The following is a 57,671-nucleotide window of genomic DNA, read 5'->3' on the forward strand; positions in this document are numbered from 1 at the left end:
GAGATATGCTACAGCAAAAGTGGTGGCGAGCGATATGAAAAAGCTGAAGAAAACGAAGTACAATATATTGCAAAATTACTCTATCAGTATGGCTGGGGAATTGATCGTGTGAAAAAGCATCAAGATTGGTCAGGTAAATATTGTCCGCATCGAATCTTGTCTGAAAGTCGTTGGGAATCATTGAAGCAACGTGTACAAGTTGCTTTAGATAATTTGAAAAAACCAGTTAAAAAGCAGGAACCACCAGGGACAAAACCAACTTACGAAAAGGATGCAAAGCCGTCTGAATGGGCAGAAAAAGCGGTAGCATGGGCAAAGGAAAATGGTATATCTGATGGTACGTACCCTAAACGTCCAGCAACTCGTGAAGAAGTAATTACAATGCTATACAATATGCAAATTAAATTAAAATGAGTTGAAGCCTGTTATCGCTATTACAGTGGTAGCGTGCTTTTTTGCATTTTATTGAGGTGGCACCGAAAAAAATAAAAGTAGGCACAGAATGGGAATTTTAGGAAATAAACTTTGAAATTTCGGAATTAATATCAGTATAATAAGGGCAACTCGAGGATAAGTAATTTGTTATAACAAATAAGAAAAACAATTAGAAGGGAGTAAATAATTATGAAGACTATCTTTATTAAAAGTTTTGTACCTATAATTTGTTTTACTTTAGTTTTTAGTTTTATTTCATCGAATCTTGTTAGTGCTAGTGAATCACAAGGTATACATACATATAATTCAACACAAGAAGTATTTGTAAATACTCAATTTGATGAAAATTCTGTCGTCAAAGGAGACGGCATAAGTGAAGGGTTTAGTGTGTCTTTAATTGACTCAAGTATTAATAATGAAGCTGAAATACAACCGTATGCATTACCAATTCTTCCAATTGCTATTGGGACACTTACAAGATTCCTTGTTAAAAATACATTAAAAAAAGCCGGCGAAACTTTTGGCAAGAGAGTAGTAATTTCACTTTTAGGTAACGGAATCAAGAATTACAGTGATGTTTGGAAGAGCTTTAAAGCATATAGAGGTGTAACAAAAACAAATGGTCTTTCAGGAAGTAAAAAGAGATACTATGAATGGGATAATACTCATCACGATATAGAAGTATATGATAAAAATGGTAAGCATTTGGGGAGTATGGATCCATTTGACGGTGAAATGTATAAACCACCTGTTCCAGGTCGGAATATAGATATTTAAAAGTCACTGAAAACAGAGTGAGCGGTTCTCGCAACACTCTGTTTTCTGGTATATAATTACTAAGAGGTGATAGATAATAATGAAGAAACAAAGAGGGCTTAAAAGAAAAATTAAGAGTATAAAGTCTATAATTAAGGAAAATACTAGTGAATTCCCTGCTGATTTTTACCTTGACTCCTATTGGAATTTTCGCATACCAGCATCAAGGGCTCTAATACAATATTCATCTAAAATACAGATTCAATTAGCACATTTTCTTATTAATAGTACAAAAGAATTATTAATAAACAAGCCTCCTAAATTAAAGGATGCCTTAGTAACATTAATGATAAAACCATTTGATTTTTGGGAATCAGAATTAATAATCCATAAAGATATAGATAGCTATAAATCTTTTTACAATAGAAATAATAATTTTCAAAAATGGGTTCCGATTGAAAATAGTAAAGAATTAAGGGATTATATTAAAGTAATTAGAGAAAATAATTTACAAGTTATTACTTTAGAAGAGACAAACTTAGGAGAAGAACAAAAAAATATCTTTTTTGTTGTTGGAGAAGTAAAAATGATACTTGAATAATAGTATTTCTTCTTAGCCCAGACAAAGATATACCTTGCTGTTATTGACAAACGTATTCTGAACCTCAAGTTACATCTTTCTTGAAATTTATTGGCCATCCTTATTCTTCACCAAAGTCAAGCACACTGAAAGCCAAAACAATTACGCTAAATGCAACAGCAAAGAAAGAGTTTGAAGCTGGTCGCGTAGTTTTACAAAAGGTGATTGCTGGTGCATACAAGGAAGGTATATTCCACTCTGATCATTCGACTAAAGTAAAAAGTTATTCTGATGATGAGCTCGCAAGTAATGCGCTTATTTATCTACTACGTAAATCAAAATAAACATGTAAAGCCCGTTATCACTATTAAATGTAGTGGTAGCAGGCTTTTTTGCGTTTATAAACAATCCCATGCCAAACTCAAAAAGCTCCAAATTTTGAACTTGGACATTCGAAAACGTATTTAATATTCTTTTGCAAGCTTTTCGTTTAGATATGGAGGGCTTGTTTATTGTCAAAAAACAAAAGCCACTCAAGAGAGCGGCTTAAGAAAATTATTTTAAATTGATTACTCCAGTTTCAGTACCCCAAAAGTACCCCAATTTAATATCCTTAGATATACAAAATTACAAATGCTAAAAATCTAATACACCTTAAAGTGTTGATATAATAGGGGATACAAAATTTAAAAATAACCATTACGAATTAAATAGAACTCTGGAGCAAAAACACTCCGCCGAAGTGGTTGTCCTAAAATAACACCTTTATTTTAAACTACCACCAATTGTTAGTCACAATTCAACAATTGGATGTGTAGTTTTTTTGTTTAAAATCAGCGAATAAATTAGTGTACCGAATTAGTAGTTTAAATCGGCATTAATAATATAAATAATGCCCTCTTATATAGAGGGCAAAAATAGTCATTTTAAGCCATGCTTCTGCAAGTATTTGCACATTCACGACAAATTTTCGCACACTCTTGGCAATGTGGATCCTGAAATTTCTCGCATTCAGTGGCACATGCTTCACAAATTTCTGCACATAGTTTGCAAAATTGCTTAGCCATTGAACTATTACGAGACATTAACGCTACTGCTTGTAAACAAATTTCTGCACAATCATTTAATATCTGAAGGCAGTGGATTCTTGCTTGTATATCCGGCTCTTGTAAGCAAGCTGAAGCACACTCTTCACAAGCTCTCGCACAACGAATACAAAGCTCAATACAGTTATCCATATGTGTTGGTGATGATGATAAGACTCCCATAATTAATCCTCCTTAAATTGTAGTACAAATGTATTCTTAACATCGTTTATTTTTTTATTCCTTAACATCTATAGTAAAATTAGAAATTTTAATGGGTGTAAACATCGATGCGCCGTATTCATTATTACTTGTAATATCCGTCGTAATAAAAAGTATTGGCGAGCTTTCAAGCGAAGGATTAGCTGTATTAACTAAAAAAAACCGGCAAAATAAATTGCCGGTTAGGAAAGATAAATAAAGTTATTTTGTCCCGTTTTGGTTACTATTATTTGCATATGAACCTGAAGCTTGTTGTTTTTTAGCTTCTGCTTGCTGGATTTGTTGTTTCACCTGGTTAACATCCGTTTCATAGCCGAATTCTGCATTCATTGAACTAGGCATTTTTTGCTTACCATTTTTATTGAATGATCCTGAGGCTTGTTGTTTTTTAGCTTCTGCCTGTTGAATTTGTTGTTTCACCTGGTTAACATCTGTTTCATAGCCGAATTCTGCATTAGTATTTTGATTATTTTGGTTATTTTTTTTCATGTTTTTCACCTCCCGAATTTAGTTTGTACAAGAGGGATAATATTATCCTTACTGTTTTTTTTCATTTGAAAAATTGTTGGATTCCCCATAATTTTTTCGCCATTGAGGAAGTCAGAAAAAGTATAGGTAGTTGCCAAGAGATTTTTCAAAAAGGTTTTAAAAAAGTATGTAATTTGAGCAAGATACGGTAATCGGGCACTTTCACTTTAGTTTTATGTAATAAATTTGGTTTATACATATGATTGGTGTAATACATTCCACGTAAGTGTTTTTAAATTAAGAAAGGCAGGCTTTTTTTTGTTTCATTTAAAGGTATAATAGAAAAGAGTAATTTTTGAAGGGAAGTCAATTATGGAGCAGTATTTACAACTTTGTCAGCATATTTTAGAGCATGGCTTTGAAAAGGGAGATCGAACAGGAACAGGGACAAAAAGTGTATTTGGCTATCAAATGCGCTTTGATTTAGAAAAAGGATTTCCACTTCTAACGACTAAACGAACATACTTTAAGCTAATTAAGACAGAATTGCTTTGGTTTTTAAAGGGCGATACAAATGTCCGTACTCTAATAAAGGATAAAAATTATATATGGAATGAATGGGCTTTTGAAAAATGGGTAAAATCCACGGAATATCAAGGTCCGGATATGACTGATTTTGGTCTACGAGCTGCAAAAGATCCAGAATTCGCAAAAATAGTAGACGAGCAAATGGAGATTTTTAACGAGAACATTTTAAATGATGATGCATTTGCAGAAACGTACGGAGATTTGGGACCTGTTTATGGGAAGCAGTGGCGCTCTTGGCCAGCAGCGAACGGCGAAACGATTGATCAAATTGCTAATGTAATAGAAGGAATTAAAAATAATCCAGATTCTCGTCGCCTAATTGTTACAGCGTGGAACCCGGCTGAAGTAGATATGATGGCTTTACCTCCTTGTCATTCATTTTTCCAGTTTTATGTAGCAGGTGGAAAGCTATCTTGTCAGCTTTATCAACGTAGCGCGGATGTGTTCTTAGGTGTACCATTTAATATCGCATCGTATGCTCTATTAACGCATTTAATCGCGAAAGAATGTGGACTCCAAGTAGGGGAGTTTGTGCATACGTTAGGGGATGCGCATATTTACAGCAACCACTTTGATCAAGTGATGGAGCAGCTAAGTAGAGATACACGTGAGTTACCGAAATTGCTTTTAGCAGATAAGTCTATTTTCGAGATGAATTCAGACGATATTACGCTTGAGGGATATAATCCACATCCACCAATAAAAGCACCGATTGCCGTATAAAAGGAAGCGATGTCTGAAAAGGTATTTTGAGACGAAAGCTCGCGGACTGAGGCACAGTGCTCCAAATTTCAATGTAGAAAATCGTTCTTTTTTTATTTTTATTGAGAAATACAACATCGACTCTAATAATTTTTATTAAAAATAAAATACGTGTTTATACGATTTGTCAGAATCGATATACAACTTATTTTAAAATATGTGCCAAAAAGGACTTTTTTCCTCTTTGACACATATTTATTTTTAAGTTGTATATGAATCCTGTCGAATAGCGTTTTTTACGATTGAAAATCGAAGAAGAAAAAATAATATGATAAAAAATCTATGCGTATTGAAAATTTTGTGAGAAAAAAATAAGAATGTAATAATTTATAGAGCCAGCCGGAAAAGAGAGCGAGCTGAGTTCTACATTATTCTTATAGAAATTGATGGAAAATGACCTGGTTTTCTACCGGAATAGCCTCTTTCTTGAATAAAATCTCAAAGGAGTCGATGAGGTTTGGTAGTAAGAATATATGATTTTTGATAACGTAACTCGTGATAAGGGCTGATTTTTCACCAAAAATGAGTGCTTTTTCATCAAAATCAAGGCTTTTTTGCACTATAAATGGTGACTTCCCTTATATAGAAAAAGCCATCTACCCCTAGATTCGGGAGATGGCCTGATAAGAGCAAATATTTGAAAGGATTCTTTAAATCGAATATTTCTATTATTGGGTTATCAATTCTGTTCAAGATAGAGACTATGTACTCAGAATAGGAACATTTCTCTTTCAAGGTTTTCGCTATGCATTTCTTTTTGATCTTTTTGCTACCGCAGCTGACCTGATGCAATTGTAGTCTGAACAGATACTTGAGCGGTTTGATATTGTGGCGGCGTTTTTGGTTCAACAAATAAGGTTGAGTAATAAGCATCCGCAATCGTAATAGCGTAAATAACAAAAAGTAGTTTTTTCATTCAATGATCCAAAATTTCATTTCTCCCTCTATGTTCTATCCTGTAGAACTATATAATATTATACGAATAGACTGGAGATAAGTTTCAATTTTTATCATCTTTTTATGAAAAATAATTAACTCGTTTTACAAAAAAGGAAAATCACTTACACATCTCAATAAAATAGCTCATTAACGAATAGTCCTTTGTGAGCTCTGGGTGGAACGAGCAAGCGAGGAGATGACGGTCACGAGCGCAGACGATATCTCCGTCTAATGTCGCAAGGATTTCTACTCCTTCACCGACACTGGCAATTTTCGGTGCCCGAATAAAAACAGCAGGGAAATTGTCGCTTACCCCTTTAATCACAAGTGGTGTCTCAAAGCTATGGATTTGACGGCCAAATGCATTACGACGAGCTGTGATGTTCATCTGTCCAATATGCGCTTCTTCACCTTCGACAGAAGAGGCAAGCAGGATAAGTCCTGCACATGTGCCAAATACTGGCTTGGATTCTGCAAAGGCTTGAAGGGCAGGGAGCATGTTCCCATAATAGATTAAACGGCGCATGGCTGTACTTTCGCCACCCGGTAATAATAGTCCGTCAATACTTTGTAATTGAGTCGCCGTTTTAATGGGAATAGCTTCACTACCACAAGCTTCAATTGCTTTTATATGCTCTGTCACGGCTCCTTGTAAAGCAAGTACGCCAATTTTCATTACCAGCCACGCTCCTGCATCCGCTCCCCCTGTGCTAACCGACCGATTTCAATCCCTTTCATAGGCACGCCAATTTCCTTTGAAACTTCCGCAATTAGTTGGTAATCCTGGTAATGTGTTGTTGCTTGGACAATGGCACGCGCGAATTTTTCAGGATTTTCTGCTTTAAAAATACCTGAACCGACAAACACACCATCCGCTCCTAATTCCATCATTAGCGCGGCATCGGCAGGCGTCGCAACCCCACCCGCTGCAAAGTTTACAACAGGTAAGCGCCCCTCTTGTTTAATAGAGAGTAGTACTTCAAATGGAGCACCTAGATTTTTCGCCTCTGTCATTAATTCGTCCTCATTCATCGCAACGACAGCACGTAATTGTGCATTTACTTTACGTAAATGTCTGACAGCCTCCACAATATTACCTGTGCCTGGTTCTCCTTTAGTTCGTAGCATAGCCACGCCTTCCCCGATGCGTCGTGCTGCTTCGCCTAAATCACGGCAACCACATACAAATGGGACTATGTATTGACTTTTAAGCAGATGGAATTCCTCGTCGGCTGGTGTCAATACTTCACTTTCATCGATATAATCCACACCCATTGCCTCTAATACACGTGCCTCTACAATATGGCCGATACGGGCTTTTGCCATTACCGGAATGGACACAGCACCCATAACTTCTTCTACAATACGTGGATCTGCCATACGAGCAACTCCACCAGCTGCTCGAATATCTGAAGGAACACGCTCCAATGCCATGACAGCTACAGCACCAGCAGCCTCTGCTATTTTAGCTTGCTCTGCATTCACAACATCCATAATGACACCGCCTTTTTGCATTAATGCCATCCCACGTTTTACAACCTCTGACCCTGTTAAAATAGACATTTTCCAAACACTCCTTCATGTTAGTATGACTCTATTATAAAATCGTCTGAACTTTTTAGAATAGTCAGTTTTATTGTATTTGTAGTGGTCAGTTTTCGACATTCTTATTTTCAGCTAAATATACTGTATTGAGCTTATTAATAGTTTAGAGTTAACAAAACATCAAAAACATGAAATAATAAACGGGGAAAGCAAATGAGCAAATAAAGAATAAACCAACGAAATAAAAGATGTTGATGTTTTGCTTTATGGAGGAGACTAGTATGATTTCATTAATTGTGGCATTCGATAAAAATCGTGTGATGGGATATGAAAATGCGATGCCTTGGCATTTACCGGGCGACTTAAAATATTTTAAAGAGCAAACAATGGGAAAACCGATGATTATGGGACGTAAAACCTTCGAATCAATTGGACGCCCACTGCCAGGACGACGCAATATAGTGATAACAAGAAACCCTGACTATTATGCTGAAGGAATTGAGACGGTTTCTAGTTTAGAGGAAGCAATAGCCTTAGCAGGAAATATACCTGAGATTATGATCATCGGTGGCGAACAAATTTTTAAACTTAGCTTACCGATTGCTGATAAATTATATATTACACATATTGATCATGAATTTGAGGGAGACACTTTTTTCCCTGCCTTTGAGGGCTGGACTGTTTCATCTTGTGGAGATCCAATTCCTTCAGGAGATGGATTTACATTTCAATATTGCATATACGAAAAAGCTGACAGAATGTAGTGGTCAGCTTTTTCATATTATGAAGATTCGTTTTAGAACTAAGCATTGTGTATAAGAGGCATCTGCACAGAGAGGATTAAGTTTCAACGTTTTCTGACATATTATTGACGTAAAGGCGTGATATACTATTTTAAATTATAGACCTAAAAGGTGTGACAAAACATGCAATCAATATTAATTATTGAAGATGAATATGCAATAAGCCAAGTTTTGAAAGCATATTTAACCAAAGCACAGTATAGTGTTATCCAATGTTTTACTGGACATGAGGCGATTGCCCAATTTCAGCAGCATCAGCCTGATTTAGTGCTATTAGATGTCATGCTACCAGGTAAAAACGGCTGGGCGATACTAAAGGAAATAAGAGAACAAAGTCAATGCCCTGTTATTATGTTAACTGCCCTAGGAGAAATCCAGTATCGTTTAGAAGGCTTCCAAGAAGGTGCAGATGATTATATAGCGAAACCGTTTATAGGTGAGGAAGTTGTGGCAAGGGTGAAAGCGGTATTACGAAGAAGCGAGTCACAACATCAAAAACGAAAGAGGTTTGGTGCGCTTGAAATTGATTTTAAAGGTCATTCCGTTTTTCTATTAGGAAAAGAAATTGATTTAACTCCACGTGATTTGTCCGTTTTGATGTTTTTAGCGAGTCATCCGAATCAAACATTTACAAGAGAGCAATTACTTGAGCAAGTGTGGGGCTGGGAGTATGTTGGAAGTGAACGTGCGGTGGATTTGGCGATTAAACGACTTCGTAAAGCGCTAATAGAGTGGCCAGTCGAAGAAGGAGAAATTCGCACACTTAGAGGATTGGGGTATCAATTCCATGTTTATAAAAAATAAACGTGTTTCCTTATTATCCTATTGGACAAGTCGATATGTTCTTACCTTGTTAGTGGGATTGGGCATTTTATTTGTCATTTCTGCCGTCTGGATTCGACATACTACTTTTGAGCATCGAATTGAGATGATGGAAGTCATTGTTGATGAAACAGTATACCGACTTACAAATTCAGAGCAAAATAATGGCCCGAGTAAAATAGAAGGGTATTTAGAAGAAAGGGACAAAAACCCTGAATTATTTCGACAAATGAATCCTGTTATTTATGTGACGAATGCTGATGGAGGAATATTAACAAAAAATAGACCATTTACTTCAATGGTAGATATAGATTTTTCTAAAATTATAACGAATGATAGCTTAGTACAACGAGTACACTTAGATGGTGAGCCTTTTTTTGTCATTAAACGTGCTATCGAACTTAACGATGGCATTGTAGGTTATGTATTTGCTGTAGAATCAAAAAGAGTTTTGACAGAAGTGAATCAGGAGTTTGGCCTATTAGCGGTAGTGATTTTTATTATTGGCCTGCTAGGATGGGGCGCTATTTATTTTTTATCCAAACGCCTTACAAAGCCAATAATGGATGTAGCAAAGGCTGCTATGCAGGTGAAGGAGGGGCATTATAATATTATATTACCAGACAATTTAAAGGAAAGGGAAATGTACGAGCTTGTCACATCATTTAAAGAAATGACGGCAAAACTAGAACAGCTAGAAAAAACAAGAACCGAATTATTAGCAGGTGTCACACATGAATTAAAAACACCGGTTACATCGATTAGTGGATTGCTGCAAGCTGTGCAGGATGGTGTTGTTACGGGAGAAGATGCGCATGAATTTATTGCCATGGCTGTTGCAGAAACAACGAAAATGAAAAAGATGGTCGGTGATTTGTTAGCATTTAACTCTTTTGCTGTTAGTGCAGTGCCCGTAAATATTGAAACGTACGGAGTTAATGATATAATAAATGATGTTGCCATACGTTGGAAAGCCACCCATACTCAAGTCGAGGTAACTGTTAACCCCTTAGCTATAGATTGTTGTGTACACGTTGATCTAGTACGTGTTCAGCAAATTATCACGAATTTATTAACCAATGCCGAACAAGCAATGGCAAATGATGGGCAAATTTATCTTTCCATTTCAGAGCACGATGATTTTGTTAGCGTAGCAATTCAAGATAATGGTTGTGGAATCACGATCGAAGAACAACCATTTATTTTTGAGCGATTTTACCGAGGCGATAATAAAAAATATAAGGTACGTGGTTTAGGTTTAGGCTTAGCCTTGAGTAAAATGATGGCAAAATCAATTTGTGGAGAATTATCTTTAGAATGGAGTAATGAAAACGGGACATGCTTTAAATTATTACTTGAAAAGTCAAACTGAATGAGTGTTTGACATTTAGCTGACACATTCGAACGTTATAATAAAGCGTAATTTTAAAATTGGAGGAACAAAGAATGAATACTTCTACGTATAAAAAAATATTAAAGGCTGTAGCAGTGCCAGTAGCTCTGTCAGCGATATTAGTAGGCTGCTCGGGTGAAGACGAATCTCGAACAGTAGCAACGGTTGATGGTGAAGTAATTACAGAGGCCGAGTTAAACGAGCTAATGACGAGTCAACACGGTCCAACTGTTTTAGATTCCCTCATTACAAATAAAATTGTAGAGCTTGAAGCAAAAAAGTTAGATGTTAAAGTGTCTAAAGATGAAATCGAAAAAGAATACAAAGTATATGCAGAAGAATTCGGTGGCGAAGAGGCATTACTAGAAAGCTTAAAAGCATATAATGTCGGTGTTGAAGAAATTAAAAAGGATATAGAAACGTATTTAACAACGCTAAAAGTAATGGAAGAATATGTTGAGATTAAAGACGAGGATGTAAAAACATACTTTGAGGAAAACAAAAATATGTTCGGCACTCCTGAGGAAGTAGAAGCAAGCCATATTTTACTTGAAGATGAAGCAACTGCAAAAGAAGTGCTAGCAAAAGTAAAAGCTGGTGAGGACTTTGCGAAACTTGCAAAGGAATATTCTAAAGATCCAGGTAGTGCAGAAAATGGTGGTGCACTTGGATTCTTCGGAACTGGAAAAATGGTTCCTGAATTTGAAGAGGCTGCTTTTGCTATGAAAAAGGGCGAAGTGAGTGCTGAACCAGTAAAAACAGTGAACGGGTACCATATTATTAAAGTGACGGATAAAAAAGAAGCCGTTGAAGCTACGTTTGAGGATTCAAAAGAAGAAGCGCGTAAATTGCTACTTGAGGAGCGTATTAATCAGGAATACCAAACATGGATAAATGAGAAAAAATCCGAATACAAAATCGAAAACAAATTATTCGAAAAATAATTTATTTCAAAGTATGTAACTCTTTAAGCATGAAGGGGTGTCAGAAAGTTTTACTTTCGTGGCACTCCCTTTTATTTTTCGGGAAATATTTAAATATTCTGTCATTTGAAGTGGGTATAGAATTCATCTTATAAGCTATTTTAAAGTTGCACGGCTGTAACAAATATGCTTAAATTAACATGAATGATAATAGTTCTCAATAATTATGTGGGGAGAAATGCTAAATGATTACAGTGACTAACCGTATCCAATTGAAAAAAGGCATGGGTGAGAAGATGGCACCGATGTTTGCGAAGCCAGGTCCATTACAAAACTACGAGGGATTCCAAAAGGTGGAGGTTCTCGTTTCTACTCAATTTGAGGATTATGACGAATTGAGTGTTATGATGTATTGGGATAACGAAGACGCTTTTGAGGTTTGGCGTTCTAGTGATGACTTCAAAAACTCTCATAAGCGCTCATCAGGTGGGGAACCCGATCCAAACTCTCCAGTAATAACAAGTCAAATTGTCATTGCTAAAGTAGCAGCATCTATTGCGAGGTCTAAATAAATAACAGCAAAGATTAATAAATAAAGGTGACCGAATAAGTCCGTTATAACGGGTTTATTCGGTCACCTTTTTGAAAGTATGAATTTTGGGGATTTGAGCATTGTCTAGCTCCAGCGCCCAGCCCCTCGAGGTCGCCCCATCCCCTCGGTCGAAAGCGGAAAAGCTGCTTTCGATTCGGGAATTCTAGCGCTTGTCGGGGCTAAACGGGGCGCTTCCGCTTTTCTTATGTGTCTAGCTCCAGCGCCCAGCCCCTCGAGGTCGCCCCATCCCCTCGGTCGAAAGCGGAAAAGCTGCTTTCGATTCGGGAATTCTAGCGCTTGTCGGGGCTAAACGGGGCGCTTCCGCTTTTCTAACTATGATATGTTAGTTTTCCGCTGGTGGAGTAAATGTGCGTTGAGCTAGCTCTGCATCTAGCATAAATATTGCATTAGAATCATTTTCGATCCGTTTAATTTTTGCAATTAACGTATCGAATGTCGATTCTTCCTCCACTTGCTCATCAATAAACCACTTTAAAAATGCCATTGTTGCATGTTCACGCTCATCTAATGCAATGTCAGCTAGATTATAGATGCGTCGTGTCACTTCTTTCTCATGCTGTAGAGCCTTCTCAAATGCATCTAATAACGATGAGAAGTCGTTTTCTGGACTGTGGAATCCGTCAATCGTTGTACGGTAGCCTAAATCACTTAAGAAGTTATAAAATTTCATTGCGTGGAAACGCTCTTCCTCTGCTTGAACTAAAAAGAAGTTTGCAAAGCCGTCATAGGACTCATCAGTGCAATATGCAGCCATTGCTAAATAGGCATGAGCTGAATAAAATTCATAGTTCATTTGTTCATTTAATGCTTTGTGTAATTTTTCTGATAACATGTATTTTCCTCCTTTAGATATGTACTAGAGCATATTCATTATAGTATAAAACATTAGGATAAGAGAGAGACTAAATGAAAATCATGTACATAATGTTATAAAAAGGTTGGAGATTTGTTGAAAACTATTTTTTTAAAAGCCATTTCTAATACTTTTACGTTGGCAAACGATGGTATACATGCTACTATTGCAAACGCAACTGTAAATTAAGGAGGCTACATATGTTAGATGCCATCGGTTGGCTCCTACCTTCTATTAAGGAACCAACATGGACAGATATACTGATTGCTATTAGTATCATCTTTTTGGGTTTTATCATTCAGCGTTTTATATTAAAGCCAAGTATAAAAAAGTTTGCTCACTTTTTTAAAGGTAGTGGACGAATTATTACTGGAGATATAATAGGGGAGTTTAGCCCGGCGATTCGTTATGCTTTTTTGACGATTGTAATTTTCCTTAGCTTTTCGATTCTGTTAGAAGAAAACTTATATGTTCATAAATCAACGGGAAATCTCTTTGTTTCATTTATGTTTTTCTTTGCCTTTAAAGGGGTATACGATGTTTTAACGTTCTATTTAAAAAATCCTGAGCATTTTGAGACAGGGAAGGATCAAGACTTATTAAAGCCTTTTTTTTTAAGAATAAGTAAAGTATTTGTGATGGTTATCGCTTTATTTTCGATTGCGTCGCTTTGGAACTTCAATTTAAATGGGTTTTTAACAGGGATTGGGTTAACAGGGGTGGCTATCGCATTTGGTATCCGAGATACATTGGGGCACCTGTTTAGTGGGATGTCAGTTGCGTTAGATAAGCCATTTCAAATTGGCGATTGGATAGCAACAGAGGACCAAAAAATTGATGGTGTTGTTGAAGATATTAATTTACGAAGCACGCTCATACAGACGGGGGAGAAGGGTTTAGTGTATGTACCGAACTCGTACTTAGTAAACCGGCCAATTTATAATCTAAGTAAGCGAACGAAACGTAAGGTAGAACAATATTTTTATGTATCTACTGGTAATAGTGAGGAAATATTACGCGCTGCCTGTGAAAAAATTCGAGAGCAAATTGCGCTTCATCCCGATACAGAGAAGGATATTATTCACGTTAATATAGATGATTATCGCTCAGGCTCTTTCCGATTAATTGTTCGCTTTTTTGTCCTTACGAATGATTCTGGCATTATGTTAAATGTAAAGCAGGATATATTATTTGTAATAAAACAAATTTTCGATGAATTATCAGTAGAAATCATCGAATCACAGCCAGACCTATGGGTACATCAAATAGAAGAAAAAATGTAGCGAAGCAAAATGCTAAGCTACATTTTTTATAAATATATCGCAACACAGCCCACCATACAAGCACAGCCAGCAATTACAAAAAGATGCCATATTGCATGATTATATGGTAGCTTTGTCCAAGCGTAAAAAATAGCGCCGAAAGTAAATAGCAAACCGCCAATTAGTAAAAAAGTGAATCCATCGAATTGTAAACTATGATAAACAGGCTTAATAACAAAAACAATCATCCAGCCCATTACGATGTAAAGAGCTAAAGAAAAGGCCTCAAAACGATGTATAAACAAGCATTTAAATAGGACACCTAATAACGCAATACTCCACATAATACATAGCAACACGATACCTAACGTTCCACCGATAGCAATCAATAGAAAGGGTGTGTAAGTGCCAGCGATTAAAATATAAATAGAAGAGTGATCTAATATAGCGAAAAAACGTTTATATTTTACTGGCATACTATGGAGGAGGGTGGACATTAAAAATAATAAAATAAGTGAGGCACCAAATATTGAGTTTGCAACAATTTGAACTGCACTCTCTTTTTCAATAGCAACTAAAATTAAATATAGGCAAGCAGGTATACTTATTAGTAAACCGATGCCATGTGTAATAGCGTTCCAAAATTCTTCTTTTGTATTTTTATAGTCGAAAGCTTCATTCATTGTTATCACGTTCCTCTCATACTATAAACTTATCTAGAATAATGAAAATATAATAGTAGCATGTGTCATTTATACAAAAGGTTAAATGTAAATAGTAAATAGGTGACAACTGTCATGTTGTCATGCCATACTTTAGTTCATATAATTAAGTGAAGATAAAAAAGGATGTGTCAGCTATGGGGCGAATTCATATTGTAACGGATTCAACATGTGATTTAACAAAAGAGGAAATAGGCAAGCACGAAATTCATGTCGTACCTCTTACAATTCAAATTGATGGAAATACATATATCGACGGGGTAGACATTGAGCCAGCATCGTTTATTGAAAAGATGAAAACGGCATCCCAATTACCTAAAAGCTCGCAGCCTGCACCGGGTGTCTTTAAAGAGCTTTATGATGAACTTGGAAAGAATGGCGATCGGATAATCTCTATCCATATGACTGGTGGAATGAGTGGAACAGTTCAATCGGCTAGACAAGCTGCTGATATGACAGATTCCCATGTTACGGTAGTAGATTCTCGTTATATTGCATGGGCATTAGCATTCCAGCTACGCGAGGCAGTTCGATTGCGAGATGAAGGTGCTACTGTAGAAGAAATAGTCGCACGTCTTGATGAAGTACGAAAAAATACACGTTTATTTGTTGTATTAGATACACTTGAAAATATGGTGAAGGGTGGTCGTATTGGCAAAGGAAAAGCGGTCGTTAGCTCGCTGTTAAACATTAAGCCAATCGGACATCTTGATATCGGTGAAGTAACAATTGCAGCAAAACCTCGTAGTTACAAGCAAGTAGTGAAGTTCTTAATGAACGAATTCCAGGAGGATACAGCTGGTAAAACGATTAAAGCAGTTGGTATTTCACATGCTAATAGTATGGATACGATGGGAAATTCGATGATCCAATTAGTTAAAGAAGCAGGCTTTAATTCTATAGAAATTGCCTATACATCACCGGTCATTTGTACACATACGGGTGAAGGTGCACTAGGATTTATGTATTTTGCTGAATAATATCGGAACCATCTATTCATTGTGTCGAATAGATGGTTTTTTTTTATTATTTGGGACCATGTAATTTCCATTATGAACCCATTGAAACTATAATAGTAATAATAAAGTAATTGTATAAGGGAGTAATTCATATGAGGCTATTTTTTACTTTAAGTTTGCTCGTAACGATTCTTTGTGGTTGTTCAGTAACAATCGACAAGCCTCAATCTGAAGAAGAAAAGGAGCAGCAATCAGAGGAAGAATTGGCACCAACTACACGTTCAGAATTGAATGTTGAAGGGGAGCTCGTAGTGGAAGAACAAAAGTCCCTCTCTGAGCTGCTAGATAGTATGCTTTATATAGATGTTAGGTCGACAAAGCGTTGGGATGCACAACCGCTTCAGTATTTAGCACTTGGTGATTCATTAACACGTGGAGTTGGTGATGAGTTAGGGCGTTTCGGTTATACAAAGCGACTTGCCACGACGCTTGAAAAATGGCCAACTATTTCAGAAGTAGAGCTCGATAATCGAGGGAAAAACGGTCGTCGTAGTGACCAATTATTAGCCTTACTAGAGAAGGGGCATTATGACAATGAATTGCCGGGAGCCGATTTGATTACGATTACGTTAGGTGGCAACGATGTTATGAAAGTAGTGAAAGCCGATATATTTTCTTTAAAAAAGGAAATGTTTGAAAAGGAGCTTGAACCATTTAAAAAACGGTATCAAGAAATCATTCAATATATACGTCAACATAATAAAACTGCACCAATAATTTTGATTGGATTTTATAATCCGTTCTCTATTGTGACCGATGAGTATACGCCATTTGCTACAATAATAAATGAATGGAATAGTAGTATTTTGGAAATTGCTAGGGAAGATAGAAATGCGTGTTATGTGCCCATTGCCGATTTATTCACATCGAATGATGAGATGGTATATCATACGGATTTCTTTCATCCAAATGCAAGTGGATATGAGAAAATGACAGCAAGAGTTATCTCATCCATGAAAGCTTGTGATATTGAAAAGATGTCAGGCGGTCGTATTGGTTTTGAGGAGTGAAGAGAATGAATAAATGGAAGGTCGCCTTTTTTATACTTGCAGGGTCGATCGTTTTAGTAATCGTATACTTATTTTATATGGCGACTGCACCTACTGACGAAGTGCCAAGACCAGTAGCAGTAAAAGCAAAGGGGAATGTTCTAGTTGTACAAACAACAGCAAATGAATTTGAATCTATTGCCAAGCAGTATTTGGAGGATGAGATTGATAAAACTCCGTTACCGGTTGCAATTGAGATTAATGAAAAAATCCAATTGTTTAGCACATTAACTGTTTTTGGGGTTGATGTGCCCATTTCAATGGATTTTGATCCGATTGTAGAGGAAGGAAATATTGTATTAAAGCAAACTGAAGTAAATGTAGGGAAGCTAAATATACCGCCGAAAACGGTTTTAAAGCTTATGCAGGATTCTATTAAATTTCCATCCTGGATAACAGTTTTGCCGAATGATGAGGAAATTTATGTTGATGTATCTCGTATAAAAATTGCTTCTGGCTCACGAGTACGAGCAAAGGAAATTGATTTAGCAAATGATAAAATATTATTAGAAGTAATTTTAACGATTGATTAGGAGGAAGTACAATGAGCGTAGCAACATTTGCTGGCGGCTGCTTCTGGTGTATGGTTAAGCCATTTGATGAACAGCCTGGAATCGACCGTGTTGTTTCTGGCTATACTGGAGGGCATGTTGAAAACCCAACTTATGCACAGGTTTGCTCTGAAACAACAGGTCACTTAGAAGCAGTCCAAATATATTTTGATGGGGAAGTTTATCCTTATGAAAAATTAGTGCGGCTTTACTTTACATTAATTGATCCAACTGATGCTGGTGGACAATTTTATGATAGAGGTGAATCTTACACGACTGCGATTTTTTATCACGATGAAGAACAAAAAGATATCGCAGAACAGGTGCTACAGGAGATCGAGCAGTCCGGAAAATTTAAGCAACCGATCGCGGTAAAAATCCTACCTGCCAAGCCTTTTTACGAGGCAGAGGATTATCATCAATATTATTATAAGAAAAATCCAACACATTATAATCGCTATGCTGTAGGATCCGGTCGTGTCGCTTTTATTGAAAAGTATTGGGGGAAAAGAGATGAATAAGGAAGAGCGCTTAAAGCAATTAACGGAAATGCAATATTATGTGACACAACAAAATGGGACTGAACCCCCTTTTCAAAATGAGTTTGATAAGCATTTTGAGCAAGGGATTTATGTAGATATCGTTTCAGGTAAGCCACTCTTTAGCTCAAAGGATAAATTTGATGCAGGCTGTGGATGGCCAGCATTTTCTAAGCCGATTGATGCACCAGAAGTTACTGAGCATTTTGACACTTCACACGGAATGAGACGTGTAGAAGTAAGAAGTACAACTGCCGACTCTCATTTAGGTCATGTTTTTCCAGACGGCCCTAAGGAGTTAGGTGGGCTGCGATATTGTATTAACTCTGCCGCACTTCGATTTATACCTGTGCAACAATTAGAAGAGCAGGGGTATGGTGAATATAAAGCATTATTTCCAAAAGAGTAGGGGATGTCTTTGAAAAAATCATTTTATCAATATGTATTAGCCTTTCGTGGAGGCGATTGGAGTGATCCCAAAGCTCGCTTTGCGGAGGCAATGTTTGAGGATGTTGCATTTCCTAAAAACGCAACAAGCTTTGAAGAATTATCTATCTATATTGAAATGGGTGCGGATCCTTATATCACGACTTCAGCATTTGATGAATTGTGGGAAATGTATAGTGCCAAATTCAATATTTATTCATGAATTATCAAACTATATAAATAATTTAACGCAAGACGTCTAACCATTGCATATTGATTCTAAACAAAGTATGATTACTATGAAAATAATTGAAATGAGGGACTTAATGATGAGTATCCATATTGGAGCAAAACAAGGCGAAATCGCGGATATCGTATTACTACCAGGAGATCCACTACGTGCGAAATTTATCGCAGAAACATTCCTAGAAGATGTTGTTCAGTATAACGAAGTACGTAACATGTTTGGTTACACTGGTACATATAAAGGTAAGCGCGTATCAGTGCAAGGTACGGGTATGGGTGTACCTTCTATTTCAATTTATGTAACAGAGCTTATGCAAGAATACGGCGTTCAAAAGTTAATTCGTGTGGGTACTTGTGGTGCTATCCAAAAGGACGTAAAAGTACGCGACGTTATTTTAGCACAAACAGCAACTACTGATTCTCGTATGAATCAAGTTATTTGGGGTGGTGGAATTGATTTCGCACCAACAGCCGATTTTGATTTACTATACAAAGCTTACAACATTGGGAACGAAGCTGGTCTAAATCTAAAGGCTGGTAACGTTTATACAGCGGACATGTTCTACTCAGATGAACAACAGTACGAAAAGCTAGCAAAATACGGTGTACTAGCTGTAGAAATGGAAACAGCTGCACTATACACATTAGCTGCAAAGTTTGGCCGTCAAGCGCTTGCTGTATTAACAGTCTCTGACCATATCCTAACAGGTGAAGCAACTACATCTGAAGAGCGTCAAACTACCTTCAAAGATATGATTGTTGTAGCATTAGAAGCAGCGATTCAAGAGTAATTAAGGTAAGGATTCTTAGATAGTGATCCTAGTCTAGCAATTAAGCAAGTGACCGCAAGTGACCAAGTTCATATTATTGGTCATTAGAAGGGTTGCTTGCTTTTTCTTTTGCTCTTTTCGGATGCTACAATGAGAGAAGGCTATTTCGCTTAGTAAGAAGTTGTATAGCATTTTCTGGTAAAGTTGAAGGAAGAATTTATGGAGGAGTTAAAAATGAGCATTTATCAACAAATATTTGATTCAGATAGAGTAAAGCTTTACAAGAAAGAAAACGTAAATAAGGGAGAGAACTGCTATGACTGCATTAAGCTGCAAGTAGGTTCGGACGAGATAGTGCATGTAAGTTATTTTTATGTAGATATGAATGAATTCTTACAATCTACGCTGTTAGAAGTATTGAAAAGTTATCATGTGACTAGATTTTACGATATAAGCATCGAGGAGTATGCAGACTTAGAATCTGCATTGAGTAGTTTATGTAATATGAGCTAGTTTTTTACAAAAATATCCTGGATGGCATATCACTTATTATGTATTCACTTACAAATAACCTAGTATTTATTATCGTGATTTATTGATGCCATCCCAGAATACTAATTTTCTTTTTATCTACATTAGAAATAGCTGTATGTGTGTCAGCTTTTGTCCCTCCAAAAGTAATTAAATCATTGAAAATAGCAAAAGCACGATCATCCAGCAGAATATGGTAATACGTAAAAGGGAGCTTTTTAATTTACGCGCGGCACCTTTACTTAGAGTAGTTAAATAGCGCCGAGTTCCTAACCCAATGGACAGAGCTACAAGTATCATTACTCCAAAAATTATTAGAAAGCTTCTATTAGGAAAAGAGGTACTTAGTGTAGAGGATACTAGTCCATTTATTCCGAAGTATAAAAGCGTAATTAGAGCAAAAGAGTATCCACATAAAAACCATATATTTCTATTAAACATGATTTTATCTCCTTAGTAGATGTCTTGAAATCGTTTATTGATAAAGCTGAAACTGATATTTGAACCTTCTTCTGATCCAATTCGGGATGTTTAAAAACCGATCCTTTAAAAAAATCGTGTGCCTTCACAATATCCTTTGTGCCTAGTGTAATCAGATTTAGACGAATCACATGCCCCTCCTCTAATCGAAAATCCTGACTCCAATTAGTATAACATTATTTTACAAATGTTAGTGATGCATCGAAGGAGAAGTTGATAAACTATGATAATAATGTATAATTATTTCAAACGGAGAATTATTATACAATCTTTTATTGAAGGTAGTTTAGTGCGTTGGAATTGTATCTAAAATTTCTTTTAGTAGGTTTATCAATTGCTTTACCTGTTGGTGTAATTACTGTTGAGATGACAAAACAAGGTTTGAAAAATGGCTTTTTTCATGGGTGGGCAGTCGGAATTGGTGGTATGACAATTGATGTGTTGTTAATTGTTGCTCTGTATTTTGGTTTAGCGAAGGTGCTTTCCCTACCATATGTACAAATTCCATTATGGATAATTGGAGCAGTCTTTTTATTCATGCTTGCCTATGATTCAATTAAAAATGCGGATCAAGACATTACGTTAGCTGGCCAAAAGGTGAACAAGTCACTTTTTAAAACGTATCGTAATGGCTTAATTGTTGCTGTATCACCAGGGAATTTAGTGTTTTGGATATCTGTATTCGGTGCAGTGTTAGCAGATTCGTATTCTACAAGTGAATCGGGTAGCTTTATAATAGCAGGTATCGGTATTTTAACTGGAATTTTATTGCATGATATTAGTTTACTAGCTATTGTATCTATCACTAGAAAAGCAATGAATCGAAGGATGATTAAATGGACTTCGATAATTGCAGGATTTTTACTATTTGGTTTTGGCTGTTACTTCCTTTATGAATTTTATGCTAGTATACAATTGTATATTTAATAGAATCAAAAGTTTCTAAACGTTTATCTCTTTTCGCTGTGGGTATACTACAAAAAAACTCCAGCTGTACTGGGTGGATAATGCTCAACAGTCTTTTTTTGATAAAATATCATCTTTTTCTTCAAAAAGTGAGTGTCTTTTCCCTTTTCGAAGTGAGAGCAAACTGTTAATATGTTAATAGCATGTAAAGTGCAAGATGAGAGTGGTGAATAATCAGATGGATGAACAAAAAAATGAAGAGGAACAATTAAAAGAGCAACCGGTTAAGCCAGCAGGTAAATTTATTCGCATTAAGCCGTTTGCATTTATTATGCTTATGTTCCTGACAATCCTGTTAACAGCAGGTTTTACAATTTTTGCTTTAACATTCGGTGAGAAAAAGGTTGTTGAAGTAAAGGTACCTGTTGAACGGGAAGAATTTACAAAATTATATGATGCTTATGATGAATTAAAAGAAAAATACTATGTAGAAATTGATAATGAAGCCGTATTAACAGGCGCTATTAATGGTATGTTTGAGGCTTTAGGTGATCCATATACCGATTTTATGAATAAAGAAGAAGCTAGTCATTTTAATGAAAATCTATCTTCAAGCTTCCAAGGAATCGGGGCTGAAATTCAAGAGCGTAATGGCAATATTATGGTCGTATCACCGATAAAAAATAGTCCTGCAGAAAAGGCTGGGCTACTACCTCAAGATATTATTTTAACGGTTGATGGTGAAAGTCTTCAAGGATTGAGCGCCTCAGAGGCAGTTCTGAAAATTCGTGGTGAAAAAGGTACGCCAGTTAAGTTATCCATTCAGCGTGGAGATACGGCACAGCCAATCGACATGACCATTATTCGGGACGATATTCCGATTGAAACAGTGTATGGTGAAATGGGCGATGATAAAATTGCACATATTCAAATCACATCCTTTAGTGAGCAGACTTACGAGGAATTAGTGAAATTATTAGAAGGCTTTGATGCACAAGGAATGAAAGGTATTGTGTTAGATGTTCGCCAAAATCCAGGTGGTTATTTAGAGGCAGCTATTCATATTTCAAATTTATTCCTTGAAGAAGGAAAGCCAATTTTGCAAGTGAAATCACGCACAGGTGAGCCTGAAATTTTCTATGCTGAAGGTGGTAAAAGATACGACCAACCTGTTACAGTGTTAATTGATGAAGGAAGTGCATCGGCTTCTGAAATATTGGCAGCTGCATTGGGTGAATCTGGAGAAGTACCGATTGTTGGATTAACTTCTTTCGGTAAAGGTACAGTTCAGACGGTAAGCTACTTAAATGATGGCTCTAATTTAAAATTCACGACTGGAAAGTGGTTAACACCAAAAGGAAATTGGATTAATGAAAAGGGTGTAAAACCAAACTTTGAAGTGAAGTACCCAGCCTATGCAGAGCTTTCATATGTGGATCCGAATACAGAGCTAAAAGTTGGAATGAATACACCAGCGATTCAATCTGCAGAAGGTATGTTAGAGGCACTAGGTTATAATCCTGGTGAGGTTGATGGAGTATTTGATGAAAAGACAGTAGTTGCAGTTAAAGAGTTCCAATCCAAACAAGAACTGGAGCAAACAGGAGTATTAGTAAGTGATACAACGTATGCTCTGATGGATGCATTAAAACAAAAGATCGAGAAAGAAGATCCACAATTGCTAAAAGCAAAGGAAATACTTCTCGAAACTACAACTAAAAAAGAATAAATGATAAGGGCTGGCTAATGCCAGCTCTTTTCTATAGTTAGGAAGATGATAAATGAAGGATGTATACCTATTTAGTGGATTTTTAGGTAGTGGTAAAACATCGATGCTTAAGGATGTAATTCGCCAGCTGAAAGAGGCAAAGTTGAAGCCAGCAGTTATTATGAATGAATTGGGCAAGCTACCGTTTGACTCTCAAGCTGTAGAAGGAGATGTACCATTAAAAGAAATGCTAGAGGGCTGCATTTGCTGTACGGGCTCAGAAAAGACTGAGGCACAAATTCAGTCTCTTTTACATGATAGTGATTTTGATGTATTAATCATTGAAACAACAGGTGCTGCTCATCCAGTGGAGGCACTCGATGCTGTCTATTCTCCGTTATTTGCGGATCGGCTAAATATTAGAGGAATTGTAACAGTTGCAGATAGCCGTCTTTGGATTGACCGAAGCACGTTATCTCCACAAGCCCGCTCGTTATTTATGGAGCAAATACGACATGCTCACCTTCTATTAGCGAATAAAACGGATTTATTATCAGAAGAGGAACAGGCAACAGTGGCAATTGAGCTGCAGGGCTTTAATCCAAAAGCGTTTATTCTGCAAACGACAAATGGAAAAGTCCCGTTAAAATTACTTATGAATATGCAATCAACAGCACGGATTTCAAATGATCAAGTTGTTTCTGCGAAAATTGGGGATAGCTTTAATTTAGGTTCGCGATTAGTCGAATTTACAACTAGTTTTACACAGGAGGCCTTTGAGGATTGGGTTCGTTCTTTACCTGAATCAGTGTATCGCATGAAGGGGTATGTACCGATAGAGGGGATTAAAAATCCAATGTTGTTCCAATATGCATACGGTATGGTGCAGTGGTTACCAGAGTATATTAAAATGCCTGCGAAACTCGTAATGATTGGCGAAAATATCGGGAATGTTCCGATAATTGGCGAGCGCAAATAATCTGTCAACCCACTTTTCTATGTAAATTGTGCTAATGGTGCTAAATGTTCCTTTTAAAATCAGACTAGAATGCGATAATAACGGCTTATAAATGGTCCAATGGTTTTGGTACCAATTTATAGGTCATTTTTTTTGTTAGTTTCTCATGTATGCTAGTTTCCGAAAGGAGGCGTACAAAATGAAAAAAGGTTTTGTTACATTTTGTGCATTTGTACTTTTAGCAACTCAAGCACCTGAGGCAGGAGCTACAACGATAGATAAAGAGGAGAAACGAGTTCGAATCGAGCAATCTTTAAATCTCTACAAGGGTTATTGGCAAGGTACATTCTCTATTAATATTGGAAACTTAGATTTTATTAAACATAATATAGATGAATTAAAGTTAGAATCGTTCATTAAGCATGATGGCAAAGTAGAAGTAGAAAATCAAGAGCAAGTGAAGGCAAAGGCAGAGGCAGAAGCGAAGGCAAAGGCAGAGGCAGAAGCGAAGGCTAAAGCAGAGGCAGAAGCGAAGGCTAAAGCAGAGGCAGAAGCGAAGGCAAAGGCAGAGGCAGAAGAGAAGGCAAAGGCAGAGGCAGAAGCGAAGGCAAAAGCCGAAGCTAATTCAAATTCTTCAAATACTGGGAACAACGCTACAAATTCAAAGCCGACAAATAGTACTACAGTGACACAAGCGTCAACTGTCTCAGCCTTTGAATTGAAAGTAGTAGAATTAACAAATCAAGAACGCCAAAAAGCTGGATTAGCTCCACTAAGTGCTGATACACCATTAATGAATGCAGCTCGAGAAAAATCACAAAACATGAAGGATTATAATTACTTTTCTCATACTAGTCCAAATTTAGGTTCTCCATTTGATCGTTTAAACGCATTAGGGATTTCCTATCGTAGTGCTGGTGAAAATATTGCTAAAGGGCAATCTACACCTGAGGAAGTCGTGAAAGCTTGGATGAACTCACAGGGTCACCGTGCTAACATATTAAATGATCAGTATACACATATCGGTGTTGGATATGTAAAAGATGGTCATATTTGGACACAGCAATTTATACAAAAGTAATTAGATATGTAACGAGGACAATATTTTCTTGTTCTCGTTTTTTTGTTTTTGTGATCTTTCTATGAATTCTGTTAGTTTAAAGGGAAAGTAGAAATAAAGTAGATTTTTATTAAAAATTCAACAAAAATCAGCGGAAATATTTCATTTTTGTGTATAAGCATTTTTTACAAGAAGATATTGTGCTACAATTGGCATTATTGATATTAAATCATGTTATGTCGAATGAGCTATCAGACAAAGGTAACAGTCCTTTTACTAGAATGTAGATAATACTTGCTTTTTAAACAATTTACTCTCCTAAAATATGGTGAAATTGCATTGTTTGAAAGTTTCCGCATAAATATATAGATAAGATTCTAAACGGATAAAGATAGGAGAATATTTGTGAAACAAAAATCAATTATATTAACGGGTGGGGGTACAGCAGGTCATGTTTCGTTGAACGAAGCCATAATTCCTTCATTAATCGAACAGGGATATGAAGTTCATTATATTGGTTCTCATGAAGGGATCGAAAAAGAACTAATTGGAAATGCCTTTCCGAATGTACCATACTATGCGATATCAAGCGGAAAATTACGACGTTATTTTTCAATGAAGAATTTTACGGATCCTTTTCGAGTACTTGCCGGAATTGCTCAAGCCGTGTCGGTTATTCGTCGAGTTAAACCAAAAATTATTTTTTCAAAGGGAGGTTTTGTCTCAGTTCCTGTTGTTATTGCAGCGAAGCTTACAAATACGCCTGTAGTTATACATGAGTCAGACGTAACACCGGGTCTTGCAAACAAACTAGCACTCCCATTTGCATCACATATTTTTACAGTGTTTAAAGAGACGATGCAGCATTTGTCGAGTGATAAGGCAACATGCACAGGCTCTATTATTCGTCAGCAATTGTTTGAAGGCTCCAAGGAACGTGGCTTAGCGTTATGTGATTTCCATCCTGATAAAAAGGTCCTGTTAGTAATGGGGGGTAGCTTAGGGTCGGTCGTGTTAAATGATGCTCTACGTGAAAATCTTCCAGTGCTATTAAAGGAGTATAATATTATTCATTTATGTGGTAAAGGGAATGTTGATAGTAGCTTGGATTCCCTAAAAGGCTACAAACAATTTGACTATGTGACAGATGAGCTCCCTGATCTGTTACATGCAGCAAACTATGTTGTATCTCGTGCAGGCTCCAATTCTATATTTGAATTTTTAGCCTTGCATAAACCGATGCTACTAATTCCTCTATCGGCTGCTAAAAGTCGAGGGGATCAAATATTAAATGCGAACTTATTCAAAAAACAAGGATTCGCCCATGTTATTCAAGAGGAGAAGTTATCAAAATCCTCCTTTATGGAAGGAATTCAAGCACTTATTCGTGATGAAGACCGTATGATCGATAAAATGCTTGATGCTGAAAGTCCAAAAACACCAAAAGAAATGGTCACATTAATTACACAATATGAGCATTAAAGATATGAAATCTCTTACAAGGTCTTTTACGTATCAGACTGTAGACAAACTTCGAATAAATTCGAGCTTGTCTACAGTCTTTTTCTTTGAGTTATTTTTGAAAATTTTTACAATTTGAGTCGTGAATAGAATTAAAGGGGGAATATAAATGAGAAAAGTGATGCTAATTATCTTCTCCGTATTTCTTTTAACTGCTTGTACGGATACTGAGGATTCAAAAGGTGGAAATGTAAAAGGCGAAGATACTAATACTTCCTTAGGTGAATTAAAAGCTGATGAGTCAGACTTTAAAGGCTCAGGGTTTAGAAATAAAAATGGCCAACTTATTGCTTGGGTGGATAAAGGGCTATATGTTACAGGAACGTTGAGCCCAGAGTCTGCAGGGTACAGAACGGATATCGATACGGTTTTAGAGAAAGAATCAGTAGAACTCGGAGCTAGTTTTTCGAAAATATATGAAGATGCTGAAATAAAAACGGACGGGTTAAAATATTATATAGAGCTCGATCGTAATATCTCATTAGAATTTGAAAAAGTAGGAGATCGAATGATCAAGGATAGCCAGGGGATTGAGTATTATACGCAGGAATATCCAGAGTAAAATGAATTTTATCAGTTTCATTCATAAAAAAAGACAAGAGGAATCAAGAATGTAAACACTTGATTCCTTTTGTCTTTTTACTCTTACACCATAGTAAAGAGGGGGTAAAACTGCTACTACATCGCTTGTTCTTCTTCCTCAGTGCGCTCATTAGCGGTTGTTAAGTAGAACAAGTCTTTAGGAATTTTAAATAAATCAAATATATTTTTACCAGCATTGATTTCTTCAAACAATCCTGGGTGTGTATCATAGGCAGGGACAACATAAGGTAATTTTAATGCAGCGGATTTAGAACGTTCATTTTCTTTACGAATTCGAAGGAAGACAGTATGGAAGTTATAGTCGAAAAATAATTCGGAGAGGAATTGATACTTTGCTTTTTGATTATAGCCTTTTCCTTGAAATGGCTTGCCAATCCAAGTGCCGAGGAATCCCGCACCGTCTTGAACATCAAAAATGCTAATGGTACCAATTGGCTGACCCCAATCGTCCGTAATCGTTCTAGAAATAGTTTTACCAAGTTGTTCTTCTTCGATTAATTGCTTCGTCATAAACAAATATTCCTCAGCAGAGGTTGCCTTTTGACGAACATAAGGAAAAACGGATGGATGAGAAAGTAAATTGTATAGCTCTGATGTTTCATGAAGATCTCGATGTTTTAACATGCGAAACGCCTCCTTTTTAGGAAAGTATGTGGCCTTAGACTAGGCAATCATTTCGAACTTGACTACAACCTAAAAGAAATAGACGTCGAACTATCGTATAAAAGCGTTAGTTTCCCTTCTATCTTGCTTATGAAATAACAATATCGAAATAGTATTAATGTAATTATCATACTATAAAATTACTACTTAACGCAATATTTCCGCTCGAATTTTACGAAATAAACTCGTAAAAGCAATATAATTCTGAATAATAAGAAAATATATTTAATTTCACTTATTGATGAGAAAAGGAATACAAGATAATATAAATATATATTAGGTTGGAGGCGGTTATGATGGAGAGAACGTTGTTAAAGGTTCATGGATCAGGCAATACATTTTATTTATTAGAGACAAAAGATGAAAATGAATTCGATTGGGTAGCTTTGACAAAATGGCTCTGTCATCCTCAAAATGAGGGTGGTGCAGATGGTTTACTGCTCGTTTGTCCTTCTAAGTTTGCCCATGCAAAAATGCGCGTTATTAATGCAGATGGCTCTGAGGCGTCTATGTGCGGAAACGGTTTAAGATGTGTTGCTCGATATGTTTGTGAAAAAATGAATAGAACTGAAGCAATAATAGAAACGATGAAGGCTAATTTAAAAGTAAAGAAAGAGTCAGCCTTATTTGAAACTATACCTACTTATTCTGTTGCTATTTCTCCAGTATCGTTTCAACTAGCTTCACTGCCGATGCACTATAAAAATAAACCACAAATACAACATGAAGTGATTGAAGAGTTTTCACCAACGATTAGATTTACAGCCGTATCAGTACCAAACCCACATTTAATTGGCATTGTTTCAGACTATTATATTAAGCACAGATCACATCAGTTCCTGTTAGCTCAATTTTTAAATAATGAAAATGAATATTGTCCAGATGGCGTCAATGTTAGCTATGTGTTTCCGATGACTGATGATAGTATATATGTTCGTACGTATGAACGAGGAGTAGGCTTTACAAACGCATGTGGCACTGCCATGACTGCTTCCGCCTTAGTGGCAAAGCTAAATGGAGTTGTACAAAAGGATGTGGTTACTGTATATAATCCAGGTGGTTTTGTTCGATGTGAAGTGAAGGATGAACAAGATTTACTACTAATAGGCAATGCAACTGTTACGGTTATTTGTCAGCTTACAATATCCGAGAATAATTTCTCTTGGATACATTGCGAACCTACTGAAGAAACAGTACAATATGATAAATGTATGCAATATGTAAATAATAGAACGAAACCATATTTACAATAAAACATTTTAGGTAGGTGTTGAAATGACACATTTATTACTTTCTGAAGCTCAATTAAATCTATTATTTAATAGTAGTAAAGACTATGTGTATTTATTGAAAAGGGTTAAGGAAGATTACATTTATATTTATACGAATCCTTCAGCGATGAATAAACTAGAGGGAAATGTAATTGGGAAAAAAATTCGGGAAGTTTTGCAATTTCAACATGCTAAAATGATCATTAAATATTATGATTTAGCTTTAGAATCGATGGAACAACAAGAATTTCAAGATTATTGGGAAGTTGAATCCCATATTCGTAAATGTGAAACAACTGTTATTCCGATTATCGAAAAAAATGAACAATATATTTTAGCCTTTACAAAAGAAATAGCTGTCGACCGAGATGTGGAAGATGGCTATTTATTTATGCGTTCTGCCTTTTTTAATTCTTATTTATCCACCTTGCTTCTTTCGAAGAACTTAGAATTAATTGAGGCTAACCCTTCTTTTTTAAAAGACATTATGGATGCCTCTAATATTAAGGGTGAGCCGTTTTTATCACTGCCCTTTATCGAACAAGAGACGAAAGACGAGCTACGAGGATATTTAGAAGAAGCGAAAAAAGGCATTCATTTATCAACTAAGCTCATAACATTTGTTGATCGAGAGAATAAAACTCGAAGCTTTACAGCAACGTTTACCCCCTTAACCGAGAACAATGAAGTGAATGCCATTTTTATAATTTTACAGGATGTAACGAAATATATTGAACATGAGCAGGCGTTACGAACAACCTCTCATGGATTAGATGTATTTAAACGTGCAATGGACATTGCTGCTGATCTATCTATAACGGACATAAGTGGGAAAATTATTAGTGTCAATGAACGGTTTATTCAACGAACTGGCTTTTCACGAACGGAATTAGTAGGACACACACATAATATCGTCAACTCAAGTTATCATCCAAAGGAATTTTTTGAGGATATGTGGCAAACGATTCAGCGTGGTGAAGTGTGGCGTGGTGAGATTTGCAATCGAACAAAATATGGGGATACGTATTGGAATGATACGACAATTATCCCTTTAAGAGATGTTGACGGGAAGTTGCATCAATTTATAGGGGTTCATTTTAATGTTTCTGATAAAAAGCATATTATGACTGAGCTTCGAAATATTGAGCGAACATTTCGTGTTATTACTGAAAATACGAACGATTTAATTGTCATTACAGATGAAGCTGGTATTATTAGCTACGCCTCACCTTCTTACGTTCGTATTTTAGGCTATACTGAAGAGGAGTTAATAGGGAATTTTTATTCACAATTGTTAGCAGAAGAATGTGCGGTAACATGGAATCGGATTTTCCGAGAGGGCAATAAAAAAGAAAATGATTGTACAATTGAGCTTATGTTAAAAACGAAAAGTGGTGAAATACTATGGACAGAGGGAAACTATAGTATTGTTCGTGATTTAAAACATAAGCAGCTCATCATGGTTTCAAGAGAAATTTCCGAGCGTAAAGAGCTTGAAAATAAATTGATGTTTATGGCTTACCATGACAGCCTGACGAATTTACCAAACCGTCGTTATATGCAGAAGGAATTTCCACATTTACTAGAAAAAGCGAATGCAAACTTTGAATCTATTGCTATTATTTATATAGATGGTGATAATTTTAAAGAGGTTAATGATATGTATGGGCATGATGTCGGAGATGAGTTTATCCGACAGTTTAGTATTGCTCTTTCCAAAAGTATTGGAATCGATGATCTTGTTGTTCGGATTGGTGGAGATGAATTTGTTATGATCATTACCGGACTCCCGAGAGGACAGGCTAGTAAAGTTCATCAAATTTCTAGGTTTATTCAAACTGTGCAGCGAAATTTGAAGGTTGGCTGGGAAATTAACGGACATTATTTTTCACCGACATCGACCATGGGTATCGCTTTTTACCCAGAGCATGCGGATAGCTTAGAAGCCTTATTAGATTTAGCCGATAAATCGTTAACCGAATCAAAGTTGATTGCGAAAAATAGTTATAAAATTTTTAATCCACTGTTGTAAAAAAATTTGAAAAAGCTGTATTTTAAGATAATCTTAAGATACGGCTTTTTATAATGTAAAATAATACTGATTACCAAAGTAGGTGAAGCAATGAAGAGAATTTTAATTGTTGAGGATGAAAAAAATATTGCGCGGTTTTTAGAACTAGAATTAAAGCATGAACAGTTCCTTGTAGATATTTGCTATGACGGACGAAGCGGCTTAGATGCAGCACTAGCTAATACATATGATTGCATTTTATTAGATGTGATGCTACCACAATTAAATGGTATAGAGGTTTGTCGACGCATTCGTAGGCAATCGATGGTGCCAATTATTTTATTAACGGCAAGAGATGCAGTGATGGATCGTGTAGCCGGACTAGATGCAGGGGCAGATGATTATATTGTAAAGCCTTTTGCCATTGAAGAATTACTTGCTCGTATACGAACTATTTTTAGACGAGTGCAGCCTGCTGAAGAACAAAGAAGTCAGCTTGTGTTTCGGGAGCTATGTATTGACCCTATTGCCTATGAGGTGACATACAAAGAATCGAAGCTCGATCTAACAAGAACTGAATTTGATTTATTAAAGCTGTTAGTGGAGCAAAAGAATAAAGTGTGCACACGTGAATTTATTTTAGAAACGGTATGGGGCTATCAAACAGAGGTAGAAACAAACGTAGTAGATGTTTATATCCGACATTTACGAAACAAACTAAAAAATGAAGAGGAGCCATATATAGAAACGGTTCGAGGAGTTGGGTATGTGATGCGTGAATGAAGATAAAAGAAAAATTTGTCAATCAATCGTTAAAAACGAAATGGATGATGACCACAGGGATTACTATATTTATTTCGTATGCAGCGATATGTGTCATTATTTTTTTTGCTCTACAAACATGGCTCTTAAACAACGAAGAAAAAAACGCTTTAAGAACTGTAGATGATGTTACATCTTTTTTAAATTCACAGGGACTTACTGTTACAATACAGGAGCTGCAACAGAATACGGGTCTTATGAAGGCAATCCTAAATCAAGATCAAACTGTTCGGATTTATAGCTTAACCGGCAAGGAACTTTTACAAATTAATGATACTTCTCCAGCCTTTCCGGTAGAAGCTACATTGAGCTCCCTAGATGGAGTATCGATAGATAAAATTAAAGTAGATAAGACAAACGCATTTGTCATTCATAAAATTGTACGGATTGGCCCTATACAAGGTGTTATGCAGCTTATCCATCCTCTAACCACTTACGAATCAATGATGAACTATGTGTTAACGACGATGTTAATTATGGGCATAGGTGCGATCCTATTAGCGGCTTCAATTAGCTATTATGTATCGTCTATTCTCATTCGCCCATTGCAGCAGTTACGTGATTCTATGACCGCTGTAAAGGAAAGAGGCTTTGAGGAGAAAATTGACTTCAACTATTATGAGAACGATGAAATTGGAGACATAATTCGAATTTATGAGGCAATGTTAAATGAGCTCGAAATATCGTTTACTCAGCAGCAGCAATTTGTTTCGGACGCTTCGCATGAATTAAGGACACCTATACAAGCAGTGGAAGGGCATTTATCACTGATTAAAAGATGGGGGAAACATAATCCTGAAGTACTTGAAGAATCGATTGATACGTCCTTAATTGAAATTGCTCGAGTACGTAAAATGATCGAGGAGCTATTAAAATTAGCAAGGCGCGAGTCGATTGACGAAGATGAGACTGCTAATATTGAAGAGATTATAAACATTGTTCAAGAGGAGCTTCAATTTATTTATCCTACTGTTGAAATTGAAAAGAGTGTTGTAGGACAGATTCTACCTTTGTCGATTTCTGAGCAAGCGCTGACGCAAATTATTCGGAATCTATTTGAGAATAGTATTCGATACAATGTAAACAAACCGATAATAAAAGTATCGATTCATTATAGAATTGATAATATTTTTGTTGAAATACAGGATAATGGAATTGGTATAGATGAGGAACACCTACCGTATATTTTTGATCGTTTCTATCGTGTTGATGACGCACGGGTACATGTGAATGGAAGTACGGGGTTAGGACTAAGCATTACTAAAATGTTAATAGACAAATATAATGCAAAAATGGAAGTTCGTAGTGAGCTTGAAAAAGGGACAATATTTTTACTGTGTTTTCCCTCGAAAAAGTAGCAATATACAGATATTTTTTTCAATTTTAATCACTTCGCGAAAAAAATTGCTTTTTTTGATAAAAAGAGTTGTATTTTTTGTGAAGAGTAGTAAGATTGAGATGGAAAAAACGTTCTTCTATGTAAAGCGATTTCAGAAGTATCACTCTACTCAGAAGAATGGTAAAATATTATATAGATTCATTTTTTCAATAAATGGAACTGCCAAAAGGCATAGTGGAGGTTATTTTTCATGTCGAACAATGTATTACCTGCAGGTTCCCCGTGGGCAGCATTTGCTGGTCCTAACTTAGGTTATGTTTTAGAACAATATGACCTATATCTGCAGTCTCCTGAAGAAGTCGAAGCTGAATTAGTTGCTCTATTCCAACAATTCGGTGCACCAGTATTTGATGGTGTTGAAGCAATAACTGCTACTCAAGGTGTTGCTCAGGGTGATTATAAAAAAGTACTTGCAGCAGTTACATTAGCGAATGCTATTCGTCGCTATGGTCACTTAGCTGCAGATTTATATCCATTAAAAGATCGCAAGTTAGATAACTCACGTATCGATGAAAGCGCATACGGTTTGTCTTCTGCAGATTTAGCAGCTATTCCAGCAACAGTTTTCTTTAAAGAAGTACCAGCTGGAGTAAATAATGGTAAAGAAGCTATTGATTACTTAAAATCTGTTTACACTGATAAAATTGCATTAGAATATGAGCAAGTAATGGATGCTGAGGAGCACGCTTGGATTCAAGCGCAAATTGAATCAGGTGCTTTAAAGGCTTCCTTAAATAATGAAGAGAAAAAAGCATTACTAGACCGCCTAACTCATGTAGAGAATTTCGAAAAATTCATTCACAAAACATTTGTTGGTCAAAAGCGTTTCTCTGGAGAAGGCTTAGATACACAAATCGTTTTATTAGATGAAATTATTAAAACTGTAGAGCAAGCTTCGGTTAAAAATGTGCGTATTGGTATGGCACACCGTGGACGTTTAAATGTTTTAACGCATATTTTAAATAAGCCATATGACATGATGTTCTCTGATTTTGCACACGTTTCGAACGAATTATTCTTACCAGAAGACGGTCGCCTAGAAATTACAAAAGGTTGGACTGGTGACGTTAAATATCATATGGGTGCTTCTTATACTCGCGATTCGGGCACAAATGTTAAGTTAGCGTATAATCCTTCTCACCTTGAAGTAGTTGCGCCTGTTGTACTTGGTCAAACTCGTGCAGCACAGGATGAAACAACAAAAGCTGGTGAGGTAGCCCATGATGGAGGAAAAGCGCTAGGTATTATTATCCATGGTGATGCAGCATTCCCAGGTCAAGGGATTGTAACGGAAACATTAAACTTTGCAAAAACAGAAGGGTTCACAACTGGTGGTACAATTCACATTATTGCAAACAATATGATCGGATTTACAACGGAGCATTACGATTCACGTTCATCTGTTTACTCTTCAGACCCTGCGAAAGGCTACGAAGTACCAGTTATTCATGTGAATGCTGATAGCCCAGAGGCAGTTGCACAAGTTGGTCGTTTTGCAGCCGCATACCGTCAAAAATTCGGTAAAGATATTTTAATTGATTTAATCGGTTACCGTCGTTACGGTCATAATGAAACAGATGATCCGACTGTAACAAATCCAGATACGTATAAGTTAGTATCAAAACATGAGACAGTTCGTGTACTTTATGGAACAGAGCTGGCGAATGCAGGTATTCTTTCACAGGAAGAAGTGAAAAGTCTAGATACAAATGCTTATGCTGAAATGCAAGAAGCATACGATCATGTAAAAGCAATGGCGGAAAAAGACGAGCATGCTCATCTTGAAATCCCAGCAGAAGTACAAGTATCATTCCCAGAAATTGATACTGCAGTTGGTTTAGAGCGTTTAGAAAAAATCAATGAAGAGCTTCTAGCATTTGAAGAAGGCTTTGAGCCACAAAATAAACTAGGTAAAATCTTAGAAAAACGTCGTGAAAGCTTTGCAACTGAGAAAATTGATTGGGGTCATGCAGAAACATTAGCATACGCAACAATTATTCAAGATGGCAAGCCAGTACGTTTCACTGGTCAAGATGCTCAGCGTGGTACATTCTCACAGCGTCACTTAGTGTTACATGATAAAAATAATGGTGGTTTATTCACACCACTACACCATATTTCAGGAGCAAACGCATCCTTTACAGTTCACAACTCACCACTGACAGAAGCTGGTGTTGTAGGCTTTGAATATGGGTATAACATTGAGAATCCAAATGTGTTATCAGTTTGGGAAGCACAATTTGGTGACTTTGCGAACATGGCTCAAGTAATGTTTGATAACTTTATTTCTTCCGCACGTTCGAAATGGGGTCAAAAATCTGGATTAGTGATGCTTCTACCACACGGCTATGAAGGTCAAGGTCCAGAGCACTCTTCAAGTCGTATGGAGCGTTTCTTACAGTTATCAGCAGAAAATAACTGGTTTGTAGCGGACTGCTCAAATGCAGCAAACTACTACCACTTATTACGTCGTCAAGCGGCAATGTTAAATACTGAAGGTGTACGTCCGTTAGTTGTTGTTTCACCAAAGAGTTTACTTCGTCATCCATTAGCAGCAGCTTCTGCGGATGAGTTAGCAAACGGTAAATTCCGTGAAGTAATTGAGCAGCCAACTACTGGTAAAAATGCTAAGGCGGTTGAAAAAATCGTACTTGGTACAGGTAAAATTACAATTGATCTTGCAGAGCGTGTGAAGGATGGAGAAGGCTTTGATCACTTACACATTTTACGTGTTGAACAGCTTTACCCATTCCCAGCCCAGCAAGTAAAGGATATTATTGCTCGCTATCCAAAAGTAAAAGAAATCGTATGGGTTCAAGAAGAGCCGAAAAACCAAGGTGCTTGGAATTTTGTGCTTGAACAATTATATGAGCTATCAGAAGGTAAAAAAGTTCGCTATGTAGGTCGTCCTGCAATGAGCTCTACTTCTGAGGGTGACGGTGATTCACATAAAGCTGCACAAGCACAAGTAATTTCTGATGCAGTAGCGAAATAATTTGTTTTTTCTAATGAGAAATTAATGAGATTTGGGCTACTTGTTGTGAGTAGCCCGCCCATTTGCCGTATACTAGTAGTGCAAGTGGTTTAACTAAAGGAGGATATTAACGTGGCTGAAATTAAAGTCCCTGAATTAGCAGAATCGATTACAGAAGGTACGATTGCCCAGTGGGTGAAAAAAGTTGGAGATCGCGTTGAAAAAGGCGAATTTATCGTTGAATTAGAAACTGATAAAGTAAATGCAGAAATCATCTCTGAAGAAGCAGGCGTATTAACACAAATTTTAGCTCAAGAAGGCGATACTGTACTTGTTGGACAAGTAATCGCAGTTGTAGAAGCAGGCGAAGGCGCAGCACCAGCACCGGCAGCACCAGTAGCTGAAGCGGCACCAGCTGTTGAAGCACCAAAAGCAGCAGCACCAACACCAACACCAGTTGTAGAAGAAACTTCAGGAGAGCGTGTAGTAGCTTCTCCAGCAGCTCGTAAATTAGCTCGTGAAAAAGGGATTGACCTAGCTGCAGTTTCACCTGTAGATCCACAAGGTCGTGTTCGTGTACAAGACGTTGCAGCTCACGGAACTGCACCTGCTGCACCACAAGCAGTAGCACCAGTTGCTACTACAGGTCCTGTAATTTTCACACCTGCTGCAGAATCAGACCGCGTAACAATCGAGAAAATGTCTCGTCGTCGTCAAACAATTGCAAAACGTTTATTAGAAGTTAAGCAATCAACAGCAATGCTAACGACTTTCAACGAAATTGACATGACAAATATCATGGCATTACGTAAACGCAAGCAAGATCAATTCGTTAAAGCTAACGACATCAAGCTTGGTTTCATGTCATTCTTTACAAAAGCGGTAGTAGCAGCACTTAAGAAATATCCTTACGTAAACGCTCAAATCGTAGGTGATGAAATTCACTTAAACAACTTCTTCGATATCGGTGTAGCTGTATCAACAGAAGAAGGTTTAGTAGTACCAGTTGTACGTGATGCTAACGGCAAAAACTTCGCGCAAATCGAAAAAGATATCGCAGAGCTAGCAGGAAAAGCACGTGACAAAAAATTAGGCTTAAACGACATGGCTGGTGGTTCATTTACAATCACTAACGGTGGTGTATTCGGTTCATTAATGTCAACACCAATCATGAACGGTACACAAGCTGGTATCCTTGGTATGCACTCAATCGTAAACCGTCCAGTAGCTGTAAACGGCGAAGTTCAAATCCGTCCAATGATGTACGTGGCACTTTCTTATGACCACCGTATCATCGACGGTAAAGATTCTGTAGGCTTCCTAAAAACAGTTAAAGAATTAATCGAAAACCCAGAAGATTTATTATTAAATTCATAATAAACCTAATCCCCCAGAAACGCTGATATACCAGTGTTTCTGGGGGTTTTTTATGTTCGTAAAACTCTAAAAATAACATTTGTTGTTATTTTGTTTTTTCGAGGATGTCATCGAACATGCCTTTAAGTTTTACGGCTGTTTTTTCACGCATTTTATTTGTGATGTGCGTATAGATCTTTAGTGTAGTGTTAACATTATCATGCCCAACACGTTCCATAATAGATTGTAGGTCAATACCAGCTTCAGTCATCATCGAAACATGAGAATGTCGGAAGAAGTGGGGGGGCACGTTCTTCTTGATATTTGTGTAGCTAAGTAAATTTTTCAGGTGATTGCCTACATGAACATTATTGTAAGGATAGCCGTGACGATTGCAAAAGACAAAATTCTTATCATGATAATAGAAGTTTGGATCAATACTTCTTCTCTGCGTTAATTTCTTTAACTGCTTCATTTTTAGTTGTCGGAGTAAATCTGCTAAAAAATCTTCAATTGTAATCGTTCTGATAGATTTTAGTGTTTTTGGGGTAGTCAATTCGTATTCATTTAAACGCTTGCTTTTAGAGTAATGATTTTTAGTAATTTTGATCGTTTTGTTTTTGAAGTCTATATCCGACCATTTTAATGCACACAATTTACTAGAGCGCATCCCAGTGAAAGCAAGTGTATAAAATAATTCAAGGTCATTGTCACGACCTTTTTCTTTTGCAACGTTCAAAATTTCAGTGATTTCATGGCTTCTAAATATTTTTGCTCTATCGATTCATTTTCGATTTCTTCAATAGTTAGACGCTTTTTTGGCAAAACTACACCGTTTTTGGGGTTTTCTTAAATTAATCTATCACGTATAGCATATTTGAATATTTGTCCTGCCGTCACATTAACTGCACTTACTGTGTTACGGGAATATTTATCCGATACCTGATTAATTAGCCTTTGATAGTTAGAATGTGTAATGTTTCCTATTGGCATCTTGGCGTAATATTCTTTTAAAATTCCTATAGTGTATATTTTCATTTGAAGCGTAGATTTTTTGTTACCCTCAATTTTATAGTTAGAAAACCATTCATCGGCTACTTGACCAAATGAAAGTTTTTTCCCATCTCGAATATTAACGTCATCCTCTAAAGCGTTTATTACTTCCTCAACAGCCGCCTTTGCTTCCTTCTTACTTTTTCCACGTCTGGTAATTTGTTGACGCTTACCCGTTGCTGGATCAAATGGGGCATCTGCAACACATACCCATCGTTCTTTTCCACTTGTAAGTTTAATTTTATAACAATGCATTGATATCACTCCGTAGAAAATTTGTTAAGAAAAGTATAAAGGTTAGCTAACAAGTTAACTAACCGGATTATGCATAATTGTTACTTCATATGTATTTGTTGGCTCCATTGAACGTACAAATTATTAAAATATTGATCAAGTCGTTTTAGTGCAAATTCTTCTGTCACATTGAATTTTTGTTGCACAAGCAGCAATGAGTTACGTTTGTGTTTTAAATTCATTTCCTCCAGCATAAACGTTGGAACGGCAGCGTGATACATAAAGTGATTTGCTTTATATTCTTGATACTCAACAAACGATTTAGGCAATCGGCTTTGACTGCCAGTATGTAATAATACATGTCCAAGTTCGTGACAGAAATCTTGCCATTGTTGTTGAGGGGAGAGGGTTTCGTCGAGCATGATATAGCCTCTATCCTTAAAAAATAGTGCCTGGCTAGATTCTTTCCAATAAAATACATTTATACGTAAGCATTGAGCGATTTTTCGGAAATCCAGTTGTTCTGAGTGGAATATACCAACTTTTTTATACATCTCCTTTACATAAGATTCTGTGTAAGTCCAAACTTGTTTCACAAAATCATCTCCATAAGAAAAATAAGAACAAACGTTCTACTGTGGTATATAATAAAACCCCACTATTTGGTAGTAGGGTTATTTTAAGTTTTTCTTAAATAGATAACCGTCATCGCTATCTGAAATCCTATGCTTAATCCATTTTTTATTTTCGATATAATCCCAATCTAAAGTTCGATCGTTTCGAAGAGTTAGAATAAGCTGAAGGTCGTGCTTTTTAAATATACGATCTGTTATCTTTAATAAGTCAAAAAGGTTTTTTGAGTCAATACCATCAGTTATATCAGTGTCTAAAATTAAAAAGTCGATTTTTCTTTCAAAACAGATATTATTTAATAACAATATGAAAATATAGTAAATAATTATTTTCATATTGCCTTTTCCAGTACCTCTATCGTCATCATATTTAAAAGTAATTTTAAGTTTGTCTTTATAATCAATGTTAAATTCTACATTTTTATCTGTTTTATACACCAAGTTCACAAAAGTTGTTAAAAATCTCCTGTAATAATTAATTCTATTAACTTGTTTGGAGATTATTTCAGGTATTTCAATATTTTTAACTTTTGCAATTTCTTTTATATTATCATCTACTATGGATGTAATTACTTTTCCGCCATTTTGAACTAGAGCATTTAGTATAATGTCTTCAAATTTATAATCATCAAATTTGTCATTATTTATATTATGAATATTGAATAATTCATTTAGCTCACGGTATTTTAGTCTTAAATTACTTTGTAATCTATTTAGTTCAGTATTGTTTTTTGAAATTTCATTTTCTATGACCCCTATATTTTCTGAAATTAATGAGTCGTGGAATACTCTAGCTTCCTCAAAAGATTTCTTTATGTAATCACCCAGTTCTATTTCTATTATTCTAAAAAAGGATTTAAAATCTTCGAAGGAATCAATATTTGATTTCGACATCAATTCATTTAATGAGACTGATAATTTTTTATTTTTTAAATTTATTAGATTGATTTTCTTTTCTAAACGGCTAATCTCATTTTTGATAGTGCTTATTTTTTCGATAATACTTTTATTTGACTCAGATATATTTTCAATATTAGGAACTATATCTGGTATAATGTTTAGTGATTTTTTTAGAGTATTTAAATATTTATTAAAGTTTTTTTGCTCACTAGTAATTTGTTTGGTTTGTGAGTGTTCTTCAACTTTATCAGTTGCTAAACTGAGTAAAAATGATTGAAATAATGATGTTTTATATTCGGGTTCTTTTTTAAAACTTTTAAGAGCTTCCTCAAATTTTATTGATGTACTACTTAGATAGAAAAAGTGAAATAGGTTCCGCCATGTTAAAATAGCAGAGTCATTTTTACGATTAAAATAATAATTTAATAATTTCCTTTTCCAATCTTCGATATCCCAAGGGACAGTTGAACTGGAATCTCCAATTAATTTATTATGTTCAGTTGAAATTTTCCTACTATACTCATTTTTTTGGCCGTCAATGTCAATAATAACTTTTATAGAAATATCCTGTAAATCTTTATGTTTTGACAGAATATTTTTACCATAATCGGCACCAAAAATATAATTAATAGTTTCTAAAAATAAACTTTTCCCTAAACTATTTGTTGTATTTAATTTTTTTTCTGCAAGTATAATATTGACTCCGGTCGTTAAGTCAATAGGCTTAAAATTAGGGAAATCACTATTGATTTGATGAATCATAATTATTGTCCTCGCTTTCTTTCAGAATACCTAGCGTATATAAGAGAGTTAGTACCTTAATATACTCATCAATATCTTTAAATATCGAATTATCGTAATCATTGCAATTTTTAGAAATAAAACCATTTGGATTTTCTGAATAAAGTTGCATGCTCTTATATATATAAGATTTTTCGAAGGGAGTAAATTTATCTGGTATTATCATTTTAAAAATACCTCACATATTACAAAATAATAATTTAAAACAATTTCATTACCTAAAACTTGATTACCAGGGTCGTACATATGTTCTAACATTTTATCATATATTTCTTCTTGATTATCAATATTTTCTGATAATCTATTATAAAGTATCTTTATGGCTGCTTGTAATTTTATAGCTATAATTGGGTTATCCTCTAAATTTTCTTTCAAAACAAATAATTCAGCAGCATAGAGAGATTTTATTCTTCTTTTTTGTCGAATATTAAACTTGTTTTTATCCATTTTTTTTACGTACTCGATTTTTTTGAAATCAGGGTGTTTTTCAATAACCATCTGAATTTGTTCGTCTGTTACATCGAGCTTGGAGATAAGGTTTTTATAAAATCCCTCTAATTCTATGAAGTTGTCTTGATTATTTATACCTAATTGCCTTTTATATTCTTCTTCTAATTTAAATTTACTTCGATAAGTATCATTTATATCTAATAACTCTTGAACAGTATAGGTATTCAAATCCTCATCATCAATTAAATCATGACATGAGTTGCATAAGCTTAAACCATTTTGAGGTGAGGCAATAAACTCCTCATTATAATTTGATCTATATTCAGATCTTGGACCATTCATAGCTGCGGGAATAATATGTGCAATCCTAGGTTTGGTTGTTGGAATATGACATATCATACAACGGTGTTTAGAAATTATTTGTAATTCCCTTTTTACAGTGCTAGAAAATTCTATCCTCAAAGTACTTGTCTCCTTTAAATTGGTGTTAAATAAAATTAATGTAATTTACCTCAATTATTATTTCGATACTGAGGAAGGTATCTCAAAAAATATTAAACAAGGTATTGACGATAATGTTTTTTGAAGAGGAATAAAGTTTATTTTAAGAATTGTGTAAAAATAAATTAATATACTACATTTATGTATTATATTTACAAACGTTGAATAAAAAATTGGACATGCTGTTATAGCATGTCCTTATTATTTTCTGCTTTAATCATTTCCCAAATGGTACGTAGTTTTCGAAGCTCTTCTTCATTGGAATTTGGCAATTCTTTATACCAAACGCCTAGTTCAGGATCATTGATAAAAGCTTGGAATTCAGCCTCATCATGTTCTTGTGGTGTAAGTACAGGGGTGTCTGTGCGGCCGAGAAGGTAATCAGTACTGACTCCAAAAAAATCGGCTAATCGTTGTAAAGTATCAGTGTCGGGTGAGCGATTGCCATTTTCATAACCTGATATAGAAACTTTAGTTACATTTATTTTGTCACCAAGTTCAGTTTGAGTTAATTGTCTTTCTTTTCTAAGTTGCTTTAGGCGCTCTCCATTCAATAAAAACACCTCATTTCATTAATTATTATTATACAAGTTAACCGTTAGATAACAAATACAGAACACTATAGTTAACTAAATAGAAACTTTTTTGTTTAAAGTCATTGACAGTTACGTATAAGTTAATTATTATATGGTTAACAAGAGGTTAACCTAAAGCAAGGAGGTAATTTTATGACTCTTGAAAAATTAAAAGAAATCCGAGTTAAACATGAGTTAACTTATCAACAAGTTGCAGATGAAACTGGTATTTCAAAGGAACACTATTGGTTTATAGAAAATGGTAAACGTGGCTTAACTTATGAAATGGCGATACGAATTGCAAAAGTGTTTAATAAAAATCCTGATGATATTTTTTTAAACAGGCAGTTAACTTGTTGTGAACTTTCGTGCGTTATATTGCAAAAGGAGGTGAGAGGGATGAAAAAGAGTGCGTTAAGAATGAAACTTGCAAAAGCAAGAACTCAGCTTTCAATAACAATAGATAGCTTGGTAAAAGCTGTTCTTGAAGATAGTTCTTCATATGCAGATGCAGTAAAAAAAATAAAGAATACTAGATGGGTCTTCAGTGGAGAGTATTCTGAAATAATCATCGAAGATGCTATTAAAAAGGTTGAAAAAATTGCACTGGAACAGCCAATAGAGAAGGACTGCTAGTTCATAACAATCCTTCAAATAACTTTTAGATTGCTTTCATTGAATCTATCTTATCTTTTAGCATTTGATCAATGATTTTAAATTGTTCTTTAACATTTTCGAATTCAGAATCTAGTTCAATAAAGTCGTTTGATTGGGACTCAAGGACTTCCTTAAATTCTAGATACAGAATATCGAAAAAGGAGAAGAATGATGAAAATTCATAGTGATGCAAATCAATGAAGCACGAATAGTAAACTTTTGAACCAGTGCGCAAGCTATAAATCTCAGCTAAATCTAAGTGTAGTAAAGGTACATCATTTAAATTGTTGTGAAGTTTAAGTGTCTGATAAACAGAATTCATTCTATCAAACTGTTGGTTTAAATGTTCACGAAACTCCATGTAGCTTGCAAGTTCTTTTAGTATTAAATCATCCATATGTAATCACCTCACTTTCAAGGTGATTATAGCAAATAACTTGGGAGGAGGTGAGAGGGATGGAGCAGCAACCTTTAAAAAAAGAGGATGCGCTACAGATTGCTTTAAAGGCACTAACTGAGAAATTACATGGGTGTACATTTTTGTAGGGGGAGGGTGCCCTTATTGAAAACATAAAATTAATTTATGAAAGTAAATAGTTTATTTTACCAAAGTGATTACAAATTTTACTACGAATGTTCATGTGAAAAAACGCTCATGTATTCTGCACTATCTTTTATTCTAATATTGAATTATGATAGATTTTATACCATAATTATAATTAATATACAAATATTGGAGGGTGTTTATGAAGAAATTTAAAATACTCCTTGTAGCGATGTTAGTTTCGTTGTCATTCAGTTTCGCGAACGCTGATGAATCGAGTGCTGCATCTGGAATATCAATCTATATTAATGATGTAAAACAGTCCTACAGCGATAAGGCAATTATTAAAAATGGTTCAACTCTAGTTCCGCTTCGAGGAATATTTGAAGCTCTAGGTGCCGGAGTTATTTTTGATTCAGAGGACCGGTCTATTGAAGTATCAAAAACCACGGGCAAGATGTGGCTTAAAACCGCTTCGAAACCTACAGACCCATCCTACTCATTTTCTACAAAGATTTTTCTTAAAATCGGTTCGAAAACAACATACGTGAATGGAAAAAAAGTCACAATTGCGATGCCAGCTCAAATTGTAAAAGGTAGTACATTGGTTCCTTTACGCTTTATTAGTGAAACACTTGGTGCTGAGGTGAGATGGGACGCCAAGAAAAAAACAATCAAAATTATTACTCCAGAAGTATCAAAGCAAATGAAGGCTCATTTCATTGATGTTGGACAAGGCGACTCAACTCTATTACAACTTGCAACTGGAGAAAATGTTTTAGTGGATGCTGGCACTGATGAAGCTGGCGAAAAAGTAGTGGCTTATTTAAAATCGTTAGGAATCAAAAAGTTAGATTATGTAATTGCAACGCATCCAGATGATGAGCATATCGGAGGTATTACACATGTACTAAATGCATTTCCGGTGGGCACTTTCATAGATTCTGGTGTAACACACACATCTCAAACTTATGAGGATATGCTATTTGCAATTAAAAAGAAAAAAGTAAAATATGTTGTACCAAAGCATGAGCAAATATTATTACACAACAATAATGTGAATTCGTATTTACAGATTTTAAATGCAAACCCCGATGCGGATGATATCGATGACGCTAGCTTAGTAGTAGCTGCTGGCTTTGGTAAAAGTGATGTCTTATTGATGGCCGATGCAGATAGCGAGATAGAAAGAAAATTATTATATTTTGCAGATATTCCTGGCACAATTATAAAAGCTGGTAATCATGGATCTGACATAAGCACTTCATTGGATTTCTTAAAATCTACTAGTTATCCTGAATCGGTTATTTTGAGTTACGGTAAAGACAACGCTTACGGTTATCCTCACAAAAGTGTTTTAGGTAACATCAAAGCAGTTGGTGCTAAAGCTTACTCGACGGCTCAAGATGGGACAATCATCGCTACTATAAATAGTGATTCTTATTCAATTGACGCAAAAGAGTTCAAACCAGGTGATGAGGTAGTAGAACCAGAACCACCTACATCTCCTAATAATTCGTACAAGAACTGTACAGAGTTAAGAAAAGATTTCCCAAAAGGTGTTCAAAAGGGACATTGGGCTTACCAACCCAAAATGGACCTTGATGGAGACGGTTGGGCATGTGAATCTTAAATAACACGAAAAAGACTATCTCGGTTGAGGTAGTTTTTTTGATCGATTTTAAGTTGCCAAAAAGTGTTCTACAGGCAAGAGGATAAAAAACATAATGAAAAGGAAAATTTATGAAAAGAATTCAAAGGAGTTACATAGTAAATTTGAGTTTTAACCTATTATACAGCGGGTTGAGAAGTTTCCTGAAGAATAAAAAAGAGTATAGAACTATTAATTTCATAATTAACAGTATCCCCCACAATCGTTGGTATATCAATGATTGTGGGGGACTTTTTTGTTTTAACTTGGTAATTTGAATATGTGGTATTCAGGATAGGCATATAACTCTATAGAGTTCCTTTGTTACCTTGATTATTTATAGTCTATGAGCCACTCCTAAATTGTTTTAGAAAGTCATGTATATTGCCCTCTTGGAACGAAATATATTGAAGTAAAGATCTTTTGAGGGGGGAAAGACATGAAATGGTTAGCCGTTATTAGTTATTTGGCAATGATTAGCATTAATGCTTTAGCCACCACGGTAGGGATAAACGGAAAAACGACAGGTGAAATCTCTAATGAAGTAGATGTATTATTTACTCCTGCCGGGTATGTGTTTGCTATTTGGGGGTTAATTTATATTTTACTAGGAATATGGCTCTTCCAACAGCTCCGTCTTCCAACAGATGAGGTGAGTCGGTATAGAATAGATCTTTTCCTTATTACATGCCTTTACAATATCGCTTGGTTGTTGAGCTGGCATTATAATTACTTCCTTATATCTGTAGTAGTTATGATTTGCCTATTATTAAGTTTGATTATCATTTATAGGAGTTATCCAGCAGGTGATTATCGCTTATCTGATAGACTGCCGTTTTCGGTTTATTTAGGGTGGATTAGTGTAGCGCTAATGGCAAATATCAGCTATGTACTGAAGTATTATGGCTGGAATGGTTGGGGTATTTCAGAACAAACGTGGGCCCAAATATTACTGTTATTAGCAACATTATTAGCCTTTTATATTCGTGTGAAAAACAGAGATATTTTATTTTCATTCGTTGTTATTTGGGCTTTTATTGGTATTGCCGTACAAAATGGAAAAGATGCGGGAGCTTTATTCTATATGCCATTCGTTTACAGTTTATTGCTGTTGTTTTGGATATTTGTTGGGATGAAATGGGACATTCCTAGGAAGATGAAATCTTTAAAGCCTTCATCAAAAAATTAGCTGTGAGTTATCAACATCTAGTTTTTTTTGAAGAGAAAAGAATCATATAATCTATTATAGGATTACTTGTACACCAATAAAGATATAGGAACTGGTATGAAATGAATAATGTTTAGATATTGAACCATCACATAATTTTATATGTCCGTAGAGATTTATGTGACTTTAGTCTTGTTGAAAGTGCGTAGCAAGGTGGGAATCGTATCCTTGAAGTGAATGTAAATGAATGCAAAATGAAGTATATATTAGCATATTGTTTCATATATCAGAAAAATGAATATTGACACATAAATCAGAATGTTGTAATATTCTATTATTAATTAAATATAAACCTCACAGTCTCGTGAGGTAGAGGCGCGGTATTTATTAGTTTTTCATAGAGTTAGAGCAAACGATGAAATGAAAAAGAAGGAAATATCGCCGAAGCGTGTTCGTAGGCTCACTACGTTTCGCTGGGTCTGCAATGAATAATTGCAGGACTGTCTTGTTTGATCCTTCCCGTTCATTACAAGGTGTGCTATCTCAATATGGGAACTAGAGGATATGGGCTAATAATATTCAAGCGACCTTAAGTTCTTCTAAGGTCGCTTTATTTATTGCCTAAACTTTCAGAAAAAGGAGAGAATCGTATGAAAAAGAAGCTTTTAGTATTGATAGCAGGGATGATGACAGTGTTAATTCTTGCTGCATGTGGTTCTGATGATGGTAAAACAGGTTCATCGTCAAATGACAATGACCAAGAAAAAGAAGAAAGCAATGTTTTACGAGTTGGGATGGAAGCAGGTTATCCACCGTTCAACTGGACTCAAATGGATGATGGAAACGGTGCAGTGAAAATCGACGGGGCTGCTGAATATGCAGGTGGCTATGATGTTGAAATCGCCAAAAAGGTTGCTGAAGGTCTTGGCAAAGAGTTAGTTATTGTAAAGATGGAGTGGAACGGATTAGTTCCTGCCGTGCAGTCAGGTGTAGTTGATGCCATTATTGCAGGGATGAGTCCGACTGATGAACGAAAGGAATCAATCGATTTCACAGAAAACTATTATACGTCTGATTTTGTTATCGTTGTGAAAAAAGGTGGTCCATTTGAAAAAGCTAAAACATTAGAGGATTTTGCAAAGGCGAAAATCACATCTCAATTAGGTACGACTAACTATGATGTAATCGATCAAATTCCTAATGTTGATAAACAAACAGCAATGGATGATTTCAATGCAATGCGCGTTGCATTAAAATCAGGCGTTATTGATGGCTATGTAGCGGAGCGTCCAGAAGCGGTTTCGTCAACAGCAGCGAATAAGGACTTTGCTTATGTAGAGCTTCAAAAAGGGTTTAAAACAAATCCAGCTGATACAGCAGTAGCAATCGGTGTACGTAAAGGGTCAGATCTTACAGACAAAATGAATGAAATTATTAAAGGTATTTCTGAAGAAGAACGTACAAAATTAATGGATGCTGCGATTGCTAATCAACCAGCTCAATAATAAATAATGGGACTAGCCGAACATAATTTTGTCGGCTAGTTTTTCTAAAAGACAGTGATTGAACTGTTAGGGGGATTTTCATGAGTTTAGAAACAATACTCAATATTCTAGAAAATAACTGGCCAATGTTTTTACGAGGTGCAGGGATAACGCTAATGATTGCAATTATTAGTACAATCATTGGTGTGCTTATCGGATTTTTTATTGGAATTATGCATACAATTCCAGTGCGAAAACGTTCGGTGAAAAGTATTGCTTTAAAAATATTTAACTTCATTTTATCGTGCTATGTTGAAGTATTCCGTGGTACTCCAATGATTGTACAGGCGATGGTAATATACTTCGGTTTATTCTCATATGGCATCAAGCTTGATACATTCGTCGCTGCACTAGTCGTAGTAGGTTTAAATACGGGTGCCTATATGGCAGAAATCGTACGCGGTGGCATTGTGTCCATCGATAAGGGGCAATATGAGGCGGCACAAGCAATCGGGATGAACCATCTGCAAACGATGATTCATGTAGTTCTTCCACAGGTTGCTCGAAATATCCTACCTGCTACCGGTAATCAGTTAGTAATGAATATAAAGGATACAGCAGTATTAAATGTTATAAGTGTAACCGAGCTTTATTTCCAATCAAAGTCGATTGCATCGATCAATTATAAATTTGCGGAAACATTTTTAATTACGTGTTTAATCTATTTAGCTATGACCTTTACAGCAACTCGTATCCTACGCTGGATAGAGAGAAGAATGGATGGACCTGATGCATATAAAAAAGTAGATCAACATAGCGGAGGGGAAGTCTTACAATGACAAACGTAATTGAAATACAAAATTTAAGTAAATCTTTCGGCTCGAATGAAGTCCTTCGTGATGTGAATTTTAATGTGCAAAAAGGGGAGGTTGTTTGCTTAATCGGCTCATCTGGTTCTGGAAAATCAACCCTTCTACGCTGCATTAATCTACTTGAAACCCCGTCTGGTGGGAATATCGTGTATAAAGGTGACAATATTTTAGGTGATAAGCATAATATTGAAAAATATCGTACACACTTAGGAATGGTTTTTCAGCAATTTAACCTTTTTAATAATTTAGATGTCCTTGGCAATTGTATAGTAGGGCAGCAAAAGGTGCTAAAGCGTTCGAAGCAAGAGGCAACTGAAAAGGCACTAAAATATTTACAAGTTGTCGGCATGGATCAATACAAAAACGCAAAGCCACGACAGCTTTCTGGCGGTCAAAAGCAGCGTGTAGCGATTGCCCGAGCACTGGCAATGGATCCAGATGTAATGCTATTTGATGAGCCAACATCTGCACTAGACCCAGAAATGGTAGGGGAAGTATTAAAAGTAATGCGTACGCTTGCAGACCAAGGGAATACAATGCTCATTGTAACTCATGAGATGGAATTTGCGCGTGAAGTATCAGACCGAATTGTCTTTATGGATAAAGGGGTCATTGTTGAAGAGGGGCATCCTGACGAAGTGTTAGTGAATCCAAAGCACCAGCGTACAAAGGAATTTTTAAAGCGTACGTTAAAATAAACATTCAATCGACAAGTGATGGGCTTGTCGATTGTCTATCCCTATCTTCTTGAATTCCATTCTGAATAAAAAATAAATATAATAGCAAATGCAATGGCAATTGCGAAAAAACAAACGGGAACAGGACCAAATGCCATGAATAAATCACCTCTTTAACAATATTTTAACATGTGGAATATAGCAAGGAAACGATTAAAAATACAATATTCTATCGCATTTTGCATATTTACTACCAAATATAATAAAAATCGTTTAAAATAAGTGTATCTGTTAGAGCATATGTCTCTTAAAAAGTGAGGGAAAATAATGTTACATTTAAAATGGAAAGATGCGCCAACAATCCGTACAGTAAAATGTGTACATACAAATGCATCAAAATATTTAGTATCCAATGTACTGACGGTTGGAAAAGAATACGAAGTGAAAAACGAAACAGAGGAGTTCATCTTCGTTATTGATAATACAGGAAATGTAGGCGGTTATTACAAAGAATACTTTGAATAAGGGTATTATGTAATAGGCTAGGGTGGTGGATAATTTCACTGCCCTTTTTTTTACGGATAAGAAGAGGGGGTGCTAAGAACGTAAAGTGTTCTAAGCGCCCCCTTTGCTTTGTCTACATTAATTCTGATTCCGTTTGAAGTCGCTTTTCATTGGCTACTGCTTGTACTCGTAGCGTTTCTTCAACATCCTGTAATAATCTGAGCTGCGTTTGCTTAAAGTGATCAATTTCCTCATGTCTAATACTACGGTTGCCTTTCTTATCCTGAGACGTGACCTTAATCATTTTTGCATTTTTCTTCATTAGTTCATCTGATGCTTGCAATAATCGTTGCTGAGCAAGATTGGCGCGACGTTGATTATTCATACTTACAAGCATTGAAATCTGTGATTGCCAAAGCGGAATAGTTGTCATAATCGATGATTGAATTTTATCAATTAACATCCGATTGGTTTGCTGGATTAACCGAATTTGTGGAGCAGACTGAACCGCGATTTCTCTAGATATTTCTAAATCATAGATTCTTCGATCGAGCCATTCGAGAGCCATTTGCAAATCTTGCAATTGCTGATGCAGCATCGGGTCATTGGAGGCCTGTGCCTTTTCATTTAATACAGGTAATTGCTCATTTTGTAGCTCCTGGCGCTTTACTTCTCCTGCGGCAATATAAATATTAATTTCATTAAAATAGTCTTCATTTAGCTTGAAGAGCTCGTCAAGCATATTATAGTCCATTAATAAGTTTTGCTGAGAATGGGCGAGCTGAATACCTAAACGGTCAATATGCTTGCTTAAGCGATTGAAATGGGTCATTATTTCCTGGATAGAAGAATGCTGCTTTTTAAAGAGTCTTCCAAAAAATCCGGCTTCCTTTTCAATTAGTGCATCAGGATCAACCTTTTCTAAATGATCCATAAGCTGAAATAAAATATCCCCAACCTGTGATGTATCCTTACGCTGCACATGTAGGAGCATTTTAGACGTAAAGGATTTTAACGAAGATTGTGCTGCCAAACCAAAGGAAAGGACATCTTCATATGAGCCTACATTCATACTTCCTGCTAGCTTCATCGCACGTTTTTGATCAAAGGTGCTTAACGATAAAAAAAGGGGAGTAGGGGCATTGTTTTGCAAATGATATTCGTATTGCTCACTCGCTGCCTCGGCCAATGAACTCCCTGATGATTGAAACGCCTCAAACGGATTTTCGCTTTTCACTAGTGGCCACCACCTATTTGCTGACGTTCTTTTCGCTTTTCATTTTCCAGCTTCGCAAAATCTAGCTCTAATTTTAAATCCTCGATATCTGATTGAAGTGCCAGCTTTAGGTCGTCTTCCATTGTAATGTGTAATTCCTTTAATGTTTTACGTGTATCCTCTAACGCAATATGAATGTCTGTACCTTGCACTTGCTCCTTTGTTAGCAGCGTATATTTATCCGTTAATTCGACTGCTGAAGGTAGGTGAGCATAGAAAAAGTCTTCTACTACGAAAAATTTTCGCGGACTCGTTTGAACAATATTGACGATTCGACGAGAAAGCTTACTCATATCGTTAATAAGCTTAAAGGATTTTAACGATCGTACACGAATATACTGTTGATTTAATTTAAAGATTTGTTCTTTTGCCTGCTTTAGCTGCTTTTCGATATGATTATATTCTGAGCGTGAAATGCCTAATTGCTTACTACGCTGATATTTTTGAAAGCTTGCTATTCCTTTGTTACTGGTAAAATAACTAGCTATGGATAGCAACGGAACAAGGATGATACCTAAATCAAAGTTTATTACCGTTAGTATAAAAACGGAAAAACCTACTAGCCAATTAATGGCATGTCTTGTAATAAAGTTTGATACGCCTAGCATGTTCACACCTCCCTTTTCATTCTAATTAATAATACGGACGATAGAAAAAAAGGTTTCATTTCTATAACAGAAAAGCCGGATACTAAACAATATCCGACTTCATCACTGTATAACCGATTAGATCCTCAAACACTCTGACATTAAATTGATTGGATTCGGCTTGTAAGCTAACGCCCCTTTGAACAAAATCAATAAATTCATCAATTGCCTTTGTGCTTCCTTCTACCTCAACCTCTAGCTTTTCATCATGATTCAACTGACAATAACCCTTCAAACCAAGCTCAATCGCTTTTTGCTTAATGAAAAACCGATAGCCTGTACCTTTAACATCTCCAAAAAACTCAATTTTAACGCGTTTTCCCATACGAATCCTCCTTTAAAAATAGACAAAACGAAGCTCGCTTTGCCTATTTCTATTATTTAGTTCATCATACGTTCTTTTTGTAGCGCTTGAATTAAATCGTTGATATAAAATAAAACTTGTGCTGAGGCCGCTTCAATTTCTTTTAAGTGAGCTTCAGCCTTTGGAATATCGTAATTGTTAAAGGCAATAACAGCATCTTTAGCAGAAATATGAACTTGCTCATGGTACTTATCTAGCTCACGATAGGAAGGGTGACTCCCGAAACGCTCGTGTGCTTTATCAGCAAAATACCATTTTCCTAAACGACACTCTTTATGTGATGATACATCGTTAGGCGTTAGCTTTTCAAGACCTAGGAACATATTGTACACTTTCCATTTCCATAGGATATGATCTGCCTTTGAAAGCTCTAGTAGGGCAATGCTTGAAAGCTGAACATTATTATTTGTAATCACATCATTTCTGAAACGGTTAATTTCTTGACCAAGTAAATGAATATCACGGGACGTATTTGCTCCATATTCACGAATATCCTCCTGTAGCGTTGAAATCTGAACTAAACGGGAGGAAACTTCATCAATTGCTGCAGCCTGTTGCTCCGTTACCGCTGCAGTATTCGTTACATCTAAGTTTATACTTTCGATAATATCGACAATAAGATTTAATAACGGAAGAGAGTCCTTCGCTTCGTTTGTCGCTTCTTTAATGATTTCTGTTGTTTCAGTTATCGATTTTGCTACTGTATTAGAATAATTTTTTAAGGAATGAACATTGCTTGTTACTTCACCTAGAGCCTTTACAGTACCTTCAGCAAGTTTTCGAACCTCCTGGGCAACGACCGCAAAGCCTTTTCCATGCTCGCCAGCACGTGCAGCTTCGATGGATGCATTTAGGGCAAGTAAATTCGTTTGATCTGCAATACCGTTGATTAAAGTCACTACATTTTCAATATCATTAACATGCTGCTGTAACTCGGAAAAGCTACTTACAATAGACGTAAAGGTATCTTCTGTTTTAAAAATTTCGGATAGGGCATGTTCAATGGAATGTTTCCCTTTCACTGCATTATCTACAGAATCACTAGTTTTCTCAGCAATACGCGAAGAGGAACGAGCAATTTCATTAATAGAGGCTGCCAATTCTTCAGCAGCAGCAGATGAAGTCGATATCTCGTTTGCCTGATGATCGAGGCTAACAACTAAATCTTTCATATACATTATTTTTGCATTCACATCCATTAAAGATGAAATTTCCTCCACAACGTTTTCAATCATTCGCTCTGTCATTACTTCTGTTAAAAGCTCTTGATCAATATTGACAGCTGAAGATACTGATTTCATTAAATCAAATGCCTTATAAGGCTTAATTGCAAAATGATGTAGAATAAGTGTATTTAAATAAAACGAAAATTGATTAAATAATACGATTACTTTTCCTGGCTCAAAACGGTGGAAGCGCAATAAATTAAAAAATCTTACTGTTGCTGTTACGTAATCATTGTTTCTTGCGCCTAAGAAAAATTGGTTTAAATAGGTATCGATTTGTTGCTTTGTAATCGGATTTTTTCCATTTGGGGAAATTTCTTCTAAGTATCTCATGAAAATATCCTGCATCGTCGGTGTTACTTCCTGAATACGATTATAAATATCTTTTAAATTTTGTTGATCATGCTGTTTAAAATTATTGAATACTAACGTATCATAAAAACGACCTACTGCTGGAATATCTGTACCACGTGAAAACAAATCATTTAAATCTGCTTTTGGTTTAATTGTAGAAAACATATGTAATATTTACCTCCCCAGAAAAATATATCTAGCATATATTATCATATTTAAAGTCGTAATGATAGACATTTTAGACTATGGTTATTAAAATATAATAATGAAGAAAAGAGGTGTCGAGCATTGTTTAAAATAATTTATATGAAGGCAGATTTTGAACCGTGGTGGCAATTTGAAGGATGGGAATCATTCATTGTATCGACATATCACTTTGAAACAAGGATCGATTTTGATGAAGGATTAAAAAATATTTTAACTTCGTTTCGTGAGAAGTATAAAAACGAGGAAATGAGGAAAGATAAATACATCGCTTTCTGGGATGAGCAGGAATGCGAATACTGTGAAGGCTGTGATGAGGATGCTCAAGTTTATCATGGTTTAATATTAGAAATGTCTCCGTAGAGAGAAGAAACTTTATGAATAAACAGAAATAACGGAAAATTTTATTAAAAGCAATAAGAAATGTTTGACATAGTGTAAAATGATGGTATACTAAGAGTAACAATAAAATTGTTTGACCGGATACAATGGATTCACATATTACAAAGAGTGATCGATGTAAGTCTCGGTACTCTTCGTAATATGTGAATTTTTTATTACGGTAATCAATTCCATATTGTTCACTTTTATTTTTTGGAGGTTTTCTCAAATGAAACAAGGTACAGTAAAATGGTTTAACTCAGAAAAAGGCTTCGGATTCATCGAAGTAGAAGGCGAAAACGACGTATTCGTACACTTCTCAGCTATCCAAGGCGAAGGTTTCAAAACTCTTGACGAAGGTCAAAAAGTTGAGTTCGAAGTTGTAGATGGCAACCGCGGACCACAAGCTGCTAACGTAACTAAACTTTAATTCCTAAGAATTAAACTTAAATTCGTTAATTCGAGACATCCTATACTATATAGGGTGTCTCTTTTTGTTTGAATTCATACTTCGTGTTATTCAATGCATATCTAGGCATCGAAATAATTGTTGGAAGTAGTTTTCGTTTCTAATAAATAAATGTACAGAACGTTGAAGCGATTAACAATAACCTAATCGCTTCTTTATGTTCTATTATTTGCTGCTCTTGCTTGAATCGATAATAACATAGTATTCGCAAGGAGAATCTAAAAGGTTTTTAAAGTGATGTGTTGTATCGGCGCTATAGTAAACCGAATCTCCTTCCTCTAACACTTCTTGAAAATCTCCATCCCCTAAAGTTAATTGTAATTTACCTTTTGCTACATAAACCGTTTCCGTAACACCGGGTTTGTGTGGTGGGAACACACTAGACTGTCCATTTGCTGGCATTATATTTAACAAAAATTCAATCTCATTCATTGAAAATGAGGGGGATAGTAGGTGGCGTTGAAACATTGATTTCTCGTCAATATAAATTAACCGTTCCTCTTTTCGTGTAACGATTACCTCTTCCTTTTTACGTTCCTCCAACAGGGTAGAAAGCGTTGTATTTAACCCTTCAGCAATCTGACAAGCAACTTGTAACGTTGGATTTTTTTCATCTCGTTCGATTTGAGATAGCATTGATGCACTAATCCCACTTTTTTCTGCTAATTGTTTTAAAGTAAAGTCTTTTTTAAGGCGGTATTCTTTTACTCGTTTACCGAAATTCATTAGGAAACCTCCAATTTATGTATTGACAATTTTTACTATAGTGGATAAAATTCACTATAGTGTTTAAAAGGCGTAGATATTTCACTATAGTGAATTGGAGAGGGGATATTTAAAATGTCATTTTTTCTTTCGTGTATTCCAATACTGGTTATTATGATTTGTATCTTTATATTAAAAAAATCATCCATTTTTTCAGGGGTAGTAGCGCTTTTCGTTACGCTCTCCTTAATGATTCTACCTAGCTTCAATCATACCACAATTAATTTATCACATCCTTTTATTAAAAGTAGCTTAACTACTTTATCGATTGCGTACATATTAGTTTTTGGTATCTTTTTATTTCAATTAATGGAACAAGCAGGCGCGATTCAAGGTTTAGCAAATGCAATTAAAAGTGCGACACCAGACCGTTTTTATCAAATTCTATTACTCATTTTATGTTTTTCACCGTTAATAGAGTCGATTAGTGGTTTTGGGCTTGCTGTTATTATTATTGCGCCAATATTAATAGCATTAGGTATAGCTCCGATAAAAGCGGCTCTTTTGGCCCTAATTAGTCTGTGTATCATACCTTGGGGAACGTTAAGTATGGGTTCAATCATTGGTGCAAGCTTAGCACACATTGAATTATCTGCTTTAGGACAATGGAGTGCTGTCCTAAGCATTCCACTATTTGTGTTTATTGCATTTTTATCAATTGGGATTGGGCTGGATTGGAGTGCAGCAAGAATGAGATGGAAGGAAATTGTATATTTCGGTTTAATTTTAGGGGTAGCCATCCTGGGATGTAATCGGTGGATTAGCGTTGAATTAGCAGGGGTGTTTGGCTCAATTATCATGATGGGAGCGATTTTTATACGAATTAGAAAACAAGCCAATCTAAATTATCGCGCTCTGTTTTACTTTCTAACGCCATATATTTTACTTATTATTCTATTGTTTTTTTCAAGGACAATACCTTTTGTTCAGCAAACACTGCTTCAATTAGGTACATGGAATATTAAGGCGTTTCAATTTTCTCTTTCTTTTCTGTATTCACCAGGCTTCTTCCTTATTATTGTCAGCTTATTTACAATTCTTTTATATAAATTAAACTTGAAACAAATTAGAGCCAGTGCTGTGAGAACATGGCAACAGTGCCTGCCTATTTTATTTTCAACTTTTCTATTTATAAGTGTAGCAGAATTAATGTCCCTGAATAGTATGATTACCATTTTAGCTGGCACAATCGCTAGCTTGATGGGGCCTGCCTTTCTTTATTTTTCACCTATTATTGGTGCGACCGGGGGCTTTTTGACAGGAAGTAATACTGCGTCCAATTCTATGTTAATCCGATTGCAAACTGAGACAGCGCATCTTGTAGGTATTAGTTCAGTAGAAGTGGCTGCCTCTCAAAATGTCAGTTCCTCATTTTCGACAATGATGAATCCTGCAAAAGTGGCTTTAAGTTGCTCAATTTGCAATGAGAAAAACAAAGAGAGCATGATTCAAAGGGAAATACTTAAAGTAGGTATAGGTACTGTTTTGATCATCATGCTCGTATTAGGTTTTATTCAGATCTTTTCAGAGTTCAATAGTTTTTAATCGTGCCTCTATTCGTTGTAATAATGACTGGTGCTTCTATTGCTAGTTTGTCAGAAAAGATCCATCTTCTTCCTACCGGGCCAACGAGAATAAATGCACCGTC

Annotated in this window: 61 protein-coding genes, 1 pseudogene and 1 riboswitch (1 of these 63 running past the window's edge); of the genes and pseudogenes, 41 read left to right on the top strand and 21 right to left on the bottom strand. The window is 35.8% G+C overall.

Going from position 1 to position 57,671, the window contains the following annotated elements:
• From V4T18_RS13315 to V4T18_RS13330, 4 genes and pseudogenes are all read left to right on the top strand, one after another.
• Positions 1-414 (top strand): annotated as a pseudogene (locus tag V4T18_RS13315) (hypothetical protein); the annotation flags it as partial.
• A gap of 210 nt (positions 415-624) precedes the next feature.
• Positions 625-1,212 (top strand): colicin E3/pyocin S6 family cytotoxin, encoded by a 588-nt coding sequence (locus V4T18_RS13320; RefSeq protein WP_332650089.1) that lies wholly within the window; start codon positions 625-627, stop codon positions 1,210-1,212.
• Positions 1,213-1,291: 79 nt separating this feature from the next.
• Positions 1,292-1,792: a DUF3916 domain-containing protein gene (locus V4T18_RS13325; protein ID WP_332650091.1), complete on the top strand. Its 501-nt coding sequence runs from the start codon at positions 1,292-1,294 to the stop codon at positions 1,790-1,792.
• 80 nt (positions 1,793-1,872) lie between these two features.
• A complete protein-coding gene (locus V4T18_RS13330) occupies positions 1,873-2,115 on the top strand; it encodes a hypothetical protein (protein ID WP_332650093.1) in 243 nt (80 codons plus the stop codon).
• A gap of 582 nt (positions 2,116-2,697) precedes the next feature.
• On the opposite strand, the gene V4T18_RS13335 is transcribed toward V4T18_RS13330, so the two are convergent.
• Complete coding sequence (locus V4T18_RS13335; RefSeq protein ID WP_332650095.1) at positions 2,698-3,039, bottom strand: four-helix bundle copper-binding protein; 342 nt, start codon at positions 3,037-3,039, stop codon at positions 2,698-2,700.
• 240 nt (positions 3,040-3,279) lie between these two features.
• Positions 3,280-3,567, bottom strand: coding sequence for a gamma-type small acid-soluble spore protein (locus tag V4T18_RS13340; RefSeq protein WP_332650097.1), 288 nt, complete (start codon positions 3,565-3,567; stop codon positions 3,280-3,282).
• A 351-nt stretch (positions 3,568-3,918) separates the two neighbouring features.
• On the opposite strand from V4T18_RS13340, the gene V4T18_RS13345 reads away from it, so the two are divergent.
• Complete coding sequence (locus tag V4T18_RS13345; protein WP_332650099.1) at positions 3,919-4,857, top strand: thymidylate synthase; 939 nt, start codon at positions 3,919-3,921, stop codon at positions 4,855-4,857.
• A gap of 808 nt (positions 4,858-5,665) precedes the next feature.
• Here the strand turns inward: V4T18_RS13345 and V4T18_RS13350 are convergent.
• The 3 genes from V4T18_RS13350 to pdxS all read right to left on the bottom strand — a co-directional run bounded on the left by V4T18_RS13350 (position 5,666) and on the right by pdxS (position 7,398).
• Positions 5,666-5,812, bottom strand: a complete 147-nt coding sequence (locus V4T18_RS13350) for a hypothetical protein (RefSeq protein WP_332650102.1) — start codon at positions 5,810-5,812, stop codon at positions 5,666-5,668.
• 141 nt (positions 5,813-5,953) lie between these two features.
• On the bottom strand, positions 5,954-6,511 hold the full coding sequence (gene pdxT, locus V4T18_RS13355) for a pyridoxal 5'-phosphate synthase glutaminase subunit PdxT (protein WP_332650103.1): 558 nt from the start codon (positions 6,509-6,511) through the stop codon (positions 5,954-5,956).
• Complete coding sequence (gene pdxS, locus V4T18_RS13360) at positions 6,511-7,398, bottom strand: pyridoxal 5'-phosphate synthase lyase subunit PdxS (RefSeq protein ID WP_332650105.1); 888 nt, start codon at positions 7,396-7,398, stop codon at positions 6,511-6,513. Before pdxS ends, pdxT begins: the two co-directional genes overlap by 1 nt.
• A gap of 263 nt (positions 7,399-7,661) precedes the next feature.
• On the opposite strand from pdxS, the gene folA reads away from it, so the two are divergent.
• From folA to V4T18_RS13385, 5 genes are all read left to right on the top strand, one after another.
• Positions 7,662-8,144 carry a type 3 dihydrofolate reductase gene (gene folA / locus V4T18_RS13365; protein ID WP_332650107.1) on the top strand — a complete coding sequence of 161 codons (483 nt, stop codon included), beginning with the start codon at positions 7,662-7,664 and terminating at the stop codon, positions 8,142-8,144.
• A gap of 162 nt (positions 8,145-8,306) precedes the next feature.
• A complete protein-coding gene (locus V4T18_RS13370) occupies positions 8,307-8,987 on the top strand; it encodes a response regulator transcription factor (protein WP_332650109.1) in 681 nt (226 codons plus the stop codon).
• A complete protein-coding gene (locus tag V4T18_RS13375; RefSeq protein WP_332650113.1) occupies positions 8,971-10,377 on the top strand; it encodes a HAMP domain-containing sensor histidine kinase in 1,407 nt (468 codons plus the stop codon). Before V4T18_RS13370 ends, V4T18_RS13375 begins: the two co-directional genes overlap by 17 nt.
• A gap of 74 nt (positions 10,378-10,451) precedes the next feature.
• Positions 10,452-11,342: a peptidylprolyl isomerase gene (locus V4T18_RS13380; RefSeq protein WP_332650115.1), complete on the top strand. Its 891-nt coding sequence runs from the start codon at positions 10,452-10,454 to the stop codon at positions 11,340-11,342.
• Positions 11,343-11,566: 224 nt separating this feature from the next.
• Positions 11,567-11,893 carry a heme oxygenase gene (locus V4T18_RS13385; protein ID WP_332650116.1) on the top strand — a complete coding sequence of 109 codons (327 nt, stop codon included), beginning with the start codon at positions 11,567-11,569 and terminating at the stop codon, positions 11,891-11,893.
• Between the two features lie 363 nt (positions 11,894-12,256).
• Here the strand turns inward: V4T18_RS13385 and V4T18_RS13390 are convergent, their stop codons facing one another.
• Complete coding sequence (locus V4T18_RS13390) at positions 12,257-12,766, bottom strand: ferritin (protein WP_332650119.1); 510 nt, start codon at positions 12,764-12,766, stop codon at positions 12,257-12,259.
• Between the two features lie 221 nt (positions 12,767-12,987).
• Here V4T18_RS13390 and V4T18_RS13395 point away from each other — a divergent pair, with 221 nt between their 5' ends.
• Positions 12,988-14,070: a mechanosensitive ion channel family protein gene (locus V4T18_RS13395; protein WP_332650121.1), complete on the top strand. Its 1,083-nt coding sequence runs from the start codon at positions 12,988-12,990 to the stop codon at positions 14,068-14,070.
• 26 nt (positions 14,071-14,096) lie between these two features.
• Here the strand turns inward: V4T18_RS13395 and trhA are convergent, their stop codons facing one another.
• Positions 14,097-14,732, bottom strand: a complete 636-nt coding sequence (trhA, locus tag V4T18_RS13400; protein ID WP_332650123.1) for a PAQR family membrane homeostasis protein TrhA — start codon at positions 14,730-14,732, stop codon at positions 14,097-14,099.
• Positions 14,733-14,908: 176 nt separating this feature from the next.
• Here trhA and V4T18_RS13405 point away from each other — a divergent pair, with 176 nt between their 5' ends.
• The 14 genes from V4T18_RS13405 to V4T18_RS13470 all read left to right on the top strand — a co-directional run bounded on the left by V4T18_RS13405 (position 14,909) and on the right by V4T18_RS13470 (position 27,097).
• A complete protein-coding gene (locus V4T18_RS13405; protein WP_332650124.1) occupies positions 14,909-15,751 on the top strand; it encodes a DegV family protein in 843 nt (280 codons plus the stop codon).
• Positions 15,752-15,882: 131 nt separating this feature from the next.
• Positions 15,883-16,800: a GDSL-type esterase/lipase family protein gene (locus V4T18_RS13410; protein WP_332650126.1), complete on the top strand. Its 918-nt coding sequence runs from the start codon at positions 15,883-15,885 to the stop codon at positions 16,798-16,800.
• Between the two features lie 5 nt (positions 16,801-16,805).
• Positions 16,806-17,372: a YpmS family protein gene (locus tag V4T18_RS13415; protein WP_332650127.1), complete on the top strand. Its 567-nt coding sequence runs from the start codon at positions 16,806-16,808 to the stop codon at positions 17,370-17,372.
• Positions 17,373-17,383: 11 nt separating this feature from the next.
• Positions 17,384-17,911: a peptide-methionine (S)-S-oxide reductase MsrA gene (gene msrA / locus V4T18_RS13420; protein ID WP_332650130.1), complete on the top strand. Its 528-nt coding sequence runs from the start codon at positions 17,384-17,386 to the stop codon at positions 17,909-17,911.
• The gene (msrB, locus tag V4T18_RS13425; protein ID WP_332650132.1) at positions 17,904-18,338 is read left to right on the top strand and encodes a peptide-methionine (R)-S-oxide reductase MsrB; all 435 of its coding nucleotides are present in this window, start codon (positions 17,904-17,906) and stop codon (positions 18,336-18,338) included. Before msrA ends, msrB begins: the two co-directional genes overlap by 8 nt.
• Positions 18,339-18,347: 9 nt before the next feature.
• The gene (locus V4T18_RS13430) at positions 18,348-18,578 is read left to right on the top strand and encodes a YozE family protein (RefSeq protein ID WP_332650133.1); all 231 of its coding nucleotides are present in this window, start codon (positions 18,348-18,350) and stop codon (positions 18,576-18,578) included.
• Between the two features lie 106 nt (positions 18,579-18,684).
• Positions 18,685-19,392: a purine-nucleoside phosphorylase gene (gene deoD / locus V4T18_RS13435; protein ID WP_332650135.1), complete on the top strand. Its 708-nt coding sequence runs from the start codon at positions 18,685-18,687 to the stop codon at positions 19,390-19,392.
• Between the two features lie 213 nt (positions 19,393-19,605).
• Entirely contained in the window at positions 19,606-19,884 is a 279-nt protein-coding gene (locus V4T18_RS13440; protein WP_332650137.1) for a hypothetical protein, read from the top strand.
• 792 nt (positions 19,885-20,676) lie between these two features.
• Positions 20,677-21,309 (top strand): LysE family translocator, encoded by a 633-nt coding sequence (locus tag V4T18_RS13445; protein WP_332650140.1) that lies wholly within the window; start codon positions 20,677-20,679, stop codon positions 21,307-21,309.
• Positions 21,310-21,526: 217 nt separating this feature from the next.
• Positions 21,527-23,017: a S41 family peptidase gene (locus tag V4T18_RS13450; protein WP_332650142.1), complete on the top strand. Its 1,491-nt coding sequence runs from the start codon at positions 21,527-21,529 to the stop codon at positions 23,015-23,017.
• A gap of 52 nt (positions 23,018-23,069) precedes the next feature.
• A complete protein-coding gene (locus V4T18_RS13455; protein WP_332650144.1) occupies positions 23,070-23,975 on the top strand; it encodes a CobW family GTP-binding protein in 906 nt (301 codons plus the stop codon).
• 178 nt (positions 23,976-24,153) lie between these two features.
• A complete protein-coding gene (locus tag V4T18_RS13460) occupies positions 24,154-25,035 on the top strand; it encodes a CAP domain-containing protein (protein WP_332650146.1) in 882 nt (293 codons plus the stop codon).
• Between the two features lie 384 nt (positions 25,036-25,419).
• The gene (locus V4T18_RS13465) at positions 25,420-26,496 is read left to right on the top strand and encodes an undecaprenyldiphospho-muramoylpentapeptide beta-N-acetylglucosaminyltransferase (RefSeq protein ID WP_332650148.1); all 1,077 of its coding nucleotides are present in this window, start codon (positions 25,420-25,422) and stop codon (positions 26,494-26,496) included.
• A gap of 148 nt (positions 26,497-26,644) precedes the next feature.
• On the top strand, positions 26,645-27,097 hold the full coding sequence (locus V4T18_RS13470; RefSeq protein WP_332650150.1) for a hypothetical protein: 453 nt from the start codon (positions 26,645-26,647) through the stop codon (positions 27,095-27,097).
• A 116-nt stretch (positions 27,098-27,213) separates the two neighbouring features.
• On the opposite strand, the gene V4T18_RS13475 is transcribed toward V4T18_RS13470, so the two are convergent.
• Positions 27,214-27,762, bottom strand: coding sequence for a GNAT family N-acetyltransferase (locus V4T18_RS13475; RefSeq protein ID WP_332650151.1), 549 nt, complete (start codon positions 27,760-27,762; stop codon positions 27,214-27,216).
• 335 nt (positions 27,763-28,097) lie between these two features.
• Here V4T18_RS13475 and dapF point away from each other — a divergent pair, with 335 nt between their 5' ends.
• The 6 genes from dapF to odhB all read left to right on the top strand — a co-directional run bounded on the left by dapF (position 28,098) and on the right by odhB (position 37,655).
• A complete protein-coding gene (gene dapF / locus V4T18_RS13480; RefSeq protein WP_332650153.1) occupies positions 28,098-29,054 on the top strand; it encodes a diaminopimelate epimerase in 957 nt (318 codons plus the stop codon).
• A 22-nt stretch (positions 29,055-29,076) separates the two neighbouring features.
• Complete coding sequence (locus V4T18_RS13485) at positions 29,077-31,104, top strand: diguanylate cyclase domain-containing protein (RefSeq protein WP_332650155.1); 2,028 nt, start codon at positions 29,077-29,079, stop codon at positions 31,102-31,104.
• Between the two features lie 90 nt (positions 31,105-31,194).
• Positions 31,195-31,866, top strand: a complete 672-nt coding sequence (locus tag V4T18_RS13490; RefSeq protein ID WP_332650157.1) for a response regulator transcription factor — start codon at positions 31,195-31,197, stop codon at positions 31,864-31,866.
• Positions 31,863-33,263, top strand: coding sequence for a sensor histidine kinase (locus V4T18_RS13495; RefSeq protein ID WP_332650159.1), 1,401 nt, complete (start codon positions 31,863-31,865; stop codon positions 33,261-33,263). Before V4T18_RS13490 ends, V4T18_RS13495 begins: the two co-directional genes overlap by 4 nt.
• Positions 33,264-33,494: 231 nt before the next feature.
• Positions 33,495-36,299, top strand: coding sequence for a 2-oxoglutarate dehydrogenase E1 component (locus V4T18_RS13500; protein ID WP_332650161.1), 2,805 nt, complete (start codon positions 33,495-33,497; stop codon positions 36,297-36,299).
• Between the two features lie 111 nt (positions 36,300-36,410).
• Positions 36,411-37,655 carry a 2-oxoglutarate dehydrogenase complex dihydrolipoyllysine-residue succinyltransferase gene (odhB, locus tag V4T18_RS13505; protein WP_332650163.1) on the top strand — a complete coding sequence of 415 codons (1,245 nt, stop codon included), beginning with the start codon at positions 36,411-36,413 and terminating at the stop codon, positions 37,653-37,655.
• An 85-nt stretch (positions 37,656-37,740) separates the two neighbouring features.
• Here odhB and V4T18_RS13510 read toward each other — a convergent pair whose 3' ends face one another.
• The 6 genes from V4T18_RS13510 to V4T18_RS13535 form a co-directional block, all read right to left on the bottom strand.
• On the bottom strand, positions 37,741-38,418 hold the full coding sequence (locus V4T18_RS13510) for a site-specific integrase (RefSeq protein WP_332650213.1): 678 nt from the start codon (positions 38,416-38,418) through the stop codon (positions 37,741-37,743).
• Positions 38,419-38,483: 65 nt separating this feature from the next.
• Positions 38,484-38,942: an Arm DNA-binding domain-containing protein gene (locus V4T18_RS13515; RefSeq protein ID WP_332650165.1), complete on the bottom strand. Its 459-nt coding sequence runs from the start codon at positions 38,940-38,942 to the stop codon at positions 38,484-38,486.
• Between the two features lie 80 nt (positions 38,943-39,022).
• Positions 39,023-39,517 carry an ImmA/IrrE family metallo-endopeptidase gene (locus V4T18_RS13520; protein WP_332650167.1) on the bottom strand — a complete coding sequence of 165 codons (495 nt, stop codon included), beginning with the start codon at positions 39,515-39,517 and terminating at the stop codon, positions 39,023-39,025.
• A gap of 78 nt (positions 39,518-39,595) precedes the next feature.
• Positions 39,596-41,215: a DUF2326 domain-containing protein gene (locus V4T18_RS13525; RefSeq protein WP_332650168.1), complete on the bottom strand. Its 1,620-nt coding sequence runs from the start codon at positions 41,213-41,215 to the stop codon at positions 39,596-39,598.
• Positions 41,216-41,416: 201 nt separating this feature from the next.
• Positions 41,417-42,166, bottom strand: a complete 750-nt coding sequence (locus V4T18_RS13530; protein WP_332650170.1) for an HNH endonuclease signature motif containing protein — start codon at positions 42,164-42,166, stop codon at positions 41,417-41,419.
• 224 nt (positions 42,167-42,390) lie between these two features.
• Entirely contained in the window at positions 42,391-42,768 is a 378-nt protein-coding gene (locus V4T18_RS13535) for a helix-turn-helix domain-containing protein (RefSeq protein WP_332650171.1), read from the bottom strand.
• Between the two features lie 165 nt (positions 42,769-42,933).
• Between V4T18_RS13535 and V4T18_RS13540 the strand changes: the two genes are divergently transcribed.
• Positions 42,934-43,416: a helix-turn-helix transcriptional regulator gene (locus V4T18_RS13540; protein ID WP_332650172.1), complete on the top strand. Its 483-nt coding sequence runs from the start codon at positions 42,934-42,936 to the stop codon at positions 43,414-43,416.
• 25 nt (positions 43,417-43,441) lie between these two features.
• Here V4T18_RS13540 and V4T18_RS13545 read toward each other — a convergent pair whose 3' ends face one another.
• Complete coding sequence (locus V4T18_RS13545; RefSeq protein ID WP_332650174.1) at positions 43,442-43,834, bottom strand: hypothetical protein; 393 nt, start codon at positions 43,832-43,834, stop codon at positions 43,442-43,444.
• Positions 43,835-44,183: 349 nt separating this feature from the next.
• Between V4T18_RS13545 and V4T18_RS13550 the strand changes: the two genes are divergently transcribed.
• The 6 genes from V4T18_RS13550 to V4T18_RS13575 all read left to right on the top strand — a co-directional run bounded on the left by V4T18_RS13550 (position 44,184) and on the right by V4T18_RS13575 (position 50,358).
• Complete coding sequence (locus tag V4T18_RS13550) at positions 44,184-45,614, top strand: stalk domain-containing protein (RefSeq protein ID WP_332650177.1); 1,431 nt, start codon at positions 44,184-44,186, stop codon at positions 45,612-45,614.
• Between the two features lie 457 nt (positions 45,615-46,071).
• Positions 46,072-46,821 (top strand): tryptophan-rich sensory protein, encoded by a 750-nt coding sequence (locus V4T18_RS13555; protein WP_332650180.1) that lies wholly within the window; start codon positions 46,072-46,074, stop codon positions 46,819-46,821.
• A 341-nt stretch (positions 46,822-47,162) separates the two neighbouring features.
• Positions 47,163-47,349: riboswitch (Lysine riboswitch) on the top strand.
• A 101-nt stretch (positions 47,350-47,450) separates the two neighbouring features.
• A complete protein-coding gene (locus V4T18_RS13560) occupies positions 47,451-48,305 on the top strand; it encodes a transporter substrate-binding domain-containing protein (RefSeq protein ID WP_332650183.1) in 855 nt (284 codons plus the stop codon).
• 80 nt (positions 48,306-48,385) lie between these two features.
• A complete protein-coding gene (locus V4T18_RS13565; protein ID WP_332650186.1) occupies positions 48,386-49,123 on the top strand; it encodes an amino acid ABC transporter permease in 738 nt (245 codons plus the stop codon).
• A complete protein-coding gene (locus V4T18_RS13570; RefSeq protein WP_332650188.1) occupies positions 49,120-49,854 on the top strand; it encodes an amino acid ABC transporter ATP-binding protein in 735 nt (244 codons plus the stop codon). Before V4T18_RS13565 ends, V4T18_RS13570 begins: the two co-directional genes overlap by 4 nt.
• A 306-nt stretch (positions 49,855-50,160) precedes the next feature.
• Positions 50,161-50,358: a DUF6501 family protein gene (locus V4T18_RS13575; protein WP_332650190.1), complete on the top strand. Its 198-nt coding sequence runs from the start codon at positions 50,161-50,163 to the stop codon at positions 50,356-50,358.
• Between the two features lie 112 nt (positions 50,359-50,470).
• On the opposite strand, the gene V4T18_RS13580 is transcribed toward V4T18_RS13575, so the two are convergent.
• The 4 genes from V4T18_RS13580 to V4T18_RS13595 all read right to left on the bottom strand — a co-directional run bounded on the left by V4T18_RS13580 (position 50,471) and on the right by V4T18_RS13595 (position 54,369).
• Positions 50,471-51,574 carry a toxic anion resistance protein gene (locus V4T18_RS13580; protein WP_332650192.1) on the bottom strand — a complete coding sequence of 368 codons (1,104 nt, stop codon included), beginning with the start codon at positions 51,572-51,574 and terminating at the stop codon, positions 50,471-50,473.
• On the bottom strand, positions 51,574-52,221 hold the full coding sequence (locus V4T18_RS13585) for a 5-bromo-4-chloroindolyl phosphate hydrolysis family protein (RefSeq protein ID WP_332650195.1): 648 nt from the start codon (positions 52,219-52,221) through the stop codon (positions 51,574-51,576). The genes V4T18_RS13580 and V4T18_RS13585 overlap by 1 nt, the downstream gene beginning before the upstream one ends.
• Before the next feature lie 82 nt (positions 52,222-52,303).
• Positions 52,304-52,585: an acylphosphatase gene (locus V4T18_RS13590; RefSeq protein WP_332650197.1), complete on the bottom strand. Its 282-nt coding sequence runs from the start codon at positions 52,583-52,585 to the stop codon at positions 52,304-52,306.
• A 56-nt stretch (positions 52,586-52,641) separates the two neighbouring features.
• Positions 52,642-54,369 (bottom strand): globin-coupled sensor protein, encoded by a 1,728-nt coding sequence (locus V4T18_RS13595; protein WP_332650199.1) that lies wholly within the window; start codon positions 54,367-54,369, stop codon positions 52,642-52,644.
• A gap of 123 nt (positions 54,370-54,492) precedes the next feature.
• Here V4T18_RS13595 and V4T18_RS13600 point away from each other — a divergent pair, with 123 nt between their 5' ends.
• Positions 54,493-54,771: a DUF1033 family protein gene (locus V4T18_RS13600; protein ID WP_332650201.1), complete on the top strand. Its 279-nt coding sequence runs from the start codon at positions 54,493-54,495 to the stop codon at positions 54,769-54,771.
• A gap of 247 nt (positions 54,772-55,018) precedes the next feature.
• The gene (locus V4T18_RS13605) at positions 55,019-55,219 is read left to right on the top strand and encodes a cold-shock protein (RefSeq protein WP_004230088.1); all 201 of its coding nucleotides are present in this window, start codon (positions 55,019-55,021) and stop codon (positions 55,217-55,219) included.
• 204 nt (positions 55,220-55,423) lie between these two features.
• Here the strand turns inward: V4T18_RS13605 and V4T18_RS13610 are convergent, their stop codons facing one another.
• Positions 55,424-55,984, bottom strand: coding sequence for a helix-turn-helix domain-containing protein (locus V4T18_RS13610; RefSeq protein WP_332650203.1), 561 nt, complete (start codon positions 55,982-55,984; stop codon positions 55,424-55,426).
• Between the two features lie 114 nt (positions 55,985-56,098).
• On the opposite strand from V4T18_RS13610, the gene V4T18_RS13615 reads away from it, so the two are divergent.
• Positions 56,099-57,568, top strand: coding sequence for an L-lactate permease (locus tag V4T18_RS13615; protein WP_332650205.1), 1,470 nt, complete (start codon positions 56,099-56,101; stop codon positions 57,566-57,568).
• On the opposite strand, the gene V4T18_RS13620 is transcribed toward V4T18_RS13615, so the two are convergent.
• Positions 57,555-57,671: the 3' portion of a VOC family protein gene (locus tag V4T18_RS13620; protein WP_332650207.1), read on the bottom strand. Its footprint extends 531 nt past the window's final position; 117 of the gene's 648 nt are visible here — the last part of the coding sequence; the start codon falls outside the window, past its right edge; it ends in the stop codon at positions 57,555-57,557. The genes V4T18_RS13615 and V4T18_RS13620 overlap by 14 nt on opposite strands.

The organism is Lysinibacillus sp. 54212 (assembly GCF_036662795.1).
In the GTDB taxonomy this organism is placed as follows: domain Bacteria; phylum Bacillota; class Bacilli; order Bacillales_A; family Planococcaceae; genus Lysinibacillus_B.

Bases quoted from the DNA above. Each gene is read 5' to 3' on its own strand.
- V4T18_RS13440 (WP_332650137.1), top strand. From the start codon at position 19,606: ATGAGCATTTATCAACAAATATTTGATTCAGATAGAGTAAAGCTTTAC.
- V4T18_RS13455 (WP_332650144.1), top strand. From the start codon at position 23,070: ATGAAGGATGTATACCTATTTAGTGGATTTTTAGGTAGTGGTAAAACA.
- V4T18_RS13320 (WP_332650089.1), top strand. From the start codon at position 625: ATGAAGACTATCTTTATTAAAAGTTTTGTACCTATAATTTGTTTTACT.
- V4T18_RS13390 (WP_332650119.1), bottom strand. From the start codon at position 12,766: ATGTTATCAGAAAAATTACACAAAGCATTAAATGAACAAATGAACTAT.
- deoD (WP_332650135.1), top strand. From the start codon at position 18,685: ATGAGTATCCATATTGGAGCAAAACAAGGCGAAATCGCGGATATCGTA.
- V4T18_RS13395 (WP_332650121.1), top strand. From the start codon at position 12,988: ATGTTAGATGCCATCGGTTGGCTCCTACCTTCTATTAAGGAACCAACA.
- V4T18_RS13555 (WP_332650180.1), top strand. From the start codon at position 46,072: ATGAAATGGTTAGCCGTTATTAGTTATTTGGCAATGATTAGCATTAAT.
- V4T18_RS13585 (WP_332650195.1), bottom strand. From the start codon at position 52,221: ATGCTAGGCGTATCAAACTTTATTACAAGACATGCCATTAATTGGCTA.
- V4T18_RS13470 (WP_332650150.1), top strand. From the start codon at position 26,645: ATGAGAAAAGTGATGCTAATTATCTTCTCCGTATTTCTTTTAACTGCT.
- V4T18_RS13485 (WP_332650155.1), top strand. From the start codon at position 29,077: ATGACACATTTATTACTTTCTGAAGCTCAATTAAATCTATTATTTAAT.
- V4T18_RS13595 (WP_332650199.1), bottom strand. From the start codon at position 54,369: ATGTTTTCTACAATTAAACCAAAAGCAGATTTAAATGATTTGTTTTCA.
- V4T18_RS13590 (WP_332650197.1), bottom strand. From the start codon at position 52,585: ATGGGAAAACGCGTTAAAATTGAGTTTTTTGGAGATGTTAAAGGTACA.
- V4T18_RS13560 (WP_332650183.1), top strand. From the start codon at position 47,451: ATGAAAAAGAAGCTTTTAGTATTGATAGCAGGGATGATGACAGTGTTA.
- V4T18_RS13545 (WP_332650174.1), bottom strand. From the start codon at position 43,834: ATGGATGATTTAATACTAAAAGAACTTGCAAGCTACATGGAGTTTCGT.
- V4T18_RS13450 (WP_332650142.1), top strand. From the start codon at position 21,527: ATGGATGAACAAAAAAATGAAGAGGAACAATTAAAAGAGCAACCGGTT.
- V4T18_RS13375 (WP_332650113.1), top strand. From the start codon at position 8,971: ATGTTTATAAAAAATAAACGTGTTTCCTTATTATCCTATTGGACAAGT.
- V4T18_RS13370 (WP_332650109.1), top strand. From the start codon at position 8,307: ATGCAATCAATATTAATTATTGAAGATGAATATGCAATAAGCCAAGTT.
- folA (WP_332650107.1), top strand. From the start codon at position 7,662: ATGATTTCATTAATTGTGGCATTCGATAAAAATCGTGTGATGGGATAT.
- V4T18_RS13550 (WP_332650177.1), top strand. From the start codon at position 44,184: ATGAAGAAATTTAAAATACTCCTTGTAGCGATGTTAGTTTCGTTGTCA.
- V4T18_RS13575 (WP_332650190.1), top strand. From the start codon at position 50,161: ATGTTACATTTAAAATGGAAAGATGCGCCAACAATCCGTACAGTAAAA.
- V4T18_RS13615 (WP_332650205.1), top strand. From the start codon at position 56,099: ATGTCATTTTTTCTTTCGTGTATTCCAATACTGGTTATTATGATTTGT.
- dapF (WP_332650153.1), top strand. From the start codon at position 28,098: ATGGAGAGAACGTTGTTAAAGGTTCATGGATCAGGCAATACATTTTAT.
- V4T18_RS13325 (WP_332650091.1), top strand. From the start codon at position 1,292: ATGAAGAAACAAAGAGGGCTTAAAAGAAAAATTAAGAGTATAAAGTCT.
- V4T18_RS13490 (WP_332650157.1), top strand. From the start codon at position 31,195: ATGAAGAGAATTTTAATTGTTGAGGATGAAAAAAATATTGCGCGGTTT.
- V4T18_RS13605 (WP_004230088.1), top strand. From the start codon at position 55,019: ATGAAACAAGGTACAGTAAAATGGTTTAACTCAGAAAAAGGCTTCGGA.
- V4T18_RS13475 (WP_332650151.1), bottom strand. From the start codon at position 27,762: ATGTTAAAACATCGAGATCTTCATGAAACATCAGAGCTATACAATTTA.
- pdxT (WP_332650103.1), bottom strand. From the start codon at position 6,511: ATGAAAATTGGCGTACTTGCTTTACAAGGAGCCGTGACAGAGCATATA.
- msrB (WP_332650132.1), top strand. From the start codon at position 17,904: ATGAATAAGGAAGAGCGCTTAAAGCAATTAACGGAAATGCAATATTAT.
- V4T18_RS13410 (WP_332650126.1), top strand. From the start codon at position 15,883: ATGAGGCTATTTTTTACTTTAAGTTTGCTCGTAACGATTCTTTGTGGT.
- V4T18_RS13525 (WP_332650168.1), bottom strand. From the start codon at position 41,215: ATGATTCATCAAATCAATAGTGATTTCCCTAATTTTAAGCCTATTGAC.
- V4T18_RS13380 (WP_332650115.1), top strand. From the start codon at position 10,452: ATGAATACTTCTACGTATAAAAAAATATTAAAGGCTGTAGCAGTGCCA.
- V4T18_RS13495 (WP_332650159.1), top strand. From the start codon at position 31,863: ATGAAGATAAAAGAAAAATTTGTCAATCAATCGTTAAAAACGAAATGG.
- V4T18_RS13570 (WP_332650188.1), top strand. From the start codon at position 49,120: ATGACAAACGTAATTGAAATACAAAATTTAAGTAAATCTTTCGGCTCG.
- V4T18_RS13565 (WP_332650186.1), top strand. From the start codon at position 48,386: ATGAGTTTAGAAACAATACTCAATATTCTAGAAAATAACTGGCCAATG.
- V4T18_RS13350 (WP_332650102.1), bottom strand. From the start codon at position 5,812: ATGAAAAAACTACTTTTTGTTATTTACGCTATTACGATTGCGGATGCT.
- V4T18_RS13610 (WP_332650203.1), bottom strand. From the start codon at position 55,984: ATGAATTTCGGTAAACGAGTAAAAGAATACCGCCTTAAAAAAGACTTT.
- V4T18_RS13405 (WP_332650124.1), top strand. From the start codon at position 14,909: ATGGGGCGAATTCATATTGTAACGGATTCAACATGTGATTTAACAAAA.
- V4T18_RS13415 (WP_332650127.1), top strand. From the start codon at position 16,806: ATGAATAAATGGAAGGTCGCCTTTTTTATACTTGCAGGGTCGATCGTT.
- V4T18_RS13385 (WP_332650116.1), top strand. From the start codon at position 11,567: ATGATTACAGTGACTAACCGTATCCAATTGAAAAAAGGCATGGGTGAG.
- V4T18_RS13340 (WP_332650097.1), bottom strand. From the start codon at position 3,567: ATGAAAAAAAATAACCAAAATAATCAAAATACTAATGCAGAATTCGGC.
- V4T18_RS13335 (WP_332650095.1), bottom strand. From the start codon at position 3,039: ATGGGAGTCTTATCATCATCACCAACACATATGGATAACTGTATTGAG.
- V4T18_RS13540 (WP_332650172.1), top strand. From the start codon at position 42,934: ATGACTCTTGAAAAATTAAAAGAAATCCGAGTTAAACATGAGTTAACT.
- pdxS (WP_332650105.1), bottom strand. From the start codon at position 7,398: ATGTCTATTTTAACAGGGTCAGAGGTTGTAAAACGTGGGATGGCATTA.
- V4T18_RS13345 (WP_332650099.1), top strand. From the start codon at position 3,919: ATGGAGCAGTATTTACAACTTTGTCAGCATATTTTAGAGCATGGCTTT.
- V4T18_RS13460 (WP_332650146.1), top strand. From the start codon at position 24,154: ATGAAAAAAGGTTTTGTTACATTTTGTGCATTTGTACTTTTAGCAACT.
- V4T18_RS13515 (WP_332650165.1), bottom strand. From the start codon at position 38,942: ATGCATTGTTATAAAATTAAACTTACAAGTGGAAAAGAACGATGGGTA.
- V4T18_RS13500 (WP_332650161.1), top strand. From the start codon at position 33,495: ATGTCGAACAATGTATTACCTGCAGGTTCCCCGTGGGCAGCATTTGCT.
- msrA (WP_332650130.1), top strand. From the start codon at position 17,384: ATGAGCGTAGCAACATTTGCTGGCGGCTGCTTCTGGTGTATGGTTAAG.
- trhA (WP_332650123.1), bottom strand. From the start codon at position 14,732: ATGAATGAAGCTTTCGACTATAAAAATACAAAAGAAGAATTTTGGAAC.